The 57671-nt window shown below is 54.2% G+C and carries 52 protein-coding genes (2 of these 52 running past the window's edge); 25 read left to right on the forward strand and 27 right to left on the reverse strand.

The window, feature by feature from the left end; translation table 11 throughout:
- Together NYE92_RS03345 and NYE92_RS03350 are read left to right on the forward strand one after the other, a co-directional pair.
- Nucleotides 1–1042, forward strand: partial view of a sorbosone dehydrogenase family protein gene (locus tag NYE92_RS03345; protein ID WP_014593685.1) — the 3' portion only. The gene continues 260 nt to the left of window position 1, outside the view; only the last 1042 of its 1302 coding nucleotides appear in the window; its start codon lies off the left edge, out of view; the stop codon is at nt 1040–1042.
- 628 nt (nt 1043–1670) lie between these two features.
- Complete coding sequence (locus NYE92_RS03350) at nt 1671–2300, forward strand: DapH/DapD/GlmU-related protein (RefSeq protein WP_014605866.1); 630 nt, start codon at nt 1671–1673, stop codon at nt 2298–2300.
- A 53-nt stretch (nt 2301–2353) separates the two neighbouring features.
- Here NYE92_RS03350 and NYE92_RS03355 read toward each other — a convergent pair whose 3' ends face one another.
- Complete coding sequence (locus NYE92_RS03355; protein WP_014605865.1) at nt 2354–3820, reverse strand: catalase; 1467 nt, start codon at nt 3818–3820, stop codon at nt 2354–2356.
- A 321-nt stretch (nt 3821–4141) separates the two neighbouring features.
- Between NYE92_RS03355 and NYE92_RS03360 the strand changes: the two genes are divergently transcribed.
- The 6 genes from NYE92_RS03360 to NYE92_RS03385 all read left to right on the forward strand — a co-directional run bounded on the left by NYE92_RS03360 (nt 4142) and on the right by NYE92_RS03385 (nt 10462).
- Complete coding sequence (locus tag NYE92_RS03360; RefSeq protein ID WP_029569993.1) at nt 4142–5122, forward strand: TIM barrel protein; 981 nt, start codon at nt 4142–4144, stop codon at nt 5120–5122.
- A gap of 65 nt (nt 5123–5187) precedes the next feature.
- A complete protein-coding gene (locus NYE92_RS03365; protein WP_259018520.1) occupies nt 5188–6228 on the forward strand; it encodes a substrate-binding domain-containing protein in 1041 nt (346 codons plus the stop codon).
- Nucleotides 6229–6244: 16 nt separating this feature from the next.
- Complete coding sequence (locus NYE92_RS03370) at nt 6245–7744, forward strand: sugar ABC transporter ATP-binding protein (RefSeq protein WP_259018521.1); 1500 nt, start codon at nt 6245–6247, stop codon at nt 7742–7744.
- Nucleotides 7745–7773: 29 nt separating this feature from the next.
- The gene (locus NYE92_RS03375; RefSeq protein ID WP_014605862.1) at nt 7774–8745 is read left to right on the forward strand and encodes an ABC transporter permease; all 972 of its coding nucleotides are present in this window, start codon (nt 7774–7776) and stop codon (nt 8743–8745) included.
- Entirely contained in the window at nt 8745–9602 is an 858-nt protein-coding gene (locus NYE92_RS03380) for a MurR/RpiR family transcriptional regulator (RefSeq protein WP_014605861.1), read from the forward strand. The genes NYE92_RS03375 and NYE92_RS03380 overlap by 1 nt, the downstream gene beginning before the upstream one ends.
- 2 nt (nt 9603–9604) lie before the next feature.
- Complete coding sequence (locus NYE92_RS03385) at nt 9605–10462, forward strand: PfkB family carbohydrate kinase (RefSeq protein ID WP_029568768.1); 858 nt, start codon at nt 9605–9607, stop codon at nt 10460–10462.
- Between the two features lie 49 nt (nt 10463–10511).
- Here NYE92_RS03385 and NYE92_RS03390 read toward each other — a convergent pair whose 3' ends face one another.
- From NYE92_RS03390 to NYE92_RS03415, 6 genes are all read right to left on the reverse strand, one after another.
- Complete coding sequence (locus NYE92_RS03390; protein WP_029568769.1) at nt 10512–11543, reverse strand: NADP-dependent oxidoreductase; 1032 nt, start codon at nt 11541–11543, stop codon at nt 10512–10514.
- A gap of 371 nt (nt 11544–11914) precedes the next feature.
- On the reverse strand, nt 11915–13033 hold the full coding sequence (locus NYE92_RS03395; RefSeq protein ID WP_014605858.1) for an FAD-binding oxidoreductase: 1119 nt from the start codon (nt 13031–13033) through the stop codon (nt 11915–11917).
- 31 nt (nt 13034–13064) lie between these two features.
- Nucleotides 13065–14138, reverse strand: coding sequence for a Gfo/Idh/MocA family oxidoreductase (locus tag NYE92_RS03400; protein WP_014605857.1), 1074 nt, complete (start codon nt 14136–14138; stop codon nt 13065–13067).
- Nucleotides 14138–14884, reverse strand: a complete 747-nt coding sequence (locus NYE92_RS03405; protein WP_014605856.1) for an amino acid ABC transporter ATP-binding protein — start codon at nt 14882–14884, stop codon at nt 14138–14140. Before NYE92_RS03405 ends, NYE92_RS03400 begins: the two co-directional genes overlap by 1 nt.
- 1 nt (nt 14885) lies before the next feature.
- Nucleotides 14886–15692, reverse strand: coding sequence for an amino acid ABC transporter permease (locus tag NYE92_RS03410; protein ID WP_014605855.1), 807 nt, complete (start codon nt 15690–15692; stop codon nt 14886–14888).
- 73 nt (nt 15693–15765) lie between these two features.
- Complete coding sequence (locus NYE92_RS03415) at nt 15766–16587, reverse strand: ABC transporter substrate-binding protein (protein ID WP_014605854.1); 822 nt, start codon at nt 16585–16587, stop codon at nt 15766–15768.
- A 195-nt stretch (nt 16588–16782) separates the two neighbouring features.
- On the opposite strand from NYE92_RS03415, the gene NYE92_RS03420 reads away from it, so the two are divergent.
- The gene (locus NYE92_RS03420) at nt 16783–17859 is read left to right on the forward strand and encodes a LacI family DNA-binding transcriptional regulator (RefSeq protein ID WP_259018524.1); all 1077 of its coding nucleotides are present in this window, start codon (nt 16783–16785) and stop codon (nt 17857–17859) included.
- 395 nt (nt 17860–18254) lie between these two features.
- Here the strand turns inward: NYE92_RS03420 and NYE92_RS03425 are convergent, their stop codons facing one another.
- Nucleotides 18255–18860 carry a sugar O-acetyltransferase gene (locus NYE92_RS03425; RefSeq protein WP_194761433.1) on the reverse strand — a complete coding sequence of 202 codons (606 nt, stop codon included), beginning with the start codon at nt 18858–18860 and terminating at the stop codon, nt 18255–18257.
- A gap of 475 nt (nt 18861–19335) precedes the next feature.
- Here NYE92_RS03425 and NYE92_RS03430 point away from each other — a divergent pair, with 475 nt between their 5' ends.
- Entirely contained in the window at nt 19336–19722 is a 387-nt protein-coding gene (locus tag NYE92_RS03430) for a hypothetical protein (RefSeq protein WP_014605851.1), read from the forward strand.
- Nucleotides 19723–19859: 137 nt separating this feature from the next.
- Here the strand turns inward: NYE92_RS03430 and NYE92_RS03435 are convergent, their stop codons facing one another.
- The gene (locus tag NYE92_RS03435) at nt 19860–20297 is read right to left on the reverse strand and encodes a VOC family protein (RefSeq protein ID WP_259018525.1); all 438 of its coding nucleotides are present in this window, start codon (nt 20295–20297) and stop codon (nt 19860–19862) included.
- A gap of 233 nt (nt 20298–20530) precedes the next feature.
- Nucleotides 20531–21430 carry a LysR family transcriptional regulator gene (locus NYE92_RS03440; RefSeq protein ID WP_259018526.1) on the reverse strand — a complete coding sequence of 300 codons (900 nt, stop codon included), beginning with the start codon at nt 21428–21430 and terminating at the stop codon, nt 20531–20533.
- Nucleotides 21431–21528: 98 nt separating this feature from the next.
- On the opposite strand from NYE92_RS03440, the gene NYE92_RS03445 reads away from it, so the two are divergent.
- Complete coding sequence (locus NYE92_RS03445; protein ID WP_259018527.1) at nt 21529–22251, forward strand: SDR family oxidoreductase; 723 nt, start codon at nt 21529–21531, stop codon at nt 22249–22251.
- Between the two features lie 192 nt (nt 22252–22443).
- On the opposite strand, the gene NYE92_RS03450 is transcribed toward NYE92_RS03445, so the two are convergent.
- Nucleotides 22444–23340: a LysR substrate-binding domain-containing protein gene (locus NYE92_RS03450; protein WP_019105226.1), complete on the reverse strand. Its 897-nt coding sequence runs from the start codon at nt 23338–23340 to the stop codon at nt 22444–22446.
- Between the two features lie 375 nt (nt 23341–23715).
- On the opposite strand from NYE92_RS03450, the gene NYE92_RS03455 reads away from it, so the two are divergent.
- Genes NYE92_RS03455 through NYE92_RS03465 form a run of 3 tightly spaced genes read left to right on the forward strand, consistent with a single transcriptional unit; the run spans nt 23716 to nt 25980 of the window.
- Complete coding sequence (locus NYE92_RS03455) at nt 23716–24399, forward strand: nucleoside recognition domain-containing protein (RefSeq protein WP_014593702.1); 684 nt, start codon at nt 23716–23718, stop codon at nt 24397–24399.
- Entirely contained in the window at nt 24392–24859 is a 468-nt protein-coding gene (locus NYE92_RS03460) for a YjiG family protein (protein WP_013025769.1), read from the forward strand. Before NYE92_RS03455 ends, NYE92_RS03460 begins: the two co-directional genes overlap by 8 nt.
- Nucleotides 24860–24876: 17 nt before the next feature.
- Entirely contained in the window at nt 24877–25980 is a 1104-nt protein-coding gene (locus NYE92_RS03465; RefSeq protein ID WP_019105225.1) for a M20 peptidase aminoacylase family protein, read from the forward strand.
- A 410-nt stretch (nt 25981–26390) separates the two neighbouring features.
- Here the strand turns inward: NYE92_RS03465 and arsC are convergent, their stop codons facing one another.
- The 3 genes from arsC to NYE92_RS03480 all read right to left on the reverse strand — a co-directional run bounded on the left by arsC (nt 26391) and on the right by NYE92_RS03480 (nt 28596).
- Nucleotides 26391–26819 carry a glutaredoxin-dependent arsenate reductase gene (gene arsC, locus NYE92_RS03470; protein WP_014605845.1) on the reverse strand — a complete coding sequence of 143 codons (429 nt, stop codon included), beginning with the start codon at nt 26817–26819 and terminating at the stop codon, nt 26391–26393.
- 49 nt (nt 26820–26868) lie between these two features.
- A complete protein-coding gene (locus NYE92_RS03475; RefSeq protein ID WP_029568774.1) occupies nt 26869–28152 on the reverse strand; it encodes an arsenic transporter in 1284 nt (427 codons plus the stop codon).
- Nucleotides 28153–28242: 90 nt separating this feature from the next.
- A complete protein-coding gene (locus NYE92_RS03480; RefSeq protein ID WP_013025773.1) occupies nt 28243–28596 on the reverse strand; it encodes a metalloregulator ArsR/SmtB family transcription factor in 354 nt (117 codons plus the stop codon).
- 310 nt (nt 28597–28906) lie between these two features.
- Here NYE92_RS03480 and ycgZ point away from each other — a divergent pair, with 310 nt between their 5' ends.
- Nucleotides 28907–29158 (forward strand): regulatory protein YcgZ, encoded by a 252-nt coding sequence (gene ycgZ, locus NYE92_RS03485; protein ID WP_013025774.1) that lies wholly within the window; start codon nt 28907–28909, stop codon nt 29156–29158.
- Nucleotides 29159–29442: 284 nt separating this feature from the next.
- Here ycgZ and NYE92_RS03490 read toward each other — a convergent pair whose 3' ends face one another.
- From NYE92_RS03490 to NYE92_RS03505, 4 genes are all read right to left on the reverse strand, one after another.
- Nucleotides 29443–30252, reverse strand: coding sequence for a Brp/Blh family beta-carotene 15,15'-dioxygenase (locus NYE92_RS03490; protein ID WP_013025775.1), 810 nt, complete (start codon nt 30250–30252; stop codon nt 29443–29445).
- Entirely contained in the window at nt 30249–30962 is a 714-nt protein-coding gene (locus tag NYE92_RS03495; protein WP_014593707.1) for a bacteriorhodopsin, read from the reverse strand. The genes NYE92_RS03490 and NYE92_RS03495 overlap by 4 nt, the downstream gene beginning before the upstream one ends.
- Before the next feature lie 722 nt (nt 30963–31684).
- Nucleotides 31685–32140, reverse strand: a complete 456-nt coding sequence (locus tag NYE92_RS03500) for a hypothetical protein (RefSeq protein ID WP_014605843.1) — start codon at nt 32138–32140, stop codon at nt 31685–31687.
- A 475-nt stretch (nt 32141–32615) separates the two neighbouring features.
- Entirely contained in the window at nt 32616–33212 is a 597-nt protein-coding gene (locus NYE92_RS03505; RefSeq protein ID WP_259018530.1) for a GNAT family N-acetyltransferase, read from the reverse strand.
- Between the two features lie 67 nt (nt 33213–33279).
- On the opposite strand from NYE92_RS03505, the gene NYE92_RS03510 reads away from it, so the two are divergent.
- Nucleotides 33280–33672 carry a VOC family protein gene (locus NYE92_RS03510; RefSeq protein ID WP_238493838.1) on the forward strand — a complete coding sequence of 131 codons (393 nt, stop codon included), beginning with the start codon at nt 33280–33282 and terminating at the stop codon, nt 33670–33672.
- Nucleotides 33673–33813: 141 nt separating this feature from the next.
- A complete protein-coding gene (locus tag NYE92_RS03515) occupies nt 33814–34488 on the forward strand; it encodes a glutamate racemase (RefSeq protein WP_259018531.1) in 675 nt (224 codons plus the stop codon).
- Nucleotides 34489–34517: 29 nt separating this feature from the next.
- Here NYE92_RS03515 and NYE92_RS03520 read toward each other — a convergent pair whose 3' ends face one another.
- Nucleotides 34518–35618, reverse strand: a complete 1101-nt coding sequence (locus NYE92_RS03520) for an NADH:flavin oxidoreductase/NADH oxidase (protein WP_014605839.1) — start codon at nt 35616–35618, stop codon at nt 34518–34520.
- 286 nt (nt 35619–35904) lie between these two features.
- Nucleotides 35905–36213: a DUF1471 domain-containing protein gene (locus NYE92_RS03525; RefSeq protein ID WP_013025782.1), complete on the reverse strand. Its 309-nt coding sequence runs from the start codon at nt 36211–36213 to the stop codon at nt 35905–35907.
- A gap of 582 nt (nt 36214–36795) precedes the next feature.
- Between NYE92_RS03525 and NYE92_RS03530 the strand changes: the two genes are divergently transcribed.
- From NYE92_RS03530 to NYE92_RS03540, 3 genes are all read left to right on the forward strand, one after another.
- Entirely contained in the window at nt 36796–38409 is a 1614-nt protein-coding gene (locus tag NYE92_RS03530; protein ID WP_259018532.1) for an alkaline phosphatase, read from the forward strand.
- Nucleotides 38410–38629: 220 nt separating this feature from the next.
- Nucleotides 38630–39049, forward strand: coding sequence for a hypothetical protein (locus NYE92_RS03535; protein ID WP_259018533.1), 420 nt, complete (start codon nt 38630–38632; stop codon nt 39047–39049).
- A 3-nt stretch (nt 39050–39052) separates the two neighbouring features.
- Nucleotides 39053–39610: an RNA polymerase sigma factor gene (locus tag NYE92_RS03540; RefSeq protein WP_259018535.1), complete on the forward strand. Its 558-nt coding sequence runs from the start codon at nt 39053–39055 to the stop codon at nt 39608–39610.
- Nucleotides 39611–39676: 66 nt separating this feature from the next.
- Here NYE92_RS03540 and malG read toward each other — a convergent pair whose 3' ends face one another.
- Genes malG through malE form a run of 3 tightly spaced genes read right to left on the reverse strand, consistent with a single transcriptional unit; the run spans nt 39677 to nt 43358 of the window.
- The gene (gene malG, locus NYE92_RS03545; protein ID WP_014605835.1) at nt 39677–40567 is read right to left on the reverse strand and encodes a maltose ABC transporter permease MalG; all 891 of its coding nucleotides are present in this window, start codon (nt 40565–40567) and stop codon (nt 39677–39679) included.
- 9 nt (nt 40568–40576) lie between these two features.
- A complete protein-coding gene (gene malF / locus NYE92_RS03550) occupies nt 40577–42115 on the reverse strand; it encodes a maltose ABC transporter permease MalF (RefSeq protein ID WP_259018537.1) in 1539 nt (512 codons plus the stop codon).
- 58 nt (nt 42116–42173) lie between these two features.
- The gene (gene malE, locus NYE92_RS03555) at nt 42174–43358 is read right to left on the reverse strand and encodes a maltose/maltodextrin ABC transporter substrate-binding protein MalE (protein ID WP_042677592.1); all 1185 of its coding nucleotides are present in this window, start codon (nt 43356–43358) and stop codon (nt 42174–42176) included.
- Nucleotides 43359–43725: 367 nt separating this feature from the next.
- Here malE and malK point away from each other — a divergent pair, with 367 nt between their 5' ends.
- The 4 genes from malK to NYE92_RS03575 all read left to right on the forward strand — a co-directional run bounded on the left by malK (nt 43726) and on the right by NYE92_RS03575 (nt 48495).
- Nucleotides 43726–44835 (forward strand): maltose/maltodextrin ABC transporter ATP-binding protein MalK, encoded by a 1110-nt coding sequence (gene malK, locus NYE92_RS03560; protein WP_014593717.1) that lies wholly within the window; start codon nt 43726–43728, stop codon nt 44833–44835.
- A gap of 41 nt (nt 44836–44876) precedes the next feature.
- A complete protein-coding gene (locus NYE92_RS03565) occupies nt 44877–46178 on the forward strand; it encodes a maltoporin (protein ID WP_015700304.1) in 1302 nt (433 codons plus the stop codon).
- 103 nt (nt 46179–46281) lie between these two features.
- Complete coding sequence (malM, locus tag NYE92_RS03570; protein WP_019105216.1) at nt 46282–47202, forward strand: maltose operon protein MalM; 921 nt, start codon at nt 46282–46284, stop codon at nt 47200–47202.
- A gap of 264 nt (nt 47203–47466) precedes the next feature.
- A complete protein-coding gene (locus tag NYE92_RS03575) occupies nt 47467–48495 on the forward strand; it encodes an alpha/beta fold hydrolase (protein ID WP_259018538.1) in 1029 nt (342 codons plus the stop codon).
- Here the strand turns inward: NYE92_RS03575 and NYE92_RS03580 are convergent.
- From NYE92_RS03580 to malP, 3 genes are all read right to left on the reverse strand, one after another.
- Nucleotides 48467–49354 (reverse strand): AraC family transcriptional regulator, encoded by an 888-nt coding sequence (locus NYE92_RS03580; RefSeq protein WP_259018539.1) that lies wholly within the window; start codon nt 49352–49354, stop codon nt 48467–48469. The genes NYE92_RS03575 and NYE92_RS03580 overlap by 29 nt on opposite strands.
- A 339-nt stretch (nt 49355–49693) precedes the next feature.
- Nucleotides 49694–51745, reverse strand: a complete 2052-nt coding sequence (gene malQ, locus NYE92_RS03585) for a 4-alpha-glucanotransferase (RefSeq protein WP_019105213.1) — start codon at nt 51743–51745, stop codon at nt 49694–49696.
- A gap of 8 nt (nt 51746–51753) precedes the next feature.
- Nucleotides 51754–54156: a maltodextrin phosphorylase gene (malP, locus tag NYE92_RS03590; protein WP_019106836.1), complete on the reverse strand. Its 2403-nt coding sequence runs from the start codon at nt 54154–54156 to the stop codon at nt 51754–51756.
- Nucleotides 54157–54434: 278 nt separating this feature from the next.
- Here malP and malT point away from each other — a divergent pair, with 278 nt between their 5' ends.
- A complete protein-coding gene (malT, locus tag NYE92_RS03595) occupies nt 54435–57137 on the forward strand; it encodes an HTH-type transcriptional regulator MalT (RefSeq protein WP_029568779.1) in 2703 nt (900 codons plus the stop codon).
- A 40-nt stretch (nt 57138–57177) separates the two neighbouring features.
- Here the strand turns inward: malT and NYE92_RS03600 are convergent, their stop codons facing one another.
- Nucleotides 57178–57671: the 3' portion of an MFS transporter gene (locus NYE92_RS03600; protein WP_013025797.1), read on the reverse strand. 736 nt of this gene lie beyond the right edge of the window; only the last 494 of its 1230 coding nucleotides appear in the window; its start codon lies beyond the right edge, outside the window; the stop codon is at nt 57178–57180.

Below are 57671 nucleotides of genomic sequence, written 5' to 3' on the forward strand. Positions count from 1 at the left end.
GCCGAATAACGACATCCTGATCGCCGAATCGAACGGCATGCCAAAACCGACCACCAAGCCCAAAGAGCTGATCACCGGGCTGGTCAAAAATGCCTCGGGCAAAGGGGGCAAGGGCGGCAACCGCATCACGCTGCTGCGCAACGTAAACGGTAAATGGGAACAGCATCGCTTTATTGAAAACCTGAGTGCCCCCTTTGGTATGCAGCTGGTGGGGAACACGCTGTACGTGGCTAACGCAGACAGTCTGGTGAAATTCCCCTACAGCGAAGGGCAAACCGAAATTCGCACCGCGCCCCAGTGGGTCACCGAGTTACCTGGCGGGCCCATTAATCACCACTGGACGAAAGCGCTGTTGGCCAGCCCGGACGGCAGCAAGCTCTATGTCGGCGTCGGTTCCAACAGCAACATTACCGAGAACGGCATTGGCGCCGAATATCGCCGCGCCGCTATTCTGGAAGTGGATGCCGCCAGCGGCGCCAGCCGGATCTACGCCAGCGGGCTGCGTAATCCCACCGGCCTTGACTGGGAACCCCAGACGAAGCAGCTATGGGCGGTGATTAATGAGCGTGATGAAATCGGCTCTGACCTGGTGCCTGATTACCTGACCTCGGTTAAAGAGAACGGCTTCTATGGCTGGCCTTACAGCTATTTCGGCCAGCATGTTGACGTGCGGGCGCAGCCACAGCGGCCGGACCTGGTTGAAAAGGCGATTAAGCCTGACTATGCGCTGAGTTCGCATGTCGCACCGCTCGGACTGCTGTTCTATGGCGCTGAGAACATGCCACAGTATCGCGGTGGCGCGTTTATCAGTGAGCACGGCAGCTGGAACCGCAAACCCCTCAACGGTTACAAAGTGATTTGGGTGAAGTTTGAGAACGGTAAACCGGTAGGGCAACCGCAAACCGTGGTATCCGGCTTCTTAACCCAAGACGAGAAACAGGTGCGTGGCTTACCGGTCGGTCTGGCCAGCGACAAACAGGGCGGTCTGATCATTGCGGATGACGCCGGTGATACGATCTGGCGCGTGAGTTCGGCGAACTAAGGCTAAACTGCAGGTACAAAAAAAAGGATTTGGCATTACGCCAAATCCTTTTTTTATGCGTTCGTTGCCCGGCGGGTAACCGGATGGCGAACGAGGTGCTCAGCACTCTCCACAAATTGATTGTAAAGAGGGCTGCGCAAGACTTCAAGTTTGGCGAAAATACTGTATATTTATACATGTGTTGAGTGTTGGGTATCGCCGCAGGGTTAACTGATTGCTTCCAGGGGAGCTCGGTAATGCAAATCCCGGCAGGTAACAGGTGGTGCTGACCTGTGGCTTAAACCCCGAGTGCCGCTCAGCCCTCTCCACAAAGTTGTGCTCAGGCACCTGGCGGGTAACGGTAAGGCCCTGGTTGCTGAACAGCGCGCTCCTGTTGCGGGAGAAGGAAAGTGATGGAACTGACGAAGCTGATTCTGGAAATCATCCGGATCATCTTGCAGATCATCGTTGCCCTTATGCAACTGACCGGTCATGCAAATTAACCGGAACTTTGACCAAGGCGGAGCTAACCACTCCGCCTTTTTCGTTGTCAATTGCCTGTCATCTTTCCCGGCTACAGTGGCGCGGCAATCGGGTGCCTGAAAGGCACAACTTATCCAGACATCAGACCAGTTCCGGGAGCCTTTTCATGTCACTTGCCATTGTCAAACCCGCCAAACTCCAGCAGACCGAAATTGACGCCAGCGTACGTATGCGCGAAACCCAGATTGGCTCACAGTGTGAAATTCTGGCGCACAGTTACCTTGAATACAGCACCCTTGGCGACTTCTCTTACGTCGGTGAACACTGCTGCATCGCAGACAGCGCAATAGGCCGCTTCACCGCCATTGCCAATCAGGTACGCATCGGTGCACCTAACCATCCGATGGATCGGGCGTCGCAACACCGCTTTACCTATTGTCCGGAGTATTACGATGCTACGGCCACGCGCGACCACGGTTTTTTCAGCGCCCGCCGCGAAGACCGGGTGATCATTGGCAACGATGTCTGGATAGGTCATGGCGTGATTGTCCTGCCTGGCGTGACGGTAGGCGATGGTGCGGTGCTGGCGGCAGGTGCGGTGGTGACCAAAGATGTGGCACCCTATACCGTCGTGGGTGGCGTGCCGGCTAAACCAATCCGCGTTCGTTTTCATCCGGCGATTGCAACCCGGCTACAGCACATTGCCTGGTGGAACTGGCCGCTGGAAAAAATCATGGCTAACCTGGCCGATTTTCAGTCAGGGGATATTGAGCAGTTTTGTGCCAGACATGGCTGAGCGCGTTTGCGCAAAAGAGTAACGGTGGCTTACGCCACCGTCAGATGTGCGGGTTATCGCTTAGCGCGTGCTTCCTGCACCTTGCTGGCTATACGATCGCCAATGGTCTGGTCGATGTTGCGCCAGTACTGAAACGCTCGCGAAAGCACCGGCTCTTCAACCCCGTTCAGCAGATGACCGCTAACGTTGTTGACCAGCCTGTCGCGCGCGGCATCATCCATTACCTTGTTGATCAGGGTATTTGCCTGGCCCACGTCGTCATCGTCCTGACGCAGTGAGTAAGGGGCACGAACCATGTCGCCGCTGGCTGACCAGACCGAGTCGGTGGGATAGCGGTCGCCATCTGCCACCGGGCCGCCTTTGCTGTTGGGGGCGTAAACCGGGTCGGATACCGGATTCATCCGCATCGCCCCGTCTTTGCTGTAGCTGTTTACCGGCGACTGCGGGGCATTAACCGGGATCTGTTTATAGTTCACTCCAAGCCGTGCGCGATGGGCGTCGGCATAGGCAAACACGCGACCAATCAGCATCTTATCCGGGCTGAGCCCGATGCCAGGGACCAGATTATTCGGTTCAAATGCGGCTTGTTCAATCTGCGCATGGTTGTCCGTTGGGTTGCGGTTCAGCGTCAGCTTGCCAACTTTGATCAGCGGATAATCACTGTGCGGCCACACCTTGGTCAAATCGAAAGGATTGAAACGATAGCTGTCAGCCTCAGCAAACGGCATGATCTGCATGTACAGGGTCCAGCTCGGGAATTGGCCGTTTTTGATCGACATAAACAGGTCACGCGTATGGTAATCGCCATCTTCGCCTGCCAGTTTATCGGCTTGCTCCTGCGTCAGGTATTCAATGCCCTGGTCGGTGTGGAAATGGTATTTCACCCAGAACTTTTCACCCTGTTCATTGACCCACATATAAGTGTGGCTGGAATACCCATTCATATGACGCCAGTTTTTAGGAATCCCACGGTCGCCCATTAGCCAGGTGACCTGATGCGAGGATTCGGGTGACAGCGTCCAGAAATCCCACTGCATATCATTGTCACGCAGATTGTTATCGGCGCGGCGCTTTTGCGAGCGAATGAAGTGCTGAAACTTCATGGGATCGCGAATAAAGAACACCGGTGTATTGTTGCCCACCATGTCGTAATTGCCTTCGCGGGTATAAAACTTAATGGAAAATCCGCGCGGATCGCGCCAGGTATCCGGGCTGCCGCGCTCGCCAGCCACCGTTGAAAAACGCATCACCACGTCAGTTTTCGTGCCCGGCTGAAAAACGTTGGCTTTGGTGTAGCGACTCACATCTTCAGTCACCTCAAAAAAGCCAAATGCGCCGCTTCCTTTCGCATGGGGCTGCCGCTCGGGAATGCGTTCCCGGTTGAAGTTGGCCATCTGCTCAATCAGGTAATGGTCGTGAAGCACCAGGGGGCCATCGGGACCGACGGAAAGGGAATGCTCATCGCTGGCCACCGGAATACCGGCATCGGTTGTGGTGGGTTTACGCTCATCATGACTCATCGAAATAGTCTCCATTTTTATAAGGGTAATGCATGGATTAAGCGTAGCGCATATCTGGCCATTGCATCGGCTAATCCTCCCAGGTTTTCACATTTACTGCTGCCGGCCATGGCTGACCTGGCGCAGTCGTCCACGTTTTACTGGCTGCTCCCGCAGGTCGTTGCCCGCGCTGATTAATCCGTGACCGCTCTCGCATTTTGGTTATTTCAGCGACAACAAGGATTGCGTGTTCACGCGAGAAGTGTAAATTCTAATATAACTTCACAGTTAGTTGTGAAAAAGGAAAGTACATTACAACCCTGTTACTAAGGATTGAGCCTCATGTCAGATTTAAAGTTTGCTACTCGTCTTAACTCCTTTGCTTCGGGGGCACATCTCTACTGGCCAGATTTGCAGGGCAAGCCCTCTGTACTGCAAATGGTGGCGCGCGCAGGCAATGTTAAAGGCTTAACGCATTTGGATCTCAACTATCCCCAGCACCTCACCAGTGACAGTAAAACGCTGCGCCAGGCTATTGAGGATGCCGGGCTGGCGGTCAACGGCATGCAGATGCGGTGGGATGCACCGCAGTTCAAAATTGGCGCATTTACCCATCCGGATCCAAAAATTCGCCGTGAGGCGATTGACCTGACCAAGCGGGGAATCGATACCGGACGGGAATTTGGCTCCCGCTTAATGACGTTATGGATGGGTCAGGACGGTTTCGACTACTGCTTCCAGGTCGATTACAAAAAAATCTGGGAAGACGCCGTCAGCGCGGTGCGTGAAATCGCCGACTACGCGCCGGACGTGGATGTGAGCATTGAATACAAACCCAACGAGCCGCGTGCCTACAGCATTTTTCCCAACGTGACCACCTGCCTGCTGGCCGTCGAAGAGGCCGGAAGCCCGAACCTCGGCATCACGCTGGATTTTGCCCATGTCCTGTTCGCCAATGAAATTCCTGCCTGGGCGGCGGCCATGGTGGCGCGTCGTTCCCGGCTGCTGGGGCTGGATTTAAACGACGGCTGGGGCAAACGTGACGACGGACTGATGGCGGCATCGGTTAATCCGCGCGCCACGTTGGAGTTTCTGTGGCAGATGCAGCGTGATGGATATCAGGGCGCCTACTATTTTGACACCTTCCCGGATGCCAGCGGACTGGATCCGGTACGTGAAGCCGAAACCAACATTGCCACCGTGACGCGATTACTCAAGCTTTGCGACCAGCTTAATGATAATCCGGCGCTGGCAGCGGCGATCAGCCGTCAGGATGCGGTCGCCTCACAGCAAATCGTCAACGACATTATGCTGGCGCGTTAACGCAGGCCGCCGGCTGCAGAACAGCAATTTCTTACCCTACAAACGCAGAATAAAAGGCTGAAAAAATGAAAAAACGTTTACTCGCCGTTATCGCTTCATCGCTCTTGTGTGCCAGCGTTTATGCCGCCGATCTGGCACCGCTTAAGTCCGACACGGAACAGGACCGCACCGACTGGTCAACGCTCGACAGTCGCTATGGCGCGATGCCGAAAGTCGATAAATCGCTCAAAATCGGTGGCGTATCCAAAACCCTGACCAATGAATACTGGCGTTTGCTGGGCGAAGGCTACCAGAACGCCGCCAAAAAATATGGCATCACCGTGGCTTATCAGGCTGCGGCAAATGAAGACGATCAACTGGGCCAGTTGTCGATTGCCGAAACCATGATTTCTCAGGGCTATAACGGCCTGCTGGTCTCTCCGCAAACCGACATTAACCTTGAGCCTGCACTGGAAAGCGCCAACAGTAAAAAAATCCCGGTTGTGAACGTCAATGACGCGGTGATGCCGAATGCGGAACACTACGTCGGTAATGTCCAGAAAGACAACGGCGTGCGCGTAGCGAAATGGTTTATTGAGCACCATCCGCAGGGCGGCAAGGTTGCGGTGATCGAAGGACAGCCTGGCGTCTATGCTGCCGGTCAGCGCACCAGCGGCTTTAAAGAAACGCTCAAGGCCAACGGCAAATTCAATGTGGTGGCCAGCGTACCGGCTAACTGGAGTCGTGAGCAGGCCTTTAATGCGGCGAGCACTATCCTGCAACAGCATCCTGACCTGATCGGTTTTTATGCCAATAACGACACGATGGCGCTGGGCGTGGTGGAAGCGGTACGCGCCATGGACAAAGCCAAACAGGTGGCCGTATTCGGAACCGATGGGATCTCCGATGCCTATGCCTCCATCAAGCGCGGCGAACTGACCGGTACCGTGGACAGCTTCCCGGTGCTGACGGGTGAAGTGGCGATGGATGTGATGCTGCGTTTGATTAACGGCCAGAAAATCTCACGCGTGGTGTCCACACCGCAGGCGCTGATCATCAAAGAGAATGCGGATGCGTTTTCCACTCAGGACATGGAAAAGCTGCGTCAACTGTTAGCTAAACAGTAAGCCTGGCGGAGAGCGTATGGAACAGTATCGTTTAATGATGCGCGGCATCAACAAAACCTACGGCAGCGCCGCAGCTTTACAAAATGTCGACTTTTTTGTGAAGCCCGGTGAAGTGCATGCCTTGATCGGTGAGAATGGCGCGGGCAAATCTACGCTGTTAAACATTCTCTCCGGCGTGCGCGGCGCGGACAGTGGCGAAATCAGCGTCAACAGCCAGACGGTGCAGATGAAAAGCCCACTCAGCGCGCGTCATGCGGGGATCGCGATGATCCATCAGGAACTGCAGCATGTTCCAGAGCTCTCGGTCGCGCAGAATATGTTTCTGGGCCGCCCACTGACCAAAGCAAAAGGCTGGTGGGTGGATAAAAAAGCCCAGCTGTCGCGTGCCGCGCTGATTCTGAAACGGCTCGATCCGACGATCGATCCCAACAGCCCGATTAAACATCTTAAGGTTTCGCAGCAGCAGATTGTCGAAATAGCCCGTGCGTTGCTGGATGACGCCAAAATCATCGCGATGGATGAGCCAACTTCCAGTCTGACGCCGCGCGAGTTTGACCGGCTGGCTGAACTGATCGCCGACCTCAAATCGCTGGGCGTCTCTTTAATCTATGTATCACATAAGATGAACGAGATTTTCAGAGTCTGTGATCGGGCGACGATCATGCGCGATGGCAAACAGGTTGGGGTGGTGAACATCTGCGATGAAGATGAAGAAAGCATCGTGGCTAAAATGGTCGGGCGCAAAATAGAACGGCTCGATCACAACGCCTTTGTCACCGCTCAGGAAGTATTACGCGTTGAAAATCTGGCGCGTGGCAATGAAATATCGCCCGCTAATTTTAGCGTCAACGCCGGGGAAGTGTTGGGCATTGCGGGGCTGGTCGGCGCAGGACGGACCGAGTTGCTTAAGCTGATTGCCGGTATCGACAGGCGCAGCAGCGGCACGGTGAAGGTCAATGGGTATTCCGTTCCAAACCATAATATCAGCGCGGCCATAAAAGCGGGGATTGGTCTGGTGCCGGAAGATCGTAAAAAAGAGGGGATCATTAAAGCCCGCCCGGTGAAAATGAATATGGCGCTGCCGTCCATGCGTCAGTTCACCCTGGGCGGCGTGATCAATAAACAGCGGTTAAACAGGGCAGCACATGAGGTGATGAGCGATCTTAAACTGCGCCCCATGGATATTGAAAAAACCATCGGTACGCTCAGTGGCGGTAATCAACAAAAAGTCATTATCGGACGCTGGGTAGCCGCTGACGCAAAAGTCTTTTTATTCGATGAACCCACGCGCGGCATTGATATTGGTGCCAAGTCAGAAATCTATAATTTAATTGAACGACTGGCGAAGGCAGGTAAAGCCATTATTGTTGTCTCATCGGAAATGACGGAAATCATTCGTATCTCCGATCGTGTACTGGTGATGCGTGAAGGGAAAATAACCAAAGAGTTAAAGGGCGAGGCTATCACCGAAGACAATATTGCCCGTTTTGCCATTAAAGATGTTGAAACTGCCTGATCTCATACCTGTATATAAAGGCGATAACCATGACGACTGAAACGAACATGCAGCCGGTGAGCCGCGCCTCACCGCTGTTAAAATTTAATCTGCGCGATGCCGGCACGTTAATTGGATTACTGATTATTGTGGTGACATTTTCTTTTCTGTCGCCGGTATTTTTTACCGTTCCGAATCTGCTCAATATTCTGCAGCAGTCCTCCATTAATGCCTTAATTGCGCTGGGCATGACGCTGGTGATCATTTCAGGCGGAATTGATTTATCGGTTGGGCCAACGGCTGCGCTCTCTGCCGTGTTGGGCGCCACGCTGATGGTGTCTGGCGTGCCGGTGCCGCTGGCCATCATGGCCACGCTTTGCGTCGGCGCAGTCAGCGGGATATTTAGCGGGACGCTTATCGCTTATGCCGGGCTGCAACCCTTTATCGTCACGCTGGGTGGCCTGTCGCTGTTTCGTGCTATCGCGCTGATCTCCACCGGCGGTAATCCCGTATTCGGTATTCCCATGTCGTTCCGTAGCCTGATCAACAGCACGGTGTTCGGCGTGCCCACGCCGATCGTCGTGGTCGCCGTGATTGCGCTGTGCCTCTGGACGGTCATGAATAAAACCCCGCTGGGAGAGTACATTCTGGCGATTGGCGGTAATGAAGAAGCGGCCCGCGTGGCAGGTGTGCCGGTTAAACGTACCAAAGTCACGGTTTACGTGATCTCTGGCATGCTGGCCTCTCTGGCGTCGCTGATTCTGATTGGCCGTCTGGGTGCGGCGGAACCCACCATCGGCAACCTGTGGGAGCTGGATGCCATTGCGGCCGCTGCCATCGGCGGTGCGTCACTGATGGGCGGCAAAGGCAGTATCTTTGGCACCCTGATTGGCGTGATTATTCTCGGGGCGTTACGTAACGGCCTGACCTTGCTTAATATTCAGGCGTTTTATCAATTGCTCGCTACGGGTCTTATTATTATCATAGCGATGTTGATTGACCGAGCGACCCGAGGCAAGTAATGAAGCAAGATCCGCGAGCCATTGGCGCTCAAATTCGTATGCGATTACCCCAACTGACGCCGTTAGAACGGCGAGTCATTGAGGCAATCATTGCCAGAACGGATATCACCGAACACACGTCTTTAAAAGAGATTGCGCAGGAAAACGGCGTATCGGAAGCCATGATAGTTAAGATCACTAAAAAGCTTAACTTCACGGGGTTCAGGAATTTCAGAAGCAGTTTAATTTATTATAACGCCTCTGAAGTGGCAGGTTTACATGCGGAAATTGAGCCCGATGATTCATCGGAACAATTACTGGCAAAAGTCTTCAGAACATCTATTCAGGCTATTGAAGAAACGTTGTCGATTTTAGATGTATCTGAATTTAACCGCGCAGCAGATATTATTTTTAAAGCGCGTCATATTGATCTTTATGCGGTAGGGGGATCGGCCACGGTTGCCCGCGATCTCTCCCACAAGATGCTGAAGATCGGCATTAAGTCCACCGCCTACGATGACGCCCATATTATGCTGATGTCTGCCGCCGTGTTATCTGACGATGATGTCGTGATTGCGATTAGTCACTCCGGTGCAACGCGTGCTGTTAACGATCCGGTTAAATTAGCCGGACGTAACGGTGCCAGAGTGATTGTGATTACGAATTACGCCGAGTCGCCTATTGCGCGTCATGCGCATGTGGTACTTAATTCAACTTCTCAGGGATCGCATCTGTTAGGTGAAAATGCCGCATCACGAATTGCCCAGCTGAATATACTGGATGCGCTGTTCGTGGCCATCGCGAAAAAGGATTTAACGCGTGCGGAGAAAAACCTGATGAAAACCCAGCATGCGGTTCAGGATCTGCGGGAATTCTGAGCATGAGTAAAATTGCAGTTACCGGCAGTCTTCACTACGACATTATGCTGGATGCGCATCATCGGCCTGAAAAAGGCGAAACGGTTATGGGAACCGCCTGCCACTACAAGTTTGGGGGCAAGGGCGGCAATCAGGCGATAGCGGCCGCAAAAGCAGGTGCAGATGTCCGTTTTATTGGTGCGGTAGGGGCCGATGAGCAGGGCGCGTTTTTGCTGAAAACGCTGCGCCAGGCAGGGGTGAATACCGACGCGGTCACGAGGATTGACGATATTGCGTCTGGCATGAGCGTTGCCATTACCGATGCTGAAGGCGATTACGGCGCGGTGGTGGTGTCCAACGCCAATCTACATATCGCTGCCGAGCCGTTCATGCAGGCCGGTTTCTGGCAGGATGTGTCGATGCTGGTGCTGCAGAATGAGGTGCCGGAAGCCATTAATCTGGTCGCGGCGCAGGCGGCGCGGCAGCAGCAGATTCCGGTGTGCATTAATGCGGCACCGGCCCGGCCACTCTCTCCCGAATTTGCGCGCTGCATTGATTTGCTGGTGGTGAATGGGGTTGAAGCCCGGGATATGACTGGCATCTCGGTGACCGATCTGGCCTCAGCCAGGCAGGCTGCAGCAGAGCTGGCACTGCGTTTCGACCGCGTGGTGGTGACTGCCGGAGAGCACGGCGTGGCCTTCAGTGAAGCAGGGGAAACGCAGGCTTTTCCTGCCCGTCAGGTCACCCTGGTCAGCACCCATGGCGCGGGCGACTGCTTCATGGGCGTGCTGTGTCAGTCGCTTAACGCTGGCGATAAACTCGCGGGCGCGGTCGCTAAAGCCAACAATGCGGCGGCAGATCACGTTTCCCGCCCGGCCTGATAAAAAAATGCAACGTCAGTGACGTTGCATTTTGCCAGCCAGAGCGGGATTACGAGGCCACTTTAACGACCGTTTTCCCAAAGTTTTTGCCGTTCAGCATATCAATAAAGGCTTTAGGGGCATTTTCCAGGCCCTCAATGACGTGCTCGCGATACTGAATTTTCTTGCTCTCCACCAGCGGGGTCATGGCTTTCAGGAACTCCGGGTAGCGATCGCCGTAGTCCTGGAAAATAATGAAACCCTGCATGCGAATACGGCGTTTCAGAATGCCTGCCATAATCAGCGAGGTTCTGTCCGGACCGGCAGGCAGCTCTTTCTGGCTGTAGGCGGAAACCAGCCCACAGACCGGCACGCGCGCGGCAGTGTTCAACAGCGGGAACACGGCATCGAATACTTTACCGCCCACGTTTTCGAAATAGATATCAATACCGTCCGGGCAGGCGTTTTTCAGCTGCTCTTCGAAGTCCTGACTGTGGTGATCGATACAGGCATCGAACCCCAGATTTTCAACGGCATGGCGGCATTTCTCTTCACCACCAGCCACGCCGACCACGCGGCAGCCTTTCATTTTACCTAACTGGCCCACGGTGGCGCCCACTGGACCCGTTGCGGCGGCAACCACAAGGGTTTCACCTTTTTTCGGCTGACCGATATCCATTAACCCCATATAGGCCGTAAAGCCGGGCATACCGAGAATACCCAGCGCCCAGGAAGGATGGGGCAGATCGTTATCCAGGCGGGCAACATCGTTACCCCTGGAAACGGCATATTCCTGCCAGCCGCTCTGTGAAAGTACCCAGTCGCCTTCTTTAAACTCACCGTTTTTTGATGCGACGACCTGACAGACCGTACCGCCCACCATCGGCTGATCCAGCTCGGCCGGTGGCGCGTAAGATTTTCCCTCGTCCATGCGTCCACGCATGTAAGGGTCGAGTGACAGATAAATCGTCCGCAGTAAGATCTCGCCCTCTTTGATCTCAGGCGTTGGCTGCGCAACATAACGGAAATTATCTTCCGTTGGTTCACCCTGTGGGCGTGAAGCCAAAAGCCAGGCGTGATTTGTTGTCGATTGTTCAGTCATAGTGTCGTCCTTTGCATGGGCAAACCGCTGAGGCTTGCCGGGAATGAATGGCTAAAGTGTAGATGAGTGAAAAAAGCATGCTTAACCCTGCTGGCTGTTAACCTGCCGGCGGGAAAGGGTCAGAAGGGCGCGCCACTAAGCGCAGCGCCTCTTTTACGGGGCATTCGGATTGCTCTGAATCCACGGCGCGGAGGCGGTGGTGCGAGTGCACTGCGCCGGTTGGCGGCTGTTTTTGCAAGAGGTGATGGCGGCCGTCATCGAACGCATCCTTTGCAGGATTGGCTTTCGCGTGTGCCGGGGTGAATGATCAGCGACAGCGGCGAGAGCAGGGGATCTGCAGCGCCACAACTTTCGTGGCGCTGGCGGAAAGCTTAACTGAACCTTTCCGGGCGGAAAGCGGCAAGCATGGGATGTTTCGCACCGTGGAGCATTTCTTCCGTAAGAAGCTCGCCCAGGATCAGCGCCAGGGTTGCGCCTGAATGGGTGAAGGCGACAAAACATCCCGGTACTTTCTCTAATTCGCCCACCACGGGTTCTCCATCACCCGGAACAGGCTTCAGCCCGATTTTCCAGCTTCTGGCTTCGAGCGATGCGCCATCGCCAATCAGTTTCCCCGCCTCCGTCATTAACTCACGGATAACCGATTGATCAATACTGTACTGACCATCGGCATGTGCAACGATATCCTCTTCGTACCAGTCATGATCGACCGCCAGCGTGTTTCCCGGATTAGGCCGTATTGCTGCACGTGGGGTGTTCATCACCACCTGCAGCGCATGATCCTGTGCGGTGCTGGTGACCAGCATGGAGACAGGGGACGCGTTTGGAATACGCACCCCGAGCGGGGCAATGACCTCTGGTGTCCAGGGGCCGCAGGCGACGAGCACCTGGTCTGCATGGAATTCGCCCCGTTTCTCGCTGCGTACGCCCGTCGCCCGTCCGGCGGCCGTCAGCACGCTTGCTTTTCCCGCGTGCTCGATAACTTCGCCTCCTGATGCCTTGAATGCCTCAATGAGATGGTCCATAAGATGGGGCAGACTGACCCAACCTTCACCGGGATTAGCAATGGCTACGCTGGCGAGCGCGGTGCTGTTCACCTGAGGATCAACCTGATTCACTGTGGTTCGATCGAGAAGATGAGATGCGTAGCCATGCGCTTTTTCATAATCATGGCGTGCTTTTGTCCCGGCATCATCGTCTGCAGCCCAGAACAGCGCGCCATCGAAACGCAACCAGTCGCGATCGGGATAGCGCGCAAACAGGGTCCGGTATCGATCAATACCGGCCATTCTTAACGCATGATAAGGTTGCGAACGTTCACCGGCAGAGTTGAGCCAGGACAGTGAACGTCCCGAGGCACCTGAACAGAGTTCGGCTTCGGTGACCAGCGTGACGTTGGCCCCGGCGCTGACCAGTTGCCATGCTGCAGATACACCCAAGATACCGCCGCCCAGCACAACAACGCGTTTGACCTCAGATTTTTCAGTCATCATTGATTCCTTCTGTTAAACGTTTCGCCAGTCAGGCCAAACGTACGTGGTTTTGCCGATGGAGTTGATCGATAAGCTTCAGTACCGCAAGCGCCTCATCCGTCTCAACAGGCAGAGGGCCGCCATGTAAAAGTGCCCGGGCAAGCAGCTGATAAAATGCAGGATAGTTACCGCGTTGCATGACAACGGCATCGCTTTCGCCCGCTGTGCCTGCTCTGGCAGATTTTTCGGGCGGCGTAACGCCGTACTGGCTGTCAGTTGGTGACAAGCCCGCGGCAAGCTGGGGTTCCTGATTATCCAGCCCCCAGTGGGTAAAACCGCGTTTGCTGCCCAGCAGATGGAAGCGCGGCGCATTCAGTGCGGCCTGACCATTCATCCACAACCGTGAACGTACGCCGTTTTTATGCAGTAAGGAGACAAAGCAATCTTCATCGCTGTCCGACTGCTGACCTGAATAGCGGGCCAGCTCGGCACTGGCTTCCTGTACGGGACCAAATAACTGCATGGCCTGGTCAATCAGATGACTGCCCAGATCCAGCAGCAGGCCGCCACCTTGTTCAAGTGAAACGCTGTCACGCCAGTTACCAAAGCCTTCAGGTCGCCACCACTCAAAGCGTGACTCAAAACTTCTAACCGTGCCAAATGCCGCTTCCTGCACCAGATGTTTAAGCGTCAGAAAATCCCCATCCCAGCGGCGATTGTGAAAGACCGTCAGTCGCGTATTGGCCTGTCGGGCGGCGGCAATCATTGCCTCTGCCGCCGCCGCGTCAGGGGCGAAGGGCTTGTCCACCACCAGATGCAGACCGCGGCGGATCGCCGCTAAAGCCTGATCGCGATGCTGGGCGGGAGGCGTGGCCAGCACAACAAGGTCCAGGGCGACTTCTCCGCTGTCGATAAGCTGCAGCAGTGAGGGCCAGTCCGGCACTATTCTTGCCTGCGGATAGCGCTGCTGTGCCGCTGCCACGCGTTGGGGATCCTGGCTGACGATGACCTCAAGCCGGTAATCTGCATTATGCGAAATCAGCGGGGCGTGAAAAACACTCCCCGCAATACCAAAACCCACCAGCGCCGTGCGAACGGGGCCTGAAACGTGATGATGTGCCATCAGAGCACCTCCGATAAAAAACGCTGTAAACGTGCAGACTGCGGACGTTCGAACAGTTGCTCGGGCGTGCCGGCTTCGACAATTTCGCCTTCATCCATAAACACCACCTGATCGGCAACCCGACGGGCAAATCCCATTTCATGGGTGACTACTACCATCGTCATGCCGCGCTGGCAGAGTTCGGCCATTAACGTCAGGACGCCTTTCACCAGCTCCGGATCGAGCGCCGAGGTTGCTTCATCAAACAGCATCACTTCGGGCTCCATCGCCAATGCACGCGCGATAGCCACACGTTGTTGCTGACCACCGGAAAGGTCGCGGGGGCGATGATCGGTACGTTGCGCTAATCCCACTTCGGCCAGACGTTGCAGGGCAATAGCCTGTGCCTCCGCTTTAGAGCGGCCTTGTACTTTCCAGGGGGCCAGCGCCACGTTTTCCAGCGCGCTGTGATCGGGAAACAGGTTAAAGTGTTGAAACACCATGCCGATGCGTAAACGCAGTGCATCGGGTTTGTCCTTTAATACCGAACGGCCGGCAAGCAACACATCGCCGCTCTTGGGTTCGTGCAGCCGGTTAATGCCCCGCAGCAAGGTTGACTTTCCCGACCCGGAAGGGCCGATGATGCAGGTGGTGGTGCCGGGCGCGATGGTTAACGACACATTGCGTAGCACTTCAATCGGGCCATAAGCCAGGGTCAGGTTACGCAGCTCAAGGCTGGCACCATGAAAAGCAGAAGACGTTGCCATATCAGTGTCCTTGTCCGCTGGTCAGCGAGGCCGTGGGTGCCACCGCCCGTTTCACATCGACTTCATCAATTTCCTTCAGACCACTTTGGGGAGCTGAAGCACGTCGGCGTCCGGTGCGGTAACGAACATCAATATGGTTTACCGCATGGGTGAGTGGCACGGTAATCACCAAATAAAACAGGCCAGCCAGCATCAGGGGAGAAAGATTACCGCTCAGTACTGCCGCGTCCTGACCAACCCTGAACAGCTCTCGCTGACTGCTCATCAGCCCCAGTAAATAGACCAGTGAAGAGTCTTTGATGATGGCGATAAACTGGTTAACGATGGCGGGCAGTACGCGCCGAATCCCCTGTGGAATGATCACCAGCCGCATTGCCCGGCCATAACTCATCCCCAGCGCCCGACAGGCTTCCATCTGTCCCTGTTCGATGCTCTGAATGCCTGAACGAAAGATTTCGCCCATATAGGCACTTGCGATCAGGCTCAGCGCAAAGATGCCGAGTGGATAAGGCGTGGGGCCGAACAGCTGATAACTGAAACGCGCAAGCCCCTGACCAATAAGTAAAATGGTGAGGATAGAGGGCAAGCCGCGAAACAAATCGGTATAAAGCCGGGCCGGTACGCGCAGCCAGCGCGACGGTGAGATCCCCATCAGCGCCAGGATCAGACCAAACAAGGTGCCAAGCAGCGTGGCCGCGACTGAGATGATAAGGGTATTAACCAGACCTGTTGCCAGCAGCTGCGGCAGAACGTCCATCATCGCAGGGATATCGAAGAAGGTACGCGAAAGAATAGTGATCAGATCCATAGCCGACTCTCTGTTGCGGGTGACAGGCCGAGCCCATCACCGGATGCATTCACACGCACAGGATGCGCGGGGATTATTGATGCTGAGGCAGATACTGTTTTGGCATCGGCGAACCCGGGAACCACTTCTCATAAAGCTGCTTCCAGGTGCCATCCTGCATTGCGTCTTTAATGGCTTTATCCAGAGCCGCTTTGAAGGCGGGTTTGTTTTTCGCAATCGCCACCCCAGCAGGCGCATCAAAAGAGGGGATGTCAGCGGCGGTCACCAGGGAAAAGCGCGTGGCATAATCTTTGGCGGCCTCGTAATCCAGGAACATGGCGTCAAGCGTGCCGTTATTGAGCGCAGATACGGCAGCGTTGTTATCGGGAAAGCGAACCAGATCGGTTTGTGTAAAGTGCTGCAGTGCATAGCTTTCCTGCAGCGTTCCCTGAATGACGCCGAGGCGCTTGTGGGCCAGCGTCTCAACGTTTTTCACGCCGGAATCCTTACGCGTTAACACCGTCAGGTAACCCGCCAGATAACCTGTTGAGAAATCGACCGTCTTTTCACGGGCGGGCGTGATGCCAATTGCGGCTACGCCTGCGTCATATTGCCCGTTGGCAACGGCAGGGAGGATGGCCGAGAAATCCTGTCCGACAAAGTCCACTTTATCGATACCGATCCGATGGGCGACATTTCTAAAAAATTCGACGTCAAATCCAGTGAAGTTGCCGTTTTTATCAGTAAAGGTATAGGGCTTAGCATCCCCCAGGCTGGCGACTCGCAGCTGTCCCGGTTCGATCAGGCCATAGGGATTATTATCACTTGCCGCGTGGGCGCTGAAGCTGGCTAAGAGCGTTAACGCCATGCCGAACAGGGCTGCGGGTAGAGGGGGAAAACGTTTATGCGATGTCATAAAGCTCTTCCAATTTTGCAGGTGAAACGTCAGAGTCCACTCAGTCGGTCACGTTATTTTGAGACCGGTCTCAGTGAGGGGCGAAATAAGACCGGTACATGTTGTGAGACCGGTCTCAAGTGGATACAATGATATTAAGCACACGCGTTAAACAGCGTCAATCCAGATGTTATCAACTTGTGATTCGAATTTATTATGACAACAAAAAAGCACCCGTTACGGGGAGCGACGGTAGCGGATGTCGCACGTCAGGCAGGCGTTTCAAAAGCCCAGGCAGCGCGAGCCTTAGGGGGCTACGGTTCCGTCAGCGAGGAGGTGCAAACCCGCGTGACCCAGGCGGCTGAAACGCTGGGCTACCGGCCAAACGAGCTGGCGCGCAGTATGAATACCGGGCGTTCAAACACGATTGGGGTCATCGTGGGCGATATCGAAAACCCCCATTTTGGCCTGGCGTTACGCGGTATGGCCGACGTTGCACGCCAGGCGGGTTTTCATTTGCTTCTGAGTAACAGCGACGAAACCGTGGAAGAGGAGCGGGAAGCCGTACGTGTGATGCTGGATAAACGGGTCGATGGGATCATCGTGGCCCCCTGTAGCTCCCTGTCCCATGATAACGACCATCTTAAGCAGGTACTGGCAGAAGGGCGTGCACTGATGACGTTTGACCGCTCAGTAGAAGGGCTGGAGGTGGAAACTATTCAGGCAAACTTTTTGACCGTGGCGAAAGAGGCCACGCAATTGCTACTGAACGCCGGTCACCAGCGTATTGCTTATCTTTCGAGTATGCGCATCGCTACAGCTTACTCCCACAGCGTGCCGCTGGGGCCGACGCCCGTCGCGCAACGTGTAAAAGGAATGATCGATGCGCATCATGAAGCCGGAAAAGTTCTGGATCCGGCGTTGGTTCGCCTGAATGCCATTAACAACGACGGTATTGAGCAACTATTAACGGAGCTGTTCGTCCTTCCTGAACCGCCCAGCGCGTTGATTGCTTCTGACAATCTTATCGCCATGGGAATATTGCGCGGCTTGGCAAAGCGCGGGCTGCGCGTGCCAGAGGATATCTCCTTCGTCATGTATGATGATTTTCCCTGGACGGAACTGATGACGCCCGCACTTACGGTCGTGGCTCAGCCCGTTTATGAGATGGGCAGGGAAGCTGCGCGTAGATTGATTTGCCACATTCGACAGCAACCCGCCGGAGCACTACCTGTATTTGAAAGCTGGATGGTCGTGAGAGGCTCCATTGGTAAAAAACGGGCCGCTGACTGATTTGTACGCCGGTCAAGAACAAGCCGCGCGCTGATACCGCCAGGCCGTGACCTGGCGGTTATCATTAAAAGCTGCACGCCCCTGGGGCGGTTTATCGCGTGATTTACCTCAACATCGGCGCCTGGCACAAACGCATCGTTATTCCTCGCCGGTGTTACCGCTTTCCCGACGCGGTCAGGCCTGAATCAGAGTGGCGAATAGCCACAGTGTGCAGAAAGCACTGCGGCAGCCTCGCTTATCTTCTGGCCCAGGCTCGCCAGTAAGCCCTCTCCAGCGTCGCTGCTCAGGACGCTGGTGCAATACCGGCAATAGCCTGCCCTGGTTTTGACTTCCCGGCCTGACTGACCTGTTCGGCCCTAGGAATATTTCCTGTTCGATCACGCAAAATGCCGATCTCACCTTGGGGCTTTCCCTGGGCAAAATGCGGTGCGGGCGCGGTCTTCATCATTGATTTCGCGAATAATACGACAAGGGTTGCCTGCAGCAAGTACGCCTGACGGAATATCTTTGACCACGACGCTTCCCGCACCGATGACAACGTCATTGCCGATGGTAATGCCCGGAACAATGCTGACACCTGCGCCGATCCAGACATTATTGCCGATGGTCACGGGAAGCGCATATTCAAGTCCCTGATTACGGCGTTCAGAATCCAGAGGATGGCCTGCGGTATAAATACCGACGTTTGGGGCGAGAAAAACATTATCCCCGATCACCACGTCCGCACCATCAAGAATAACAAGATGATGGTTAGCATAAAAATTGTCGCCAACCCTGATGTTAGCGCCATAGTCACAGTAGAAAGGCGGTTCAATAACAGGGTTGTTGCCGCACTTTTTAAGAAGCCGCTGCAGGATAGCCAGGCGCGCTTCCTTATTGTCGGGTCGACTCAGGTTATAGTCATAACAGAGTGCCTTGGCCTGATCCCGGAGATGAAGAATGCGCTCATCGTAAGTGGCATCGTAGAGCTCACCATCAGGTACACAGGTTACATCGTTCATCGGCTTCCTTATGATTTTTTTGAAGATCGTTGTCCAGAAGACAGTGTATTCAATTTTTATTGCCTCAGGGACGAAAGGGCTACCCTGGCAGCACCAATGATATAACGTTGCACCGCAACGTCTTAAAAATCTACATGCTATGCCCCATCCACAATATATTGTGCGAAAGTCATTTCGTTAAATCCCCGTGCATTTATCGGTATTTCATTCAAAGAAATCTTTTAATCATTAACAACGTCATGCCTTACGTTTGAGATGCTGATACTCATGGGCAGGGGGAAATGCAGGCCTGAACAGCCGTTTCCACTTCGATGTATGAAGCGTAGCGACTTCGTGTTGCGACGCTGCGGGAGACCTGTGTCATTATGGGCGTGAAGGGCACGGATGCAGAGCACCTTGCCGCCTGCCATCAAGCCGATGAGACATAAAAGCGTTGTTATTTCTTCAATAGTTTAGGACAAAAAAGGAGCGAGAAATGCAGTCAGTGCATCTTATGGGAGAAGGCTATGAACCTCATGTCGTTCAGGAAGGGGGCAAACTGGTCTACTCACTCCCTGTCGATTCGGGATTTATCACTTATGAATTTGCATTTGAGATTAAGCGGGAAGATCTTGATGTCCTGCTGACTGATAATTACCGACGCGCCGTTCTCGAAATTACTGCGCATACAGTGCTTCAGCATTCGACGCTAAAAGGAAATGACCGCTTAACCCAGCGCGATTTCGATAACCTCGTTGCCGACACGCTTCACTCAACACCCGAATTCTTGCAGAGCTTTATCTCTCAGATCAGTCATGATCACCATATTGGTATTGAAGGTTATGCACAAGACATCATGGCGCGACGTTCTTTGGCAAAATAACGATGTTGAGCACCGGGAATGCAGGCTTTATGATCCGTTCAGCATAGTCATCAAATACCGTTAGTGGACAGAGAACGACACCGGACAGCTGGTGGCACGAATCCTGCTGAAATAATATCGCTTTTGTTAACGGGCTTTTAATCAGAAGCCATGCTGCCAATGGCCTCAAGCCCCACTCGCTGTCCGTAAGAAAGCTCCAGCGTATTGCCATCAGGATCAGCGAAGAAAACGTAATAACCCACAGGATCACCCGCATTTTCAGGCTCTTTACGCAAAACACCTTCAGCGCGCGCCATTTTAATTTTCTTATCTATTTCTTCCCGGCTGGCACATGCCACGCCGAGATGCCCAAAGTGACCCAAGGGCGTGTCTGCGACCTTGTCTGACTGAACTAAAACCAGCGCAAATGGACGGCTGTGATCACTGAGCCATGCCACTTTACGTGCATCCGGAACGTTGGGTTCGCGACGGTGGACAACAACCATACCGGCATAGCGTTCATAAAAAGCAATGCTCTTATCTAAGTCTCTGACAGCGAAGGCAACGTGCGTAAAACCAACATCGACTATTTTCATATACCCAATCCGCCCAATGCGTAGCAAAACTTGCATTCTAAAAGCTCAGGTTAAGTTTAGGTCAAGCTTAAAGACCGGTTTGAGCCGCTGAAAATATTCGAATGGAACAAACTGCGTCCTGTTATGGTGCCGTTGCGGAAGCATCATCCCTGTAAAGGGTTATTCAACCCACCTCCAACACCGCCCCTTCTTCAACACGCGGGTCTGATATGAAACAGAACCTGTGCAGGAATTTACGTCGATTGTTGCCGCCATTTCCTGACGTGGTCAATCAGGGCGCGAAGCTTTGGGGCCATATTGCGACGCTGAGGGAAATACAGATAGAAGCCTGGAAATTTTGGCAGAAAGTCATCAAGTACGGATACAAGCTCACCGCTCTCAATATAGGGCCTGAACGTTTCCTGAGTGGCCAGTGTGATGCCTCCGCCGGTTAGAGCCAGCCTCAACATCAGACGCAGATCATTAGTGGTAATTTGCGGCTCAATCGCAAGGTCGAACGCGCTTCCGTTCTCTTCAAATGGCCAGCGATAAGGCGGAATATGCGGGGACTGGCGCCAGCCGATACACTGGTGATGTACAAGATCGCGCGGATGAACAGGCAGGCCGTTGGCAGTGAAGTAGGAAGGGGATGCGACCACCATTTCGCGTTGCTCACTGGTCAGGGGAACCGCAATCATGTCTTTTTCAATGACTTCTCCAAGCCTTACGCCGGCATCGTAACCTGCAGCCACGATATCAAACTCTTCGTCCGTCACAACAATATCGAGCGTCACGGCCGGATTGGCCGCTGCAAACGAAGCGATCAACGGACCTGACAGGAATTCTTCCGCTATTGATGTCACCGCGATTCTGAGAAGTCCACGTGGCACAGGGTCAGAAACGATCTCTTCGAACGCAGCGTTAATTCCGGTTAAAGGTAATGACAGCGATTTATGCAGTCGTTCTCCCGCTTCCGTTAAATTAACCGCGCGGGTGGTGCGCATGACAAGCATCGTCCCGAAAGTATCTTCAAGCCGTCTTATTCCCTGACTGACCGCCGAACGAGTCACACCCAGCCGTGCGGCGGCTTTACTGAAATTACCTTCTTCTGCTACCGCGATAAAAACGGGCAAAAGGTTAAGATCGATTTTCATTGTTTAATGCTGCTAACCACTGAGTACATTGAAAGCAGGATACCTGAACTTATCGTAACGTCCTATTCTCTCTCCGAACCCATTTGAAGGAGAACGTTATGAATAAGGTTATATTAATTACCGGCGCATCCAGTGGTATTGGGGAAGGTATTGCCAGAGAGTTAGGGGCGACAGGCGCGAAGGTGTTACTGGGAGCACGCAGACTGGCGCGTATTGAAGCCATTGCAGCGGAAATCTGCAGCGCAGGCGGTATCGCGCAAGCACATTTGTTGGATGTCACAGACCGGGTATCTATGGCCGCTTTTGTTCAGGCCGCGCTGGATAACTGGGGCAGGGTTGATGTTCTCATCAATAATGCGGGCGTTATGCCGCTTTCACCGCTTGCAGCCGGAAAACAGGACGAATGGGAACGCATCATTGACGTCAATATCAAGGGCGTGCTGTGGGGGATTGGTGCCGTACTTCCGTTGATGGAAGCGCAGGGTTCCGGACAGATAATCAATATTGGCTCGATTGGCGCCCTTTCTGTCGTACCCACTGCCGCGGTCTACTGTGCTTCCAAGTTCGCCGTACGGGCTATTTCTGATGGCCTGCGGCAGGAAAGCTCAAAAATCCGCGTGACCTATGTCAATCCTGGGGTGGTAGAAAGTGAACTGGCGTCGACGATTACCCATGCGGAAACGATGGCGGCAATGGACGCTTACCGTTCTGTTGCCCTTAAACCCGCGGATATTGCCCGTGCCGTAAGGCACATTATTGAAGCGCCTGAAAACGTTGACACAACAGAAATAACCATCAGACCCACAGCGTCGCCAAACTGAAGCCTGAGGTTAACTGTCATGTGCACTTTTCATTCAATACCTCGGGAGCAACATTTACAGGATAACGTTCAGTCTGTTATCTGACGCTGTGGATGCTGGGTGTTAAGCGCACCTATCTGTTATCAACAGGCATGCAGCAGCATGAACGCATCTCAAAAATGTGGCCTTCAGTAAAGACAGGGATCTCAATATTTATTTGTCACGAAACGCATTGTGCAGAAGTCGCCACATATGATGAGCTGCGGGCGTAAAGCGCCTGTCCGAGTTCCGTAGCAGGTGACACTGGGCGCTACTGGCGATCGGGTGGTCGAGTGGAACAGCGACAAGCGCCCCCTGGCGAATGGGATCGGCAGCGGCGTAGGCCGTCATAAATGAGACGCCGAGCCCTGCCTGGCTGAGGTGCATGGCGGTGGAGAAGAGGTTGCATCGGTAGGCCGGGTGAAATTGCAAACCCTGGCTTTTGAACATCGCATTCATGTGCCGCTGCAGGCCGAAGTTCTCCGTCAGGGCAATAAGCGGATGAGCGGTCAACTCTTCAATGGTAATGCTGGCGCGATTGGCAATGGGGTGCTGCGGCGCGACGACGGCACAAATCGGCCCCCACTGGAAGCTGTGGCGCTTGAGCTCCGGTGTGCCGATCGGGCCAAAGGCCAGCGCCATATCCGCTTCGCCGCTAACGATATCGTTCATCATCTCCTGCATGCTGCCCACGACAATATCGACAAACACCTGCGGGTAACACTGGGCAAACTCACGCATGACGCCCTCAATAAACGCCGTGATCAAGCCGCCGCCGATGCGCACCGAAATCGTCCCGCCGCGCATATGGCGCAGATCTTTAAGCTGACTCTCCAGCTTTTCGCGCCGCTGACGGCTGGTAAAATAATCCGCCGCCAGCAGGCGTCCCGCTTCGGTCAACACCACATTACGCCCGCGCCGTTCCAGCAGGGGAAGCTGCAGCGAACGTTCAAGCTGGGCAATCTGCCGGCTGACCACGGATGCGTTAACGCCGAGGATATCTGCCGCGCGGCGAATGCCGCCCTGGTTACCGACTTCATACAGATAACCCACCTGTTTATCCTGGAACATCTGCCACACTTCCTCGTTACTGTTGACCAGAGAGCAACAATAACATCATTTGATGGCTATTTATCAAGCCGTTTAAATAGTGATAATCAAATTAATGGCCAGGCGTTGAGAGAGCGTAAATAAAAAAGTAAAAGTGCTCTTATTGCACCAAAAATGCGCCCCAAAAGGGTGAGGGAATACTTTGTTGCGATTCGAAGCAGGCGTAATGAAATAGCAATTCCCGGCAAAAAAAATAAATTTCTTGCGAGTTTTAGCGAGGGGGTTTTATTGCGCCATTAATCTTAATAAAAGGCATTTATTTTACGGCTGGGCTATTCAGGCATGGATCCTGCTTAGTATCAGGACTTTTCCCTTACAGATGTAAAGAGAGATGATATGAGCGAACCAAAAACACTGAATGAGCCAGAAAAAGAGGCCACAGAGGCTTGGAACGTCGGGCCTGGCGCGTGGATCTCACTGGTCATCGTGCTGCTTGTCTTTTCAGGCTTCTTTTTCAAGGTTGACGGCATGGCATGGCTGGGCGCGTTTGATTTCACCACGCTTGGCGGCGCGTTCGGCACCATGAAGACGCCGGAAACCAACACCTTTATCGGCAGCGGCGGCATCAGTGCCAAAGCGGGTTTCCTCTTCGCGCTTTCGCTGGTGCCCACGGTGATGCTGGCACTTGGCCTGCTGGAAATCTTCACCCATTATGGCGCGATCCGCGCAGCGCATAAATTACTCACGCCGCTGTTAAAACCACTGCTCGGCCTTCCGGGTTATACCGGCCTTGCGCTGATTACCGACCTGCAAAGTACCGATGCCGGCGCGGCATTAACGAAAGAGCTCTATGACAGCAAAAAGATCACCCGCAAAGACGTGGTGATTATGGGATCCTGGCAATACTCTGGTGCCGGGTTGATTAATAACTATTTTTCTATCGGCTCGGCGATGTTCGCTTCACTCACCATCCCGATTATTATTCCGTTGGTTTTAATGTTTGTGCTTAAATTCGTTGGCGCAGCCGTGGTCCGACTGGCATTAAATACTGTTTATAAGCGAGATTTCGACAATGAGTAATCAGGCAAAAGTCTCCAGTAATCCGTTTGATATTTTCGTAATTGGTGCGCGCAAGGGTTTTAATATTGCCATTAATAATTTGATGCCGAATGTATTAATGGCCTACGTGATCGCCGAAATGCTTAATTTGTTAGGGGTGATGCAGATTATTGGCCACGTGTGCGCACCGCTGATGGGGCTATTCGGCCTGCCCGGTGAGGCGATCACCGTGTTGTTAACCGCCTGGCTCTCGTCATCTGCCGGAACCGGCGTTGCCATCAGCCTGCTGAGCAAAGGCCAGCTTGATATCGGGCAGATCACGATTCTTGCGCCCGCCATCTTTTTGATGGGTTCGCAACTCCAGTACATGGGGCGCCTGCTGGGCGTGGCCGATGTACCGAAAAAGTACTGGCCGCTACTGATGGCGGTCAGCATTCTCAATGCCGTAATCGCCATGTTGATTATGCGCGTTATTGCCTGAGCCTTAAGGAGTAAGACGTGTCACCTACACTTGAGCACTTTAATTACCTGCACCAGATCCCGGAACTGGGGTTCGAAGAGTACAAGACGTCCGCCTACATCGCGGGCGTGCTGGAGGCGGCAGGCTACCAGGTCACGCGCCAGGTTAATAACACCACCGGTATTGTCGCGGTGCTGGACAGCGGTAAGCCCGGCCCGACCTTAGCGCTGCGCGCCGATATGGATGCGCTGGGGCATATCATTGACGGCAAACATGTGGCGCGCCACACCTGCGGGCACGATGGTCACTCCACCGTCGTATTGACCACGGCCCAGGAGGTGATGGCTGAGGAGCGAGTGAAAAAGGGCAGGCTGAAGCTGATTTTCCAGCCTGCTGAGGAGTTAGGCACCGGCGCGATAGCCCTGACCGAAGGCGGCGTGTTGGATGATGTTGATATGTTGCTTGGCTTTCATCTGCGCCCGCTGGAGGAGTGCCCGATGGGCCAGGCCGTGCCGGCCATGTACTACTCCGCGTCCGCCACGGTGGAAGTGGTGTTTCATGGCAAAGCGGCGCACGCTGCGCGCCCGCACTTAGGCGTTAACGCGCTGGATGCCGCCGCCCATGCGGTGCAGGCGGTAAACGGCATTCATCTTGCGCCCTCGCTGACATGGAGCGCGAAAGCGACGCGTTTTCTCTGCGATGCGGGCGTGACCAACTCGATTCCTGATCGCGCGCAGGTGTGCTGGGATCTGCGCGCCGCAGAGAACGAAGCGATGGATAGCCTCAAACCCCAGGTGATACGCGCGATTGAGAGCAGCGCCGCCGCGTATGGTGCGCGCGCGGAAATTCGCATTCTGAAAGAGATGCCCGCCGCGATTATCCATGACGAGGCAACAGCGGTCATCACACGTGCTATCCGCAGTGTGTTTGGCGAAACCGGCCTCACCGCGGCTAAATCGACACCAGGCAGTGAAGATTTCTTCCACTATCTGCGTCTTCGGCCTCAAATCAAAGGCGGCTTCTGGGGACTGGGCGCCAACCTGACGCCCGGCCTGCATCATCCGGAGATGCATTTTGACCGCGATGCGTTGGCGCTGGGGGTGAAAGTGTTTAAAGCCTGTGTGGAGGATGTGCTGGGCTGACGATCAGCGTTACAGTGGCGTGCCGTGCTCGTCGGATATCAGTATTGCAGAAGACAGAGCCGACAATGCCGTCCGACGTTCGCGGCCATCATCGTGAAGCCGTTACGGGCATCCTTTTCAGGTGAGTGGCCCCGTGACTTGTACCCAAGCGTAAACGTTCCTTTTCGGCGGGCTTTGCTGTCTGCCGGGGAGGAGGGCACCGGTATCCGTCACCGTCACGGGGGGCCAATTTCACTCTCTTTAGCGATATCGGTTACCGGATGGGGCTGGTGGCACAGATGGCGACGAATGCCTAACCGAACGCCTCTGCCTGAAATGGCGAATCGGGTTGTTTTGTCGTGCGCCACAGGGTAAATACGGGACAAAGCGTCGGCTATGTTTTTGCTGCTTGTCGGCAAAACGCTGAAAAATCAGTGACCGATCCGGTTGCCGTACTCATCAATAACTTTTTCGCCATCCTCTTTCGTAAACGCTCCCTTCTGTGGCTCAGGCAGAATGCCCAGAACGGCCTCAGACGGACGACAGAGCCTTGTGCCGAGCGGCGTCACGACTATCGGACGGTTGATGAGGACAGGATGAGCCAGCATAGCATCCAGCAGTTCATCATCATTGAACCGATCTTCGGCCAGCCCCAGATGTTCATACGGCTCTGTGTTTTTGCGCAGCAGATCGCGCACGCGGATCCCCATATCCGCTATCCGTTTTTTAAGCTCGTCGCGGGAGGGGGGCGTCTCCAGATATAAAATCACTGTCGGCTCCACGCCACCGTTGCGGATAAGCGCCAGGGTGTTACGCGACGTCCCACAGGCCGGGTTGTGGTAAATGGTGATGTCAGTCATAAATGGCACTCCGTTACGGGGCTGCGCTGGCGCAGTCACGTTGTATAGGTTAAACAGAAAGACGCAGGGCTAGCGCCGCCAGCGTGACAAAAAGTACCGGCAGGGTCATCACAACGCCCACGCGGAAGTAGTTGCTCCAGCTGATGGTGATATTTTTCTGCGCCAGAACGTGTAGCCACAGCAGGGTCGCCAGGCTGCCGATGGGGGTGATTTTCGGGCCAAGATCGCAACCGATGATATTGGCGTAAATCATCGCCTCTTTCACCACACCCTCAGCCGTGCTGCCATCAATGGACAGTGCGCCAATCAGGACGGTAGGCATGTTGTTCATCACCGATGACAGAAAGGCCGTCAGGAAACCGGTAGCGAATGTGGCGCCCCATACACCATGCTCTGCAAACCCGTTCAGGGCGGACGAGAGGTAATCCGTCAGTCCGGCGTTGCGCAGGCCATAAACCACCAGATACATACCCAGCGAGAAGGTGACGATCTGCCAGGGCGCGCCTTTCAGGACTTTACGAGTATCAATCACCTGTCCTTTACGGGCAACCAGCCACAGAATAAATGCCGCTACCGCAGCAACCAGACTGACCGGAACGCCGAGCGGCTCCAGAGCAAAAAAACCGGTCAGCAACAGACAAAGAACCAGCCATCCGGCTTTAAAGGTTCGCACGTCACGAATGGCTTCCCGTGGTACCTTTAGTTTTGCCATGTCATACGCGATCGGGATGTCTTTACGGAAGAAGAAGTGAAGCATAACCAGCGTGGCCGCCACGGATGCCATGTTGACCGGCATCATGACAGACGCGTATTCGCTGAATCCCAGCTTAAAAAAGTCCGCCGTCACGATGTTAACCAGGTTCGATACGATGAGTGGCAGGCTGGATGTGTCAGCGATAAAACCTGCCGCCATCACAAACGCCAGCGTTGCGCCGGGGCTGAAGCCCAGCGCCAACAGCATGGCAATGACAACAGGCGTCAGGATCAGTGCCGCCCCGTCATTCGCAAACAAGGCCGCCACTGCCGCACCCAGCAGAACACTATACGTGAACAGCAGCCTGCCTTTACCGCCACCCCATCGGGAAACGTGCAGGGCAGCCCACTCAAAAAAACCAGATTCATCGAGCAGCAGGCTGATGATAATCACCGCGATAAACGTGGCCGTCGCGTTCCAAACGATCTGCCAGACGGCCGTAATATCGCCGAAATGCACTACGCCCGTCAGCAGGGCCAGCGCAGCCCCGATAACAGCACTCCAGCCAATACTCAGCCCTTTTGGCTGCCAGATAACCAGTACCAGTGTCAAGACGAATATAGCGCCTGCCAGAAACATACTTTTTCCTTTTAATACAAAGTCTGGTAAACAGGACGTAAGACAGCCCTGCAAACAGATATGAAAAATCATATGTGTTTGAGTAAATTTTTAAATGCAGACAGGCTTGCCGTTGGTGGTCGCGTTATTCCTTTCAGCCTGCTGGCTGAGTTGCAGAATGTCATCGCGCTGACACAGGTAAGCCTGCTCGATCACCATAGCAGCCCATGCGGGCATGTGTGGTGACAACCGATAATGAATCCATTTGCCGTCACGCCTGTCAATAAGCAGACCACTGTCTCTGAGCAGTGCCAGATGCCGTGAAATTTTAGGCTGACTTTGCCTCAGGATTGACGTGAGTTCACAGACGCAAAGCTCGCCTTTTTCACGCAACAGCAGTACCAGACTGAGGCGTGTTTCATCCGAAAAATTTTTGAAAAGCTGAAGAGGCTGAAGTTGAGGCATGCTGACTCCTGATTACGGAACAGAAGACATTGTTGCTGTCTGTCTACGGCGAGTCAATAACATATTTGCTAATTCATATGTATTGACTCACTCATGGCTCATCTTCGGATATTCCGTCCAGGGTTTACCTGCACAGTAAAGCCAGGGATCATTTACGATTCGGTAAAGGGGATTAAATCATATTGCGTAAAGGCACGTTTTGCTAAAGAGAACGATCGTTTCCTAAAATACACTTCAACAGCTGATATCAAGCCTACAACTTTATAAACAAGTAACAGTAAACCCTTAAATCGCGTTCCCAGAGCTGATATTGTACAAAAACGCCTCCAAGCCCGACGCCATGAGCGCCATTGCACGCTACTTCGACAGTGCGTCACTGCCTACTCAGCAGGAAACGCTGGGAAGCATTGCGTCAGAAATCCTTCGCGCAGGAAAAAGCCTGAACCGCACGGCCATTTGTAGCAAGCTTGTCCGTCGCCTGGAACTGGCAGGAAGTGCAGAAGAAGAGCAGCACTACTGTGAACTCCTTCGTATTTTATTCGGCCCTAAAGCCGGGAACTGATGCCCTACGACTGCCAGGCTGAACCCCAATACTCGTTTTTCCCACTCATCTCCCTCACGTTGACCGCTTTTGCCGCTGCATAATTCCTGAGGCATAATCTTACGCCGTCATTACGCACACGTTCAGAGCCGTGGCCTGGAGATATTCAGGGGAACGCTGAAACGCGCGCAGTGGTTACATCGAAAAGTGATACCCCCTGGTTATCATGTCTCAAAACCGGACATTTATATGCTGACGCCAGTTAACTCTCTGCTTACTGCGAAGCGTACCTGTTACTTCTGAGATTATTCACTGTTACCTGGCTCAAAGTACGGAGTAATCAGCATATGAGGAATAGCGAGAGATGCGAGCGCAGCAAATAGCGATTTAATGTCTGCGTCACTAGAGGGGTACATGATACAGGTTGTCACGGCCGCCAGCAGAATTGCCGCTAAAAGCACCGGCCAGGTCGCATAAAGGTAACCTGTGTAATGAGCATAACCCAACTGAATTCGACGTAACCGGGTTTGCGGCAGGGCATGCAGAATTAAAAAACCCATGGAAAAGCCGACAAAAGGTGGAAGGATCAGCAAGGCCAGCGTTCCGGTAATGAGCCGCACATCGTGACGAATCAATCCGGTGATAACCAGGCTAAGGGTACAAAGTGCGCCCGCGTTAGCCATGAAAAACGTCACGGAACTGAGCAGTGAGGGTGTCAGTCCTGCCTGGTGAAGGATGATGTTGTATTCTCGCAGGTGGAAGAAGGCTGGGGTCGCTATCATGCTGACTCCTCTGGCAAGGCGCTCTGACATCCCTCCCTTTGGCGCATCCTCAAGGGCAAAATGCAGCGCAGATGCCAGCAAGAAACCGGGTAATGCCAGTGCCGGCGACCAGTGCCACCAGAACAGGCAAAGCAGGATGATCACGCCATAAGCCGCCAGGAATGGCAACTTACGCCCGCGTTTTACTATTGCCAGATCGCTGGCACCGTGTGCCATGCCAATCACACCTATTGCTACTATGGCAAACATTAACTGTACGCGCAGCGGACTGAAAGAGGCAGCCAGCGCTGCCCCCCACAGTCCTGTCCAGCTGGCAGTTTGCCGCAGACTCATACCCGCACAGCACCATCTGATGTGGAATGGCGCAGCGCTTTTTCAAGACTGGATGCAGCGTAAAAGGCGTAAAACACCTTGGCGATGATATCAAGAACCAGGAATGCCCATACGGACGCAGGGTCGGTGATGACTTTTAATCCTTCCGGACCGACAAGGAAAACGATAGGGTAGATAAACCAGACCACCGTCAGCAATGCGACGTTTTTGTTGTAAGCGACCGCCATCGCCCTGCCGCGCCCAGCGGCAATCGTACGCAGCGGTCCCCACAGGAGGTAAACCACGCCAAGAAACGCAGCACAGGACCAGAGATACCACACCCATTTTGCGGCGAACGTTGTCGCCAGTGCAGAGACCAGACCGGTAATAATCATCATCACATCCAGAATGATGATAGCCGTTAAAAAACCACCCATCTCACCCGGTTTACTCTGTTCATGAAAGGCGACCATAACCAGCCCCGCCAGTAATACAGGTGTAGTGACGGACCAGTCAGCATAGCGGGCGAGATAAACGATGCTGCCACTTTCGGTCGCCAGATTACCGAAACCAAATGCCATTGCCAGATAAGCGGTTGCCGCAATAAAAGGGACCGAGGCATGCATTAACGTATGATGCCGGAGGGGGAATATTTTTTTGCCTGAGGCATAAATCACCAATGACGCAAGTGCCATGACCGAAAACCCGATCAAAAATGCGGTTTGATCCATAATACTTTCTCCTTGCACAGACGCCCTCACAGGGCCGTTTGCGCTGCCATAAATTGAAATCTTTTTATATTCCGAATGAGAATATGCATAAAGTATATGACGTGCCGTTCAAATTGCTAATGATGCAACAGTGTGGACGGAAACTTCGGCGAAATACATTGAATAAGTGATTCTTTATTCGTCGAGTCCGGAGGGATAAATGTAAAAATCTGTTTCACTAACTTTCATTTTTAACAATTTGTATCCAATAAAAAAATGGGACCATTTTATTTTTTCTTTTAATATTATGTGGTTAAATTGTTTTCTTGGTCTTGAGGAATTTGAAGGTAATTAATATGAAAGAGAAAGAATTATATTATTCGCTAGAGAAAATAAAACACTGTACTAAGTTAAGGACAAGGTTTCCAAACAGGTCAATGGCGCTGTGTTAATTGGCAATTTGTATAATAACAGGTCGTTACTACGTCGCTGGCATGATTTCTAAAAGAATTCAGCTGGCTTAATATGGCGGTCGTGACCTACTCTCATTGAAAATACATCGCGATTTTAGTCATGTCCGCTCTTGACACAGAGCGGACATGAATTCAGTGCAATTTTGTCTGAGAGCAACCAGCGGGGTAGCTCTTAATGGAAATGTCTGCGTTTTCATTCACCCACTACGTCACCATAAATTATGGGGATATCGTTTCTGATTTGCCCGGAAAATGTTTTGGTGGAAAATTTCAAACGCGACAAAGCTCGTTGGCACTTACTTTCCATTCGTCAACCTGAGCGGGATGTTCAAAAGAGTAATAGACGCGAGCATCCTCAGGCAGAATATTACGCAGTGCCTGCATACAATTGGCCTCGCAGGGCCGCAATTCAATATAGGCAGCCGTGATGGGTATTACATCATCGGTGGAATAGCGCTCGATGCGGTCTATCGCGGCAACTAGCGCCGCCATTTCGCCATGTAGCCTGACCCAGTTATGGGTATAGATTCCTGGTGGCATGCTTACCTGCATCCGACTGTTTCCGAACGCATAACGAATATTCCCCCGAAGCCTGTACTCGACTACTGCACAGCAAGACTCAGGACCGAAACCAGGTTGTTCCACTCGTTTCTTTTTGTCCTTCAGCGTGCGCCTGACAATCGGATAACCGGAATTGAGAGAGTATTCAGTTTTTATAAGTTGCATCAGAGACCCTTATACTTAACCATTATTAATAAATTATATGGAGTTCCGGCGCGAAATTCCATATAAAAGGGCACTAAGGGGCTGAAAAAGTTAATGTTTGCTTAATTATAATTAGCGAGATTTAATCATCCTGCGTTTTCCTTCGGCTTTATCATCACGATACCTGCCGCTCCGCATCTATACTGGCCCACTTCATATCTGTCGTTCTGTCCAGCCAGTCCTTTATGGTTCGGGTCAGTGAGTATTCCGTCTGTAGTCATGACGGCTCAATCATCGGGTTTACCAGAGCCAGTGGAAATTTTGCAGAGATGCGCTTTGTCGATGCCATCCCGTGGGGGAGATACACATTACTCCTGCAACAGGCCAGTCATGATCAGGGCGTTAATCAACTTGATGTTGATGAACAGAATCATCAGGGGGTTGCCTTTAACAAAAAGAAAGGCTTTATTGAGACGGGCCGCTTTGAGCCTGATGGTCAGGGAAGGCGCTGTGCGTCATTGCAAAGGCAACGAGCGTGAATATCAGCCGCATTATCTGCTGCCACCAGCGCCTGCCATGCTTGCTGTGTGATCGAATAAAACAGACTGGGCGGCGCATTATCCACATCATGAATCTCTTTAAGAAATCGCAACCCGGTTTTTTCCAGCACGCGGATAGAGGCTTGATGATGGCTTCTTACCCGGGCTGATATCATATCCAACCCCAGTTCGCGAAAACCATACTCCAGCGCAAAGCGCGACAGCTCCGTAGCGTAGCCCTTACCCCATGCGCTGGTGGCAAACCGATAGCCAAGATTATGAATGATTTCGTCACCGTGAATGCGAACGCTCAGCCCGCCGAAACCGATAAGGGTATCCGGTGCATCCTGGGTTGCTATCGCCCAGCTGTCATAGCCATAACGCTGGTACGATCGCAGTCTGTCGGCCAGCACCTTTTGCGCGTGAGCCAGGTCAGGATAAGGGCCTGCCGGGTTAAACGTATTGGTCGCGGGATCACCGTAAATCCTGAACAGATCCTTGTCATCGGAAGGGCGCATAGCTCTGAGCAATAAACGCGGGGTCTGAAGATGCACTATAAACCTCAGTGTAAGGCCATCTGAATGGCATATTATTAGCGCGTTTACCCGACGAGGAAAAGAGATGACGATTCAGCAATTGCGTATTGCCCGACCCGTTACGGATTTAGCCGAGAGCAGCGCAATGTACTGTTCGGGCCTGGGCCTGATGCCCATTGGGGAATTCACCGATCACGAGGGATTTAGTGGGGTGATGCTGGGCGATGAAACCCTTTCCTGGCATCTGGAATTTACCCAATGCCATCACCATCCCGTCAAACCGGCTTCAACAGCCGAGGATCTTCTGGTGCTGTATTTGCCCAGTGAAACGGACTGGCAGCAACGCTGCCTCAGTCTGACCCGCGCAGGTTTTACGCGCGTATCATCGTTTAATCCCTACTGGGCGGAAAACGGCGCCACCTTCCAGGATAAAGACGGTTATCGTACGGTGCTTCAGCACGGCACCTGGCGATTGTAGTCCTCTTTTTCAGCCTCATCCCTTGAACCTGCCTGACGTCACAGGGGGCAAGTAGTGAGCGTGCGGTTAACGTGAGCGACTGGCGCAAAACCGCCAATATGTCAGGCTGGCAAGGGCTTGGTGGCCGGGTAAACGCGTGGCATGATGAGGGACATCTTTCAGCCTAAGAGCCAACACGTGATCAATATTGCCTGCTTACATACCGCCGCCAGCAATATCGCCATTTTTGACGATGCTGCCCGTCAGCTTGAGCTGGGCCATCTGCAGCTCAGCCATCTGGTCATGCCGCACCTGCTGGCTGAAGCTGAAGCCAGCGGCGGCCTGACCGCAGGACTGCACGAGCGGCTGGTTGCTCTGTTACGGGATCTGCAACCGCACTTCGATGTCATTCTGATCACCTGCTCGACATTAGGGCCGGTTTCCGAAGCCTTTACCTCATCCCGACAACCCTGCGCTGTCTGGCGTACCGACGGCATGTTGGCAAAAGCCGTGCATCAGAGCGCAAAGAAAACGGTGGTGCTCTGTGCGGCAGAATCCACGCTTGGCGCAACGCGTGCGCTGTTCTGTACCGACGGGCAAACGCCGGAGATCCGCCTGATTCCCGAAGCCTGGCAACGCTTTAAAGCGGGAGATGGAGCGGGATATTTTCACTGCGTACGTACAGCGGTGGAACATGCCTGGCAGCAGGGCGCAGAGCGGGTGGTATTGGCACAGAGTTCGATGGCACCGGTTGCGCAGCAGTTTCCGCCTGAACGTCAGCCCCTGTCAGGTCCGCATCTGGCGCTGCTACAGTGTCACCAGCAGGCTAACCGTTAAGGCCGCAACCTGGTTGCGGCCAGGGTCAGTTATTCGTCCTGCGTCAGCGTTCCTTTCGCGCCATGGGGTTCTGAGCGCAGATACTGCGGCGGTGCTTTGACATTGGCATTGAATTCGGCCGCGGCGTGCCATGGCCAGCGTGGGTTATACAACATGCCGCGCGCCAGGGCGACCAGGTCGGCTTCCTCCTGTTGCAAAATATCTTCAGCCTGCTGTGGCTCGGTAATTAAGCCTACCGCAATCACCGGAATGCCAATCTGCTGGCGGATGTCGCGTGCAAAAGGAACCTGGTAATTTGGCCCGACCTTAATCTGCTGTTGTTCCGATAATCCGCCGCTGGATACATGGATGTAAGCACAGTTCAGGGATTCAAGCTGCTTAGAGAAGGCAATGGACTGGCCGACATCCCATCCGCCTTCTACCCAGTCGCTGGCCGAAATACGCACCCCAACCGGAATCTCTGCGGGTACGGCTTCACGTACCGCATGAAACACTTCCAGGGGATAACGCATTCTGTTTTCCAGCGAGCCGCCGTATTCATCACTTCGCTTGTTGGATAAGGGAGAGAGAAACTGGTGGAGCAGGTAGCCATGCGCGGCGTGAACTTCAATTAATTCTATTCCCAGACGAACCGCGCGTTTTGCCGTTGCGACAAAAGCATTTTTAACGCGCTCGAGATCGCTGGCCTGCATCTCCAGCGGAAGATGCTCGCCATCACTGAACGACAGGGCAGAAGGGGCCAGGGTTTGCCAGCCGCCATCCTGAGGCGCAATCTGTTCGCCACCTTCCCAGGGAACGGTGCAGGATGCTTTACGCCCGGCATGGCCGAGCTGAATGCCGATCGGCATATCGGAGTACTGACGAATATCCTGCAGAACCTCGCTCAGCGCCGTTTCTGTTTCATCGTCCCATAAGCCTAAATCGCCATAGGTGATCCGGCCGATGTCCTCAACGGCGGTAGCTTCAATAATCAACAAGCCTGCACCCGATAAGGCAAGGTGGCCCAGATGAATACGATGCCAGGCGGTCGCACTGCCTTCATCAGCCGAATACTGACACATTGGCGCAATGACTATCCTGTTATCCAGGGTTAACTCACCCAGAGAGAAAGGGGAAAAGAGCTTGCTCATAAAAACCTCATTGTCGGCGCAGGGGGAAAGTGTGTTGAAAACTATAGTGGCTGATGAGCAAACGCGTACTTCTGGCAGCGTAACAATTTATTGAACAGTCTTATTTAGTTACAGCATACATAAGAAACGTGAAGATCAGGCAGAATATGTAAAGCGATCACGGCCTGAAAAAAATGAGATAACGTTGCGTAAGCAGGGGAAAACGGGAACCCCTGCTGTTATTGCCGAAGATAACAGCAGGGTTCAGGGTGGCTAATAACGCATTGCGAAGAGTGATCGGTCACAATCAAGCTCTCTGCAACGCCTTCTCGTCAAGCGCATACAGCGTCGCGGTGGCTTCCAGAATATGCTGCTGATCGTTACCCGGTTTATGGGAATCAACGTGGGTAATGTGATAGCCCACAGCACCGGCCTCCGTTGCTTTGCGCAGCAGGGCATCCGTGATTTCTTCCATCGATGTCGCCCAGGTGACGGTTGTCACGCCCATCGGCTTGATGGCATTTTTTTCATCCTGAGACAAACCTGTACGGATAAACACAGGGCTAACGGTCTGAGGAGAGAAGATAGACAAAATATCCTGAACAAGTGCTTTCATTTTCGTGCTCCTGAATATCTGAAATTACGGCATCACGCGCCTGTTGAGCGCCATCGATTTTTTAATTCATTCGCCATGAGTTCGATTAACGCGGTCATGTTAAGGACTGTCGGCAAAAGTTATAAAATACATTTTCCGGTTAACGAATTTGGCTTTTCTTGCTAATCAGATGCTTATGAAAGCTTCAGCCACACTTGAGCTGAAATATGGAAGGTTTTTTGTGTCTGCTTACAGGTTGTGAAATCTGGATACAAAATGCCAACACGAACTTAACAATCAAGCCAGCAAGAACAGCACAGTGGGATAAAAGGGCGCGCGGCGTTGGGCTGACAGACGTTTACATTAATTGAAAAAATTGAAATCAGCCGCATTGTTCAGGTAACAGGTTGATAAGTAACAGGCTTACCCGTGATGAAATTTGCCTTAGGGAATTCTCTCGTCCATCGGCACAGGATTTTCATAAAACTGTCACAACGCATCCCAATACTGCACAGCCACGGAGTAACAAAAAGACATCTTTCGACATCCTTTGAAACCTGTTTCTTTTTTCAGGCGGTCGCTGTCATCATTATGGAGAGTTTTATGCCACGTCAACCTCGTCTTCACCCTTCCTCTGCTGTGTTTTCCCTGCGTCAACTTCCTCTGTGCCTGCTGGCTCTGGGCGGTCTGACCCTCAGTGCCTCTGCGTTTGCCGACGCCATCAAAGCGAAAAACGTCATTGTCATGATTAACGATGGTGCAGGCTGGGGAACATGGGATGCCACCGCATACTGGCAGTACGGTGGGCGCGATAAAACGCCTTATGCTGGATTCCCGGTAAAGTATGCCATGACAACCTATCCACTCAACGCCTCGAAAAAAGCCACACACAGCAATGAATCCCTTGTTAATTATGACCCGCAGAAAGCCTGGGACACGACAAAAACCGAGAGCAAAGAACTGCCCTTTAAGGGTTACGAATATCTGGCCATCAATCCTACTGACAGTGCGGCGGCGGGCACCGCGCTGGCATCCGGGGTAAAAACCTATAACAATGCCATCAACGTCGATAACATGGGTAAACCGGTCGACTTCATTACTCTGACAGCCAGGGCACAGGGGAAGGCCACGGGCGTCGTCACCAGTGTGCCGTTCTCGCACGCCACGCCAGCGGCCTTTGGTGCGCAGAATGCTTCCCGTAATGATTATCACGCGATCGCCAGACAAATGCTCACCGCCGGTAAGCTCGACGTGATTATGGGAAACGGACTGCCGGGCTTCAACGTAAATGGAACGGATTGTCAGCATCTGGCGAAAAATGAGTCCACCGCCGGCTGTGGCAAAGATGCGAACCTTTATCTGGCGCAAACCGAATGGGATTTACTCCGCGCGGGTAAGCTGGCGCCAGCGGGCGGTCAGCCGTGGAAAATTGTGCGCAGCACGGAGGCGTTTACCCAGTTGGCTAACGGCTCGCTGAACTATGATGGCCCGCTGCTGGGATCGCCCAACGTCGCCCCCAACGGAACGTTACAGCAGGGCCGGCAGGGTGAATTTGTTGGTAAAGATGCGGCGAATCCATCAGGCGATGCATTGATTACCACGGTGCCAACGCTGAACCTGATGACCCGTGGCGCGATTCAGCATCTGAGCAAAAATCCGAACGGCTTCTTTATGATGGTCGAAGGTGGGGCAACCGACTGGTCTGCCCATACCAGCAATGCCTGCAGTGGTAAAGGAGACTGGGGCAACACGTATAACCCCAACTGTGTGGGCGTTGAATACGGCCGTCTGATTGAAGAAAGCGCCGATTTTAATCACGCCGTGGCCTCTGTCATTGAATGGGTCGAGACAAACAGCAACTGGAACGAGACCTTGCTGATTGTTACCACGGATCATGATAACGGCATGCCGATGGGGCCGGATGCGCAGACTCGCGCATTTGAACCCGTCATCAATAACGGCAAAGGCGCCATGCCAGGCGTGTCTTTCCGTCCCACCGGCAATCACGCTAACGCGTTGGTTCCGCTGTGGGCAAAAGGTGTGGGCGCTGAAGCCTTCTCCGAACGCGTGCGCGGTAACGACGCGGGCTATGCCAACTATGTCGGTTACAATCAGGGCGATTACATCGATAATACCGACGTTTTCACCGTCGTAAAGGCCGCGCTGGAGGGAAAGGCCGTTGAAAAAATTATGCCCGGGCAGGCCAGTAAATCCTGACGTGACAATGTCACAATAAAGAGGGCGCGTGATGCCTTCCTGACCGCATCAGGTACTCGGTGCCGGTGAATATTCGCTCACCGGCACCGCTGTGTTATCTCCGTCACCCGCACAACACGTGAATGCCATCACTTTTTTTTCCGCCGTCAGCAATATTATGCTGGCTCATTCGTCTACCTCATCACAAACGTGTGTTTATCACTGATGAGGTCATCCTGATATGAGAGATTTTGATCACCCTTCGTTCCGCCATGCCCGTGCCAGGGGCAGAAACCGACTGGCGAAGCCGTTGATAGTGGGTGCCGTTTTTATTGTCGCACTATGTCTGCTGGTCATGTCACTGTGGAATGCCTTGCTGCCCGCGCTTATCGGGGTTAAAACGATCGGTTTCTGGCAGGCCGCAGGGTTGTTGCTAATGTGCCGGATTCTGTTTGGCGGCTTGGGTATCAGGCCGGGAATGTTTGGCCATGCCCGGCGTCGTATGCATGAACGCTGGATGCAGATGACACCGGAACAACGAGACGCATTTATGAAGCAACGTCGGGAAGGTTTTGGCCATCGGGGGCAACACTGCCGTGATAAACGCCGGGACGAACAGCCTCCGTCGTCAGATGACAATCATGCTGCCCGGACTGAGTAGACGATGAAGGCCAGCGCATCGCAAGCCTCATCGTGGGTCAAAGCGCTTACGCTCTGCAGAACGAAACTCCAGCGATTTATTCGTGCCCGTACCCCAGCACGGGAGGAGGCTGACGATATTTTGCAGGAAATTACCTGTCAGCTGATCGGCGTGGAACAGCCGGTTGAGAATATCTCCGCCTGGCTGTTTCGGGCGGCACGCAATGAAATGACGGATCGGGCGCGTAAGAAGCGGGAGTTGCCACTTGCCAGCTACATGAAAAACGACGAGGATGGGGTTGAAAGCGAACTGGCTGAAACCCTGTTTGGCATTCCGCAAACCCCTGAAGATGATTACCTCAGGGCGCTACTCTGGGACGCGCTGGAGGCGGCGCTAGCCGAACTTCCGCCCGCGCAGTATGAGGTGTTTGACCAAACGGAGCTGCAGGGAATCAGCTATAATGCGCTGTCAGAATTAACCGGCGTCAGTGTTCAGACCTTGCTGTCGCGCAAGCATAAAGCCGTACTGTATCTGCGCATGCGCTTGCGGGCGGTCTACGACGATCTGGTCAGTGAAGATTGAAAAAAGGCGGCCATGACGGGCCGCCAATGTTCGCATTATCCCCTTGAAAGGGGAAGGATGACGCGATCAGCCCTTCACGCCGCCGGCGGTCAGGCCGTTAACCAGCCAGCGTTGCGCCAGCAGGAACACCAGGGTAATAGGAATGGCAGAGAGAACGGCGGCTGCGGCAAAATCGCCCCACAGATAGTTTTGCGGATTAAGATATTGCTGCATGCCCACGGCCAGCGTGTAACTGTTGACGTCACGCAGCAGCAGTGAGGCCACCGGGACTTCCGTTACCGCAGCGATAAACGCCAAAATAAACACCACGGCTAAAATGGGCACCGATAACGGGAGTAAAACCAGCCGGAAAGCCTGCCAGGGCGTTGCGCCATCCAGCGCCGCCGCTTCCTCCAGCGAGCTATCAATGGTTTCGAAATAGCCTTTTATCGTCCAGACATGCAGCGCGATGCCGCCAAGATAGGCGAAGATCACGCCGCCATGGGTATTTAAACCCACAAACGGCAGATATTGCCCGAGACGGTCGAACAGGGCATAAAGCGCAACCAGCGACAGCACCGCCGGGAACATCTGAAAAATCAGCATCCCTTTTAACAGGCTCTCACGCCCTTTAAAGCGCATCCGGGCAAAGGCATAGGCGCAGGTGGTGGACAGCGCCACAATGCCCATTGCGCTGATAGCCGCGATCTTGACCGAGTTCCACAGCCACAGCAAAACAGGAAAGGGCGGCGGCGTAACTGAGCCGTCAGCATGCTGAACGCTGAAGCCCAGCGCCAGCCGCCAGTGTTCCCAGGAGATATGTTCCGGAATAATACTGCCGGTGGCAAAATTTCCCGCGCGCAGCGAAATCGCCACCACCATCAGTAAGGGAAACAATATTGCCGCAATAAACGCCAGCAGCAGCAGATGCGTCATAAACAGACGTAACTTCTGCGATTTGGGTTGTACCATCGCCATCATGACTCCTTAGTCGAATTTCATCCGCACGGCTTTCAGATTGATCACCGCCAGTGCGCCAACCAGCAGGAAAATCAGCGTGGCGATAGCCGCTGCCAGACCAAAGTCCTGCCCGCCACCGCCTTCAAAAGCAATACGCCAGGTGTAGTTCACCAGCAGGTCGGTATAACCCGCAGGCGTGGTCGTGCCGAGCCTGTCGGGTGCACCATTCGTCAGTAGCTGCACCAGCACAAAGTTATTAAAATTGAAGGCAAAACTGGCAATCATCAGCGGCGTCAGCGGTTTTAACAGCAGCGGTACCGTAATCAGGAAAAAGTTTTGTAGCGGCCCGGCACCGTCCATCGCAGAGGCTTCGTACAAATCCTCGGGAATCGCTTTCAGCAGCCCCATGCACAAAATCATCATGTAGGGATAACCCAGCCAGGTATTCACGGTGATCAGCATGGCACGCGCAAGCGTAGGATCGCTGAACCACGCCGGTTTACTGCCAAACAGGGCGTTAAGCATGACGTTGATTTCGCCAAAGCTCTGGTTGAATAATCCCTTGAAGATCAAGATGGAGATAAAGGCGGGCACGGCATAAGGCAGGATCAGCATCACCCGGTAAACGGCTTTGCCTTTTAACGCCTCCCACTGCACCAGGCAGGCCAGCACCATGCCCACCGCCACCGTTAACACCACGGTCAGCAAAGAGAAAATCATCGTCCAGCCAAAGATGGCCAGGAACGGCTTTTGAATCCCCTCGTCGGTGAACACGCGAATAAAGTTCTGCCAGCCCGCGCCCACGGTAAATCCGGGACTCAGACGTTCTTCTCCCCACTGGCCCTTTGCGTCAATCACCTGATAAAAGCCGGTATCCGGATTGGCGCGATAGCTCACGCCGCTTTGCTGGTTTCTTAACGTCTGATGATCCGTTACCACATAGAGCGGGCGCGTCCCTGAAAACTGACGCAAGGAACTCATGACCAGTTCACGTCCGTCAGGCAGCACGGCACGGAGTTTTGCCAGTGCCTGGCGATGTGTGGTGATGACACGTAAGTTTGCCCGTTCTCCCTCTGGATCAGGTGCGCTCACCATCTTTAATGGGCCCGCAGTGTCGAAGGAGAAGAGCGGTGATACCCAGGTCTGACTGTTCGATCCCTCGCTAAGCACCAGCCGCCAGCGATCGCCTTCGGGAAGCAGGCTGAAATTCAGGCCTGCGCCGTCCTGATATTGTCTGCTGAGTAAAACCTGCTGCGCCCGCTCCTGGGTCAACTGATTGGTGCTGCTGTAGTTGGTAAAGGCAATGCCCACGGTACAGGCCAGAGGGAACAAGACAAATAACATCATTCCAGCCATGCCGGGATAAACATAACGCCAGGCGTAGGCCCTGCGATTGGCATAAATCCCGATGCCCAGCCCGCTTATGACCAGCGCCAGCAGGGCAAACAGGTATTCCCCCTGAGCATACATCAGCACCAGTAAATAACCGACCAGCAAACAACAGATGCCCACCAGTGCGCCTTTCAACACAGAACGATGCCGTCCCGTTTGCGGTTTTTCTGACATGACCCGATTTCCTTAACGGCAGGTTTGCAGGCCAGCAAACTGGCCTGCGCTGAACGATTTACTTGCTTAAACGTGACTGCGCATCCTTGAGCGCGGCATCAACGGACTGACGGCCGCTCAGCGCGTTAAGGGTGGCGGTGCGCATGGCGTACCAGAACGCAGCCATCTGTGGGATGTTGGGCATAATGTCACCGCGTTGTGCATTGTTCATGGTGGCGGCAATACGCGAGTCTTTCTCCAGCTTTTGCTGGAAGGACTTCAGCGCCACCGCACCCAGCGGTTTATCTTTGTTCACGGCCTCAAGGCCGGCATCCGTTAACAGATAGTTTTCCAGAAACTCTTTAGCCAGCTCTTTGTTCGGGCTGGCCGCATTGATCCCGGCGCTGAGTACGCCAACAAAAGGTTTGGTGGGCTTGCCGTTTAACGTCGGCAGCGGCGCGACGCCGTAGTGAATACCGCTCTTATCGATATTGCTCCAGGCCCAGGGGCCGTTAATGGTCATTGCCGTCTGGCCTTTATTAAAAGCGGCTTCGGCAATGGAGTAATCCGTATCGGCGTTCAGGACCTTGGCTTTGACCTGATCGACCAGGAACTGCATGCCGGCTTTGGCTCCGGCATTATCAACGCCGGTGTTTTTGACATCATAGTGTCCGTCCGTCAACTGATAGGCATAAGCGCCGCCGGCTGCCAGCAGCGGCCAGGTAAAGTAGGGCTCCTGCAGATTAAACATGATGGCGCTTTTGCCTTTCTCGCGCAGCGACTTATCCAGGGCGGCCATCTCTTCCCACGTTTTCGGCGGCGTGGGTAGCAGGTCTTTGTTGTAGATTAGCGACAGCGACTCAACCGAAACCGGATAGCCAATGAGCTTGCCGTCGAAGCGCACGGCGTCCCAGGTGAAAGGAAAGATTTTTTGCTGGAAACTGCTGTCCGGTGACACCTCGGCTAACAGGCCGGACTGGGCGTAACCGCCAAAACGGTCGTGCGCCCAGAAGATAATGTCCGGACCGTCACCGGTCGCGGCCACCTGCGGGTATTTTTCTTCCATTTTATCCGGGTGCTCGACCGTAACGTGAATACCGGTTTCCTGTTCAAACTTTTTTCCCACCTCGGCCAGACCGTTATAGCCTTTGTCACCGTTGATCCAGATAACCAGTTTTCCTTCTTCAATCTTTGCGACTGCGGAAGCGGAGAACAGCACCGCCGAGAGGGCTGACAGAGCCAAAATTTTTGCGCCAGTTTTCATCTTTAACACTCCATCCTGTTAGCGGAAACGAACATGTTGCTTGCCGCACATTCTGCGTGTTCTTACCGGCTTCTCATCCTCCTGGCCTCTACGCCTGCCGCCGTCGAGGTGTGATCGCTGTTACAAAGTGACAGGATTATCACGGTCTGGCTCACACTAAGGTGGGTGCCAGACTGCGTTACCGATCACAAAAATCAGCGCAGCGCGCGACCGCTCTCGTGTGCTGATGTTTTCTCCTCCTCCCGTCTCCTCCCCCAGATAAAGCGCGTCGGTGGAGGATGTGGTTACGAATCACGCTACGCATAGTGAACGCCAGAATTTGTCCGCTGACGTGCGGGCCGCATTAGCGAGTGGAGAGGAAAGCACTATGGCGAGCGTCGTGTTACGCAATGTCACCAAAGCCTGGGGCGACACGGTCGTGTCGAACGATATCAATCTGGAGATTGGTGAAGGCGAGTTTGTCGTATTTGTCGGGCCTTCTGGATGCGGTAAATCAACGCTGCTGCGGATGATTGCTGGCCTGGAAACGATTACCCGCGGTGAATTGTTGATTGGCGATAAACGGATGAATGAGGTGCCGCCTGCCGAACGCGGCATTGGCATGGTATTTCAGTCTTACGCGCTGTATCCCCATCTCTCGGTGGCAGAAAACATGTCTTTTGGCCTGAAGCTGGCCGGCGTTAAAAAAGCGGAAAGAGAGCAGCGCGTAACCCAGGTTGCTGAGGTGCTGCAGCTGGCGCATCTGCTTGATCGCCGCCCAAAGGCACTCTCTGGCGGACAGCGCCAGCGCGTTGCCATCGGCCGCACGCTGGTCGCCGAACCCCGAGTCTTCCTGCTGGACGAACCCCTTTCTAATCTCGATGCCGCACTGCGAGTGCAGATGCGCATCGAGATCTCCCGCCTGCATAAGCGACTCAGGCGCACCATGATCTACGTGACTCACGACCAGATCGAAGCCATGACCCTGGCCGATAAAATTGTGGTACTGGACGCCGGTCGTGTGGCGCAGGTTGGGCGGCCGCTGGAGCTCTATCACTATCCGGCAAACCGCTTTGTTGCAGGCTTTATTGGCTCGCCAAAAATGAACTTCCTCCCCGTTAAGGTCACCGCCACCGCGATTGAACAGGTGCAGGTGCGCCTGCCCAATAATCAGCTGGTCTGGCTACCGGTAGACAGCGCCAACGTGCAGGTCGGCAGCAATATGTCGTTGGGTATCCGGCCGGAACATCTGCTGTCCAGTGATATCGCTGACGTCACCCTTGAGGGGGAAGTGCAGGTCGTTGAGCAACTGGGACACGAAACTCAAATCCACATCCAAATCCCCGCCATCCGTCAAAACCTGGTGTACCGCCAGGAGGACGTGGTGTTGGTAAAAGAGGGCGCCATGATGGGCATTGGCTTGCCACCCGAGCGTTGTCATCTGTTCCGAGAGGACGGAAGCGCGTGTCGCAGGCTGCATCAGGAGCCCGGCGTTTAATCCAGCAAAACAATAAAAGCAATGACCTCAGGAGATAGAAAATGTTAACTCTGCGCAAACTTTCCCTTGCCGTAGCGGTAGCGACAGGCACGCTGTCTTCACCGCTGATGGCGGTGGATTTTACCGGTTATGCTCGCTCCGGCATTGGCTGGACGGGCAGCGGCGGCGAGCAGCAATGCTTCCAGGCAACCGGTGCTCAAAGTAAATACCGTCTGGGTAACGAGTGCGAAACCTATGCTGAACTTAAGCTGGGTCAGGAAGTGTGGAAAGAGGGCGACAAGAGCTTCTACTTTGACACCAACGTGGCGTACTCGGTTTCTCAGCAGAACGACTGGGAATCCACTTCACCGGCTTTTCGTGAAGCCAACGTCAAAGGTAAAAACCTGATCGACGCCCTGCCGGGTTCCACTATCTGGGCCGGTAAACGTTTCTACCAGCGCCATGACGTTCACATGATCGATTTCTACTACTGGGATATTTCCGGCCCGGGTGCGGGTCTGGAAGATGTCGATCTGGGATTTGGTAAGCTGTCGTTTGCCGCAACGCGCTCATCGGAAGCGGGCGGCTCTTACACCTTTTCTAACGATCGCATTCGCAATTACGCCACCAGTACCGCAGATGATGTGTTTGACGTCCGTCTGGCAGGGCTGGAAACCAACCCCAATGGCGTTCTGGAGCTGGGTGTGGATTACGGCCGTGCCAATGCGCGTGATGGCTACCGCTTAGAAGATGGCGCATCCCGAGACGGCTGGCTGTTCACGGCCGAGCATACGCAGAGCATGCTCAAAGGCTACAACAAATTTGTGCTGCAGTACGCGACCGATGCGTTGACGTCCCAGGGGAAAGGGCTGGCACAGGGCACGAATATCAATAACAACGGCAAGATGTATCGGGTTCTGGACCACGGGGCGATCAGCCTGGCGGAACGCTGGGACATGATGTACGTCGCGATGTACCAAAACACCGATCTGGATAACAACCGGGGTAATGAGTGGTACACCGTTGGCGTGCGGCCCATGTACAAATGGACGCCGATCATGAGCACCCTGTTGGAAGTGGGCTATGACAACGTGAAGTCACAGCAGGTCGGCGAACGCAATGGTCAGTACAAAATCACGCTGGCGCAGCAGTGGCAGGCGGGAGACAGCATCTGGTCACGTCCTGCGCTGCGGCTCTTCGCGACCTATGCCAAATGGGATGAGAAGTGGGGTTATAACAAAGACGCGGCCGGTGATATCACCACCTTCGCGTCACAGGACAGCACCGGAAACGGCCTGTTTACCAACAGCCGCGGCAACAATGATGAGTGGACCTTTGGCGCGCAAATGGAAATCTGGTGGTGATCCCTTTTCTGGATAAACCGCTGTAGACCGTTTCGCACTGTCTTTCAGGCCGCGGCGGCTATTGCCTGCGTTGCCGCGGTCTGCCCGTTTCTCGAGGTTAAAAATGAAAACGTATAAAACATTCACTGCACTTTGCCTGAGCGCGCTCCTGCTGGCAGGACACAGTCTGCCTGCACGGGCCGCGATCAATCTGATGCCGCAGGATGTCTCTGCAGCGCCCGCCATTCCGCTTTCCAGCCTGCAGAGCATGCACTGGCAACCCCTGGATACCGCACGGCCGCAGGTAACGACGTTAACGGCCGGGCACAGTCCGCTAAACGTTGCCGGTATCACCGGGCCGGTCGCCGCTTACAGCCTGCCTGCCACGCTGGGCGAGCTGACAATCACCTTAAGCAGTGAGGTACAGCAGAACCAGGTCTTTGCGCCCAACGTGCTCATTCTGGACGAAAACCTGCGTCCGGCCGCCTGGTTTCCCAGCCGCTGGTTTTCTTATCAGCAACCCGGCGTGATGGCCGCTGACCGGTTGGAAGGCGTGATGAAGTTGACCCCGGTTCCCGGACAGCAAAAAATTTATCTGTTGGTATTCACCACAGAGACGGATCTTGCTCAGACCACAACGCTGGTTGATCCGGCAAAAGCCTATGCCAAAGGCACCGGCCATGCCGTTCCCGATATTCCCGATCCGGTTGCCCGTCATACAACATCTGGCACAGTAAAAATAAAGCTGAGCACCCGCTCGGATTCCTCAATACTGGTCGGGCCGTTGTTTGGATCCTCTGGCCCGGCTCCGGTTACGGTCGGAAACAGTCAACCAGCGGCAGCCAGTCGTGCGCCCACTGCGGCTCCTGCAGCGAAAACACAGCCTATTGTTCAGGATACCGAAGGCTATTTTAACGATGCTATTCGCCAGGCGTCGGCGCAGGGCAATATTGATAAAGCGCTCAGACTGCTGGATGAGGCCGAACGGCTCGGCTCGACGTCTGCGCGGCAAACCTTTATCAGCAGTGTTAAAGGCAAGGGGTAATCACTCCGGCAGTGCTGATTTGTTCCATCTGGTGCGCTGAGGCGCACCTTTTTTATGAGGTCAGTGACCTGTCCCTCGCGCTTAACCTGTTCCGTTCTGGCGTAAATTCGCGTCTTTCTCTTTCAAAGACGCTGATACTTTTGGTCAGGCTTTGCGCAATCCTCAGCCTGAATGATGTTATTAAGGTACTCGATCGCGTTCCAGGACGCGTGTAACCTTCGGCACTGATACAAAAAAGGCTCTATCACAACTGGAGCCTTCATCATGTTAATACGTCTGATAATCTCTTTTTCCCTCATCGTATTTAGTCATTCTGCGATGGCCAGCAACGGCTTTCGCCAGTTCTTAGCAGGTGAGCAGCAACGCCCGGTTGAGGTTGCCGTGTGGTATCCCAGTGCAGCGTCGTCGCCCAAGGAAAACATTGCGGATAATCCCGCGTTTACAGGTGTCAGCGTGGTGCGAAATGCTAAACCCTTGCCAGGCTTACATCCTGTATTACTGTTATCTCATGGTTATGGCGGGAGTTGGCGCAACCTTGCATGGCTGGCCGACGCGATGGCTGAACAGGGATATATCGTGATTGCGACCAATCATCCCGGTACCACGACGTCGGATTTAACATCGGCACACGCCAGACAGCTCTGGCGGCGTCCTCAGGATTTAATCATGGCACTGGAGCGGATTCTGAACGATCCCCTGCTGGCAGGGCGTGCTGACGTGAAACGAATCGCCGCTGTCGGGCATTCTCTTGGCGGCTGGACGGTAATGGAATTAGCGGGGGCGCGTTTTGACCCGCAACAATTTGCTCATGACTGCATCCAACATGCTGAGTTGTCCAGCTGTCGGCTAATGACAACACTGGGCCTTGATAACAGGCAAGGGGCCAGCCACCTGAGCTCAGACCTGCAAGACCGGCGCATTAAGGCGGTAGTGGCGCTGGATTTAGGGTTAGCTCGCGGACTCACGACGCAGAGTCTGGGGCATATTCGGCTGCCCGTGCTGATCTTAGCGGCAGGTGTAGATTCGCCGGCGCTGCCTGCCTCGCTTGAATCGAAGTATCTGGCAAAGGCATTATCAAGTGACATTGTCACTTATGGTGTTATCCCCGGCGCGACCCATTTTAGCTTTATGCAGCAATGCAAACCGCAGGGGGAGGCGCTGATTGAGCAAAGCGCGCCGGGCGAAGGGGAAGTCTGCCGGGATGGACAGGGCGTGAACAGAAACGCACTTCATAACATGTTGATCGGTAAAATCAGTGCGTATCTCAACACCGCGCTGCACTATCATCCGTAGCCTGACGAAATGCGGTGGGGGTTTTCCCCGTAATGCGCATAAATTCCCGGTTGAAGTTCGACTTACTGATAAACCCGGTTTCAAGCATGATGTCGGTAATTTTTAGCTGTGGCTGGCGCAGCATGTCCTGCGCCTTTTCTATACGAAATCCATTGAGCCACTGCGAAACGTTGCACTGCCGTGTAGCGTTTACCGCGCGAGAAATATGCCGTGCTGGAATATCGAGTTTGCGTGCAAGCTTGTTCAGCGTAAGATCGGTATCAAGATAGTAAGCGTGTGCGCGGACAAGGTTTTCGATGTGCAGGCATAAGGGCTCAAGCGTCGCATCCTTTGCCTCATCATCGGTAAGGGATGACGTTTCTTCGGCGTGAGTTTCACCCGCAGGAACGCTCTTTACTGCCCGGACAATGGCAATACAAAGTAACGGTAGCGTCATTCCCTGAAACAGGGCAATTAATTGCGGGGCAATATTCATCATTCTGCTGATAACCGCGTCGGTGAGTGCCGAGAAGCAAAGAAAACAGCCCGCAAAAAAGGTCATTTTCTGCGTTATGGAGGCTTCTCTGAAGCGTGATTCGACAAAAAAATCAGCTCCGTTTGTTGCTGCACGTAGTAGTGCGATGCCATAACCTGCATAAATCAGAAACAACAGAGCATCGGTCAGAACGGGCAGACACAGCTGGATGATGATGGCAGTATAAACAGGGATAACAGCCAGCTTCAGGCGACGCGCACGGGATTGATGCGTAAGGCCGCTAAAGCACGACCAGGCCACTGCGGGTAAGAGTGTTGCCAGTATAGCCTGCAGGGGTTTAAGAAGAGAGAAATGCCATTCCCACCTAATTATACTCAAGGCCATTAGTCCTGCCGACGCTGCAATAAACATCATTGCCCCACGGTATTCGCGCTTACCAGAACGAATGAGCATCATCATTAATATCAGTAGTGCAAATAACGTCAAAGCAGGAAAGGGAATCGAAAACATACGCTAACTCAAAAGCCAGAATGGCGTCCATTTTACAGAGTAAAAAACACGAATCGATAGCTAAACGCAAACCTTATGTTCTGCCTGTGTTTTCTCACGCCAGTCCATTTTGGTGTACTGTTCTTCATGCTGACCGCATTGAACAGCCTCTGCGACAACGATTTCAGCGATCCGGGATCACGCCTGAAACTTATCCCTGGATCGCCTGATAAATCACGAACAACGCCGGGAAGTCTCCTCCAGCAGTGCCGTGATACGCTTATCTGCAAACATCGCCTCCAGCGACAGACTGAGCTTACGCCGCCAGTTCGGATAAGCCTCTACCGTGCCCGGCACATTAACCGGCGAGGCCATATCCAGCCAGTCTTCGGGTTGTAAACCCAGCAGGGCGCTGGTGCAGTCCGCGAGATAATGATGGATAACCTGGTTAAGTAACAGGCTCATGCGCGGACTGTTTGCCTGAACCCGCCCTTTGGGCTTGAGGTAACCGTGGCGCGTCAGGGTCTGAAGCAACGCCGATCGGGCTGCCCGGCGCTGATGATACAGCCCGGCAAGCACCGCTTTATCAGGATACAACCCCAGTTGGCTCCCCAGTGTCAGATCGTCACTTTGCCACCAGCCACGGAGCGTTGGCATATCGTGAGTGGTGGCTACAGCCATTGCCTGACGCGGCCATGCCGCAGGCGGGCGAAAGCCCTTGTGCGAGTTTTGCTCAAAATAGAGCACCTTATACGAGTAGACGCCAGCATTGTGGAGTTTATCGACAATCGCCTCCGGTACCGTGCCTAAATCCTCACCTATCACCATGCAGCGCTGGCGCTGACTTTCCAGCGCCAGAATAGCGAGCAGATCGTCAATGGGATAGGCGACATACGCGCCTGCGGCGGCCGTTTCTCCTTGCGGAATCCACCACAGTCGCAGCAAAGCCATGACATGATCGATACGTAACGCCCCACAATCGCGCATATTCGCGCGCAGCAACGTAATCCAGGGTTCGTATGCCCGATCATACAAAGATTGCGGATCCATTGGCGGCAGCCCCCAGTTCTGGCCAAGCGGGCCCAGAATATCCGGCGGGGCGCCTGTGCTGGCCGCTAAACAGTAAAGCCCGCGTTGGCTCCAGGTTTCCGATCCCCCTGCGGCGACGCCAACGGCCAAATCGCGATAAAGTCCTGGTGCCATCTGGTGCTGCTGGCACAGGTGCCAACAGGCGGCAAACTGACGCGCCGCCAGCCATTGCAGCCAGAGATAGAAACGAATCTCATCGCCATGTTCAATCCGAAACGCGTGTACGGCGGCCGTATCGGGTTGTTGATAGGCAGTGGGCCACGTTTGCCAGCCGTGACGCAGGGGATCTTCTTCGCGAAGCCAGGCCTGCAGGGCATCGAACAATCCCTGATGCAGCAGACTTTCACCGCCCTCAGCCACAAACGCCTCAAATGCCTCGGCCTGACTATCCTCTTTCTCACGCTGCATAAACTGCTGCCAGGCAAACCGCAGGGCATCCAGCTTCAGTGATGCCACCGTGGAATAATCGACCCAAGGCGCGTGACGCGCCTGGTGCAGCCTGTGTTGCGTTTCTGCCGACTGCCACCAGCACTGCGCAGCGGCACTCAGGTTAAAGTCCTCAACCTCAGGAACGCTGATATAGAGCACGTTGAGCCAGCGTCGGGAAGACGGGCTATAGGGGCTGGCATCATCAGGTAACGCAGGAAAAAGCGCATGCAGGGGGTTCAGCCCCACAAAAGCGCCACCGCGCATGCCAACCGCCTTCACCATGTCCCGCAGGTCAGCAAAATCGCCGATTCCCCAGTTCTGATCCGATCGTAAAGCGTAAAGCTGGACACAGGTTCCCCAACGTTTCTCGCCCCGTAGCAAGGCCTCCGGCTCATAGCAACGTGACGGTGTCACTATTATCTGGCACCTCGATTGCTGTGCATCCGCGTTTATCGTCAGAAGATGGTAACCTTCAGGCAGCGCCGGGAGCGTCAAAGACGCCTCAGGCTCGCAGTGCCCTGACCAGCGTTCACCCGATTCGCCCTCCAGGTGCCAGCGTGCCGGGCCAGCCAGAGAGGGCGTTAAACGGATGGGCAAACCCTGGGTAAAGACGGCGACCGGTGGGATAACGCCAGGGCCAGGGCCTGGCTGCATCGCCGCCAGCAAGCGATCGCGGGTCGATGCAGAAACCTGCCGGACCGCCCCATGCGCATCAACATATTCAGTGGCTACCCTGCCGATCCCGGCCGGATAATGAAGTGGTTTCATGCTGATCCTTAGCGTTTACGCTGCCAGATACGTTGCTGATAGTGACGAATCGACCGGTCGGCGCTGAACATGCCGCAGCGAGCGGTGTTGAGTATCGTGGCGCGCGTCCAGGCCGCTTTATCAGACCACAGTGCTTCAACGCGCTGCTGAGCGTTGAGGTAATGCCGGAAGTCGGCCAGCACCAGATAAGGATCGCCGTTTTTAGCCCCCAGACTGTGCAACAGCAGATCAAAAGCGTGCCGGTCGCCTGCGCTGAACGTACCATCCTCCAGTGACGTCAGCGCCTGGTCGAGCTGGGCGTCTTTTTCGCGCCATTTTCCAGGGGCATAGCCAGCGGCCTTGAGGGCGTTAACCTGTTCTACCGTATGACCAAAAATAAAGATATTCTCCTCGCCGACCTGTTCAGAAATCTCCACGTTCGCACCATCGAGCGTGCCAATGGTCAGCGCGCCGTTCAGGGCCAGCTTCATGTTGCCGGTGCCCGAGGCCTCTTTGCCCGCCAGTGAAATCTGCTCTGACAGGTCTGCTGCCGGGATAAGCCGTTCTGCCACAGAGACGTTATAGTCGGGAATAAACACCACTTTGAGGCGATCGGCCACGCGCGGATCGGTGTTGATGACGTCGGCCACCTTGTTGATGGCAAAAATGATATTTTTAGCCAACGCATAGCCCGGTGCCGCTTTCGCGCCGAAGATCACGACGCGAGGACAGCGGTTCGCCTGAGGATCGCTCACCAGGGTTTGCCATAAGGCGATGGTATGCAGCAGGCTGAGATGCTGACGTTTGTACTCGTGCAGCCGTTTGATTTGCACATCAAACAGGGCCTCGGGATTAACCTTAATCCCGGTGCGTTGCGCAATCCAGCAGGCCAAATCCACTTTATTGCGCTGTTTAATCTCGCTGTACGCCGTGCAAAACCCCGGATTATCCACCTGTTTTTCCAGCCCCTGAAGCGCATCCAAATCGTTGAGCCAGGGCTGATTAAGCGTTTTTCCGATAAGCGCCGCCAGTCGGGGATTACACTGATGAATCCAGCGGCGCGGTGTGATGCCATTGGTGACGTTGTGGAATTTTTCCGGCCACAGGGTGACGTATTCCGGGAACAGATCGTCTTTTACCAGCCGCGAGTGCAGGGCGGCCACGCCGTTTACCGCAAAGCAGGTCACCACGCATAAATTGGCCATGCGCAGCTGCTTACCGTGCACGATGGCCAGTTTCGACCAGACGGCCTTGTTCCCAGGCCACTGCCGGTTAACCGCCTCTTTGAGCTGGGTATTGATGGCGTTAACAATCTCCATGTGCCGCGGAAGCAGGCTGCGCACGATGTGAGTATCCCAACACTCCAGCGCTTCCGGCATCAGCGTATGGTTGGTGTAGGCAAAGGTGCGCTGGGTAAGGTGCCAGGCGTCCTGCCAACTGAGCTGATGGTCATCCAGCAATAGCCGCATCAGTTCAGGAATAGCCAGCGTTGGGTGCGTATCATTCAGCTGGATCACCTCATGATCTGGTAGGGTTTCAATGGCACGGCCCGCCAGACGGTGACGACGAAGGATGTCTGCCAGCGAACAGGCGCACTGAAAATACTGCTGCATCAGGCGCAGTTTTTTTCCTGCCTGATGGTTGTCGTTGGGGTAAAGCACTTTGGTCAGTTTTTCCGCATTAATGCCTTGCTTTTCCGCCCGTAAAAAAGCGCCGCCGTTAAACGTTTTGAGATCGAAAGGGTGCGCATGTTTTGCCTGCCACAGCCGCAGAGGCTGCGTGAGGCCATTCTCAAAGCCCACGACCGGCAGATCCCAGGCTTCGCCCTCCAGTTGAAACGCAGGCTGCCAGTGCGCTTTGCCATTCTCTGCGACGACTTTGCCGCCCAGGCCTACCTGCACCGTTAGCGCAGCATTATGTGTAAACCAGGGGTAGCGGTCGCGCTGCCAGTCGTCGGGCAGTTCATCCTGTTCACCTTCGACAAAGCGCTGACGAAACAGGCCATATTGGTAGTTCAGGCCATAGCCCGTTGCGGGCTGACCCACCGTGGCCATCGCGTCCAGAAAACAGGCCGCCAGCCTGCCCAGTCCGCCATTGCCCAGCGCCGGATCGCTCTCGCTTTCCAGCACCTCGCTCAGCGAAACATCCCACTGCTTCAGGGCCGTATTAACGCCGTCGAACCACCCTAAGTTGAGCAGGTTGTTGCCGGTCAGCCGCCCGGTGAGAAACTCCATAGAGAGGTAATTCACATGGCGCAAATCACCGGATGCCGGGCGGGCGGGCAGCGCGTTGAGCATTTCTGCCAGCGCGCCGCTCAGAGCCTGCCACCACTGATATGGTGTCATTTCTCCTGCATCATGCAGGCCAAAGCGTTGCCACTGGCGCGTCAGCGCAGCGTCAAAACGGGAACGATCAAAAGGGTGCTGTGTCATAGCCGGGTGTCCTGTCGACAAAGAATGGGAATGAGGATGAGTCTGCCCTTGCGCGCGGAATCGCTCATCCTCCTGGCAAAAGTTCCGTCAGGATGAGGGCAAGGGAGGAGACGTTGAGGCAAGTCTGAAAATTTCACTTAAGTGTGATTAGACTCGCTTTTGTGAAGATTCGCTAAAGCGTCCGCTTGCTTTATCAGGAGGGATAGCTGAACGTGTGAGGAATAATTACGAAGCGTAAAAAAATGATGCGCCAGACGTTAACGGAGAAGCGTGCGTACATGTTAATCCCCTCTAAACTCAGCCGTCCTGTCCGCCATGAAGCCACGGTGAAACGGGAGCGGCTGATACGAAAACTTTCCGCTGCAGGTAACTACCGCCTGGTGCTGGTAACCAGTCCTGCAGGCTATGGCAAAACCACCCTGATATCGCAGTGGGCTGCAGACAAAGCCGATTTGGGCTGGTACTCCCTGGATGAAAGTGACAATCAGCCAGAGCGTTTTGCGGACTATTTAATTGCCGCCCTGCAGCAGGCCACGCACGGCAGCTGTAGCCGGAGCGAAGCGCTGGCAAACAAACGGCAGTACGTGAATCTGAATGCGCTGTTTACGCAGATTTTCAATGAGCTTCATGCCTGGCATCAACCGCTGTGGCTGATTATCGATGATTACCATCACATCACCAATCCGGTGATTCATGAAGCGATGCGTTTCTTTTTACGCCATCAACCTGAAAACGTTACCCTGGTGGTGCTTTCGCGTAATCTTCCCCAGTTGGGGATCGCCAACCTGCGCGTTCGCGAGCAGTTGATGGAATTGAGCAGTCAGCAACTGGCGTTTACCCATCAGGAGGCGCAGCAGTTTTTCGATGCCCGCCTGCCTGCGCCGCTGGAGTCCGAAGATGCGGGACGCCTGTGTGATGACGTTGCAGGCTGGGCCACGGCGCTGCAGCTTATCGCGCTCTCGGCCCGACAGGGGGCGGGCGCGGCCCAGCACTCCGCGCGTCGCCTGTCAGGGATCAATGCCAGCCACTTAACCGATTATCTGGTTGAGGAAGTGCTGGATAACGTCAGTCTGACCACGCGCCATTTTCTGCTGAAAAGTTCGCTGCTGCGTTCACTTAACGCGCCGCTGATTACCCAGGTGACAGGCGAGGATAACGGCCAGTGCTGGCTGGAAGACATTGAGCGGCAGGGGCTGTTTCTGCAGCGGATGGATGACTCCGGCCAGTGGTTTAGCTATCACCCTCTGTTTGGCAGTTTCCTGCAACAGCGTTGCCAGTGGGAACTGGCTGCTGAACTTCCGGCGCTGCATCGGGCGGCGGCAACCAGCTGGATGGCGCAGGGCTTCCCGAGCGAGGCGATTCATCATGCGCGTGCTTCCGGTGACGCGGAGATGCTGCGTGATGTGTTAACCGAGCACGCATGGTCGCTGTTTAATCAAAGCGAGCTGCCTTTACTGGAGTCCTCGCTGAATGCACTGCCTTGGGCGATGCGGCTCGATAATCCCAGCCTGGTGTTGTTACAGGCCTGGCTGATGCAAAGCCAACACCGCTACGCAGAGGTGAACAGCCTGCTGGCCCGATTTGAGCAGGAAAGCCAGTGCGAAATTGATGCGGTATTACGCGGTGAATTTAACGCGTTACTGGCGCAGGTCGCCATTAACGATGGCAATGCCGATGAGGCGGAACGCCTGGCGATGCTGGCGCTGAATACGCTGCCTGAGAGCCGCCACTACAGCCGTATCGTGGCAACCTCGGTACATGGCGAAGTCATGCACTGTAAAGGCGAGCTGAGTAACTCGCTGGAGTTGATGCGCCAGACAGAGCAAATGGCGCGGCGGGATGAAGCCTGGCACTATGTGCTCTGGAGCCTGATCCAGCAAAGCGAAATTTTGTTTGCTCAAGGCTTTCTGCAAACGGCGTACGAGACTCAACAGCGGGCCTTCGTGCTGGTCAAAGAGCAGCATCTTTCACACTTTCCGCTGCATGAGTTTCTGTTGCGTATCCGCGCCCAGCTGCTGTGGGCCTGGGGCAGGCTGGATGAAGCCGAGCAGGCGGCACGCGAGGGCATGAAAGTGCTGCAGGGTTATCAGCCTCAGCAGCAAATACAGTGCCTGGGCTTATTGGTGCAAAGCGCAATTGCCCGGGGCAACCTGGACAACGCACGCAGCCTGTTGAACCGGCTGGAAAACCTGCTAAACAACGGCCGCTGGCACAATGACTGGCTCGCCAATGCCGATAAGGTCAGAGTGCTGTACTGGCAAATGACTGGCGATACGCAAAGCGCCAGTGAGTGGCTGCGTCAGACACCTAAACCGGCCTGCGCCAATAACCATTTTTTGCAGGGCCAGTGGCGAAACGTGGCACGGGCACAGATTTTGCTCGGGCATTACACGCAGGCAGAAGTGATTCTCGATGAGCTTAATGAAAATGCGCGCCCCTTGCAGTTGATGAGCGATCTCAACCGTAATGTACTGCTGCTGAACCAGATTTACTGGGAAACCGATCAGCGTGCAAAAGCGCAGCATGCGTTGCTGGATGCGCTCCGGCTGGCCCGCAGCACGGGGTTCATTAGCCACTTTGTGGTGCAGGGCGAATCCATGGCGCAACAGCTGCGTCAGTTATTGCAGTTGAATACCCTTGATGAGCTGGATAACCACCGGGCGCGCCGCATCCTTAACGAGATCAATAAGTATCATCGTCATAAATTTGCCCATTTTGATGAAAGCTTTGTCAGCCGTTTGCTGAATCATCCTGACGTGCCCGAGCTGATTCGTACCAGTCCGCTAACGCAGCGTGAATGGCAGGTGCTGGGGCTGATCTATTCCGGCTACAGCAACGAGCAGATTGCGGCGGAGCTGGACGTAGCCTCAACCACGATCAAAACCCATATCCGGAATCTTTATCAGAAGCTGGGGATTACGCATCGGGCTGAGGCGATGACTCAGGCGCAGTCGATGCTGAAAATGATGGGTTACGTCTGAGAAAGGCAACAGGCAGCGACGCGCTGCCTGTTCGCGCGGTTTAGTTAACCCGACGTGTATCAGGCATCAGTAACGTGGCAAATCCCAGCAGCGGAAGAAAGCCACAGGCGTTATACACGGTAGTGATACCGTACCCGTCAGCCAGTTTCCCCAGCGCCGCCGCCGCGATACCGCCAATACCAAACATGGTGCCGAACATAATCCCGGCGACCATCCCGGTACGGCCGGGCAACACTTCCTGCGCGTACACGACCAGCGCCGCAAATGCCGATGAAAAGACCAGGCCGATACAAACGGTCAGCACCACGGTCCAGAACAAATTGGCATGCGGCATCAGCAGCGAGAACGGGATAACACCCAGAAACGAGATCCAGACAACCGCTTTGCGGCCAATGCGATCGCCAATCGGTCCGCCGGCCAGCGTGCCAACCGCGACGGCGGCCAGAAAGGTAAACAGGTAGATCTGCGCCTGCGGAATCGGGAGCTGAAAGCGCTCAACCAGGTAAAAAATGTAGTAGTTACTGATTGAGGCAA

It is taken from the genome of Pantoea sp. B566 (assembly GCF_024793925.1).
In the GTDB taxonomy this organism is placed as follows: domain Bacteria; phylum Pseudomonadota; class Gammaproteobacteria; order Enterobacterales; family Enterobacteriaceae; genus Pantoea; species Pantoea ananatis.

Excerpts from the sequence above, each read along its gene's own strand:
- NYE92_RS03350 (WP_014605866.1), top strand. The coding sequence starts at position 1,671 with ATGTCACTTGCCATTGTCAAACCCGCCAAACTCCAGCAGACCGAAATT.
- NYE92_RS03355 (WP_014605865.1), bottom strand. The coding sequence starts at position 3,820 with ATGAGTCATGATGAGCGTAAACCCACCACAACCGATGCCGGTATTCCG.
- NYE92_RS03360 (WP_029569993.1), top strand. The coding sequence starts at position 4,142 with ATGTCAGATTTAAAGTTTGCTACTCGTCTTAACTCCTTTGCTTCGGGG.
- NYE92_RS03365 (WP_259018520.1), top strand. The coding sequence starts at position 5,188 with ATGAAAAAACGTTTACTCGCCGTTATCGCTTCATCGCTCTTGTGTGCC.
- NYE92_RS03370 (WP_259018521.1), top strand. The coding sequence starts at position 6,245 with ATGGAACAGTATCGTTTAATGATGCGCGGCATCAACAAAACCTACGGC.
- NYE92_RS03375 (WP_014605862.1), top strand. The coding sequence starts at position 7,774 with ATGACGACTGAAACGAACATGCAGCCGGTGAGCCGCGCCTCACCGCTG.
- NYE92_RS03380 (WP_014605861.1), top strand. The coding sequence starts at position 8,745 with ATGAAGCAAGATCCGCGAGCCATTGGCGCTCAAATTCGTATGCGATTA.
- NYE92_RS03385 (WP_029568768.1), top strand. The coding sequence starts at position 9,605 with ATGAGTAAAATTGCAGTTACCGGCAGTCTTCACTACGACATTATGCTG.
- NYE92_RS03390 (WP_029568769.1), bottom strand. The coding sequence starts at position 11,543 with ATGACTGAACAATCGACAACAAATCACGCCTGGCTTTTGGCTTCACGC.
- NYE92_RS03395 (WP_014605858.1), bottom strand. The coding sequence starts at position 13,033 with ATGACTGAAAAATCTGAGGTCAAACGCGTTGTTGTGCTGGGCGGCGGT.
- NYE92_RS03400 (WP_014605857.1), bottom strand. The coding sequence starts at position 14,138 with ATGGCACATCATCACGTTTCAGGCCCCGTTCGCACGGCGCTGGTGGGT.
- NYE92_RS03405 (WP_014605856.1), bottom strand. The coding sequence starts at position 14,884 with ATGGCAACGTCTTCTGCTTTTCATGGTGCCAGCCTTGAGCTGCGTAAC.
- NYE92_RS03410 (WP_014605855.1), bottom strand. The coding sequence starts at position 15,692 with ATGGATCTGATCACTATTCTTTCGCGTACCTTCTTCGATATCCCTGCG.
- NYE92_RS03415 (WP_014605854.1), bottom strand. The coding sequence starts at position 16,587 with ATGACATCGCATAAACGTTTTCCCCCTCTACCCGCAGCCCTGTTCGGC.
- NYE92_RS03420 (WP_259018524.1), top strand. The coding sequence starts at position 16,783 with ATGACAACAAAAAAGCACCCGTTACGGGGAGCGACGGTAGCGGATGTC.
- NYE92_RS03425 (WP_194761433.1), bottom strand. The coding sequence starts at position 18,860 with ATGAACGATGTAACCTGTGTACCTGATGGTGAGCTCTACGATGCCACT.
- NYE92_RS03430 (WP_014605851.1), top strand. The coding sequence starts at position 19,336 with ATGCAGTCAGTGCATCTTATGGGAGAAGGCTATGAACCTCATGTCGTT.
- NYE92_RS03435 (WP_259018525.1), bottom strand. The coding sequence starts at position 20,297 with ATGAAAATAGTCGATGTTGGTTTTACGCACGTTGCCTTCGCTGTCAGA.
- NYE92_RS03440 (WP_259018526.1), bottom strand. The coding sequence starts at position 21,430 with ATGAAAATCGATCTTAACCTTTTGCCCGTTTTTATCGCGGTAGCAGAA.
- NYE92_RS03445 (WP_259018527.1), top strand. The coding sequence starts at position 21,529 with ATGAATAAGGTTATATTAATTACCGGCGCATCCAGTGGTATTGGGGAA.
- NYE92_RS03450 (WP_019105226.1), bottom strand. The coding sequence starts at position 23,340 with ATGTTCCAGGATAAACAGGTGGGTTATCTGTATGAAGTCGGTAACCAG.
- NYE92_RS03455 (WP_014593702.1), top strand. The coding sequence starts at position 23,716 with ATGAGCGAACCAAAAACACTGAATGAGCCAGAAAAAGAGGCCACAGAG.
- NYE92_RS03460 (WP_013025769.1), top strand. The coding sequence starts at position 24,392 with ATGAGTAATCAGGCAAAAGTCTCCAGTAATCCGTTTGATATTTTCGTA.
- arsC (WP_014605845.1), bottom strand. The coding sequence starts at position 26,819 with ATGACTGACATCACCATTTACCACAACCCGGCCTGTGGGACGTCGCGT.
- NYE92_RS03475 (WP_029568774.1), bottom strand. The coding sequence starts at position 28,152 with ATGTTTCTGGCAGGCGCTATATTCGTCTTGACACTGGTACTGGTTATC.
- NYE92_RS03480 (WP_013025773.1), bottom strand. The coding sequence starts at position 28,596 with ATGCCTCAACTTCAGCCTCTTCAGCTTTTCAAAAATTTTTCGGATGAA.
- NYE92_RS03490 (WP_013025775.1), bottom strand. The coding sequence starts at position 30,252 with ATGAGTCTGCGGCAAACTGCCAGCTGGACAGGACTGTGGGGGGCAGCG.
- NYE92_RS03495 (WP_014593707.1), bottom strand. The coding sequence starts at position 30,962 with ATGGATCAAACCGCATTTTTGATCGGGTTTTCGGTCATGGCACTTGCG.
- NYE92_RS03500 (WP_014605843.1), bottom strand. The coding sequence starts at position 32,140 with ATGCAACTTATAAAAACTGAATACTCTCTCAATTCCGGTTATCCGATT.
- NYE92_RS03510 (WP_238493838.1), top strand. The coding sequence starts at position 33,280 with ATGACGATTCAGCAATTGCGTATTGCCCGACCCGTTACGGATTTAGCC.
- NYE92_RS03515 (WP_259018531.1), top strand. The coding sequence starts at position 33,814 with ATGATGAGGGACATCTTTCAGCCTAAGAGCCAACACGTGATCAATATT.
- NYE92_RS03520 (WP_014605839.1), bottom strand. The coding sequence starts at position 35,618 with ATGAGCAAGCTCTTTTCCCCTTTCTCTCTGGGTGAGTTAACCCTGGAT.
- NYE92_RS03525 (WP_013025782.1), bottom strand. The coding sequence starts at position 36,213 with ATGAAAGCACTTGTTCAGGATATTTTGTCTATCTTCTCTCCTCAGACC.
- NYE92_RS03530 (WP_259018532.1), top strand. The coding sequence starts at position 36,796 with ATGCCACGTCAACCTCGTCTTCACCCTTCCTCTGCTGTGTTTTCCCTG.
- NYE92_RS03535 (WP_259018533.1), top strand. The coding sequence starts at position 38,630 with ATGAGAGATTTTGATCACCCTTCGTTCCGCCATGCCCGTGCCAGGGGC.
- NYE92_RS03540 (WP_259018535.1), top strand. The coding sequence starts at position 39,053 with ATGAAGGCCAGCGCATCGCAAGCCTCATCGTGGGTCAAAGCGCTTACG.
- malG (WP_014605835.1), bottom strand. The coding sequence starts at position 40,567 with ATGGCGATGGTACAACCCAAATCGCAGAAGTTACGTCTGTTTATGACG.
- malF (WP_259018537.1), bottom strand. The coding sequence starts at position 42,115 with ATGTCAGAAAAACCGCAAACGGGACGGCATCGTTCTGTGTTGAAAGGC.
- malE (WP_042677592.1), bottom strand. The coding sequence starts at position 43,358 with ATGAAAACTGGCGCAAAAATTTTGGCTCTGTCAGCCCTCTCGGCGGTG.
- malK (WP_014593717.1), top strand. The coding sequence starts at position 43,726 with ATGGCGAGCGTCGTGTTACGCAATGTCACCAAAGCCTGGGGCGACACG.
- NYE92_RS03565 (WP_015700304.1), top strand. The coding sequence starts at position 44,877 with ATGTTAACTCTGCGCAAACTTTCCCTTGCCGTAGCGGTAGCGACAGGC.
- malM (WP_019105216.1), top strand. The coding sequence starts at position 46,282 with ATGAAAACGTATAAAACATTCACTGCACTTTGCCTGAGCGCGCTCCTG.
- NYE92_RS03575 (WP_259018538.1), top strand. The coding sequence starts at position 47,467 with ATGTTAATACGTCTGATAATCTCTTTTTCCCTCATCGTATTTAGTCAT.
- NYE92_RS03580 (WP_259018539.1), bottom strand. The coding sequence starts at position 49,354 with ATGGCCTTGAGTATAATTAGGTGGGAATGGCATTTCTCTCTTCTTAAA.
- malQ (WP_019105213.1), bottom strand. The coding sequence starts at position 51,745 with ATGAAACCACTTCATTATCCGGCCGGGATCGGCAGGGTAGCCACTGAA.
- malP (WP_019106836.1), bottom strand. The coding sequence starts at position 54,156 with ATGACACAGCACCCTTTTGATCGTTCCCGTTTTGACGCTGCGCTGACG.
- malT (WP_029568779.1), top strand. The coding sequence starts at position 54,435 with ATGTTAATCCCCTCTAAACTCAGCCGTCCTGTCCGCCATGAAGCCACG.